Origin of the sequence: Mesorhizobium sp. M0633, from assembly GCF_040320645.1 — a bacterium.
Lineage (GTDB): Bacteria > Pseudomonadota > Alphaproteobacteria > Rhizobiales > Rhizobiaceae > Mesorhizobium.
In genome coordinates this window covers 1-56,101 of record NZ_JAMYQC010000006.1, presented here as the reverse complement: position 1 = coordinate 56,101, position 56,101 = coordinate 1, and the positions used below count along the sequence as shown (strand labels likewise).

Annotated in this window: 53 protein-coding genes, 1 other RNA gene and 1 pseudogene (1 of these 55 cut by a window edge); 8 read left to right on the top strand and 47 right to left on the bottom strand. The window is 63.2% G+C overall.

Going from position 1 to position 56,101, the window contains the following annotated elements:
* From truB to rimP, 7 genes are all read right to left on the bottom strand, one after another.
* Positions 1-850 carry the 5' portion of a tRNA pseudouridine(55) synthase TruB gene (gene truB / locus NKI47_RS08070; RefSeq protein ID WP_352589075.1) on the bottom strand. Its footprint begins 110 nt before the window's first position, so 850 of the gene's 960 nt are visible here — the first part of the coding sequence; its start codon is at positions 848-850; its stop codon lies beyond the left edge, outside the window.
* Positions 850-1,275, bottom strand: a complete 426-nt coding sequence (rbfA, locus tag NKI47_RS08065; RefSeq protein ID WP_352589072.1) for a 30S ribosome-binding factor RbfA — start codon at positions 1,273-1,275, stop codon at positions 850-852. The genes truB and rbfA overlap by 1 nt, the downstream gene beginning before the upstream one ends.
* A gap of 104 nt (positions 1,276-1,379) precedes the next feature.
* Complete coding sequence (locus NKI47_RS08060; RefSeq protein WP_352589069.1) at positions 1,380-1,952, bottom strand: hypothetical protein; 573 nt, start codon at positions 1,950-1,952, stop codon at positions 1,380-1,382.
* A gap of 16 nt (positions 1,953-1,968) precedes the next feature.
* Positions 1,969-4,536, bottom strand: coding sequence for a translation initiation factor IF-2 (infB, locus tag NKI47_RS08055; RefSeq protein ID WP_352589066.1), 2,568 nt, complete (start codon positions 4,534-4,536; stop codon positions 1,969-1,971).
* A complete protein-coding gene (locus NKI47_RS08050) occupies positions 4,533-5,183 on the bottom strand; it encodes an RNA-binding protein (RefSeq protein ID WP_352589063.1) in 651 nt (216 codons plus the stop codon). Before NKI47_RS08050 ends, infB begins: the two co-directional genes overlap by 4 nt.
* Positions 5,184-5,221: 38 nt before the next feature.
* Positions 5,222-6,817: a transcription termination factor NusA gene (nusA, locus tag NKI47_RS08045; RefSeq protein ID WP_352589060.1), complete on the bottom strand. Its 1,596-nt coding sequence runs from the start codon at positions 6,815-6,817 to the stop codon at positions 5,222-5,224.
* A gap of 47 nt (positions 6,818-6,864) precedes the next feature.
* Positions 6,865-7,497, bottom strand: a complete 633-nt coding sequence (gene rimP, locus NKI47_RS08040) for a ribosome maturation factor RimP (protein WP_352589057.1) — start codon at positions 7,495-7,497, stop codon at positions 6,865-6,867.
* Between the two features lie 281 nt (positions 7,498-7,778).
* Between rimP and NKI47_RS08035 the strand changes: the two genes are divergently transcribed.
* A complete protein-coding gene (locus tag NKI47_RS08035; RefSeq protein ID WP_352448601.1) occupies positions 7,779-7,943 on the top strand; it encodes a hypothetical protein in 165 nt (54 codons plus the stop codon).
* A 60-nt stretch (positions 7,944-8,003) separates the two neighbouring features.
* Here NKI47_RS08035 and trmB read toward each other — a convergent pair whose 3' ends face one another.
* From trmB to NKI47_RS07945, 18 genes are all read right to left on the bottom strand, one after another.
* Complete coding sequence (trmB, locus tag NKI47_RS08030; RefSeq protein WP_352589053.1) at positions 8,004-8,705, bottom strand: tRNA (guanine(46)-N(7))-methyltransferase TrmB; 702 nt, start codon at positions 8,703-8,705, stop codon at positions 8,004-8,006.
* A gap of 11 nt (positions 8,706-8,716) precedes the next feature.
* Positions 8,717-10,006: a methionine adenosyltransferase gene (gene metK, locus NKI47_RS08025; RefSeq protein ID WP_023676896.1), complete on the bottom strand. Its 1,290-nt coding sequence runs from the start codon at positions 10,004-10,006 to the stop codon at positions 8,717-8,719.
* A 329-nt stretch (positions 10,007-10,335) separates the two neighbouring features.
* Positions 10,336-10,755 carry a helix-turn-helix domain-containing protein gene (locus NKI47_RS08020; RefSeq protein WP_352589050.1) on the bottom strand — a complete coding sequence of 140 codons (420 nt, stop codon included), beginning with the start codon at positions 10,753-10,755 and terminating at the stop codon, positions 10,336-10,338.
* Between the two features lie 137 nt (positions 10,756-10,892).
* Entirely contained in the window at positions 10,893-12,479 is a 1,587-nt protein-coding gene (lnt, locus tag NKI47_RS08015) for an apolipoprotein N-acyltransferase (protein WP_352589047.1), read from the bottom strand.
* Between the two features lie 134 nt (positions 12,480-12,613).
* Positions 12,614-12,844 (bottom strand): VOC family protein, encoded by a 231-nt coding sequence (locus NKI47_RS08010; RefSeq protein ID WP_352589044.1) that lies wholly within the window; start codon positions 12,842-12,844, stop codon positions 12,614-12,616.
* A gap of 88 nt (positions 12,845-12,932) precedes the next feature.
* Entirely contained in the window at positions 12,933-14,006 is a 1,074-nt protein-coding gene (locus tag NKI47_RS08005) for a hemolysin family protein (protein WP_352448597.1), read from the bottom strand.
* Between the two features lie 28 nt (positions 14,007-14,034).
* A complete protein-coding gene (gene ybeY / locus NKI47_RS08000; RefSeq protein WP_352589041.1) occupies positions 14,035-14,532 on the bottom strand; it encodes an rRNA maturation RNase YbeY in 498 nt (165 codons plus the stop codon).
* A 17-nt stretch (positions 14,533-14,549) separates the two neighbouring features.
* On the bottom strand, positions 14,550-15,599 hold the full coding sequence (locus NKI47_RS07995) for a PhoH family protein (RefSeq protein ID WP_023676891.1): 1,050 nt from the start codon (positions 15,597-15,599) through the stop codon (positions 14,550-14,552).
* A 26-nt stretch (positions 15,600-15,625) separates the two neighbouring features.
* On the bottom strand, positions 15,626-17,035 hold the full coding sequence (gene miaB, locus NKI47_RS07990; protein ID WP_352589038.1) for a tRNA (N6-isopentenyl adenosine(37)-C2)-methylthiotransferase MiaB: 1,410 nt from the start codon (positions 17,033-17,035) through the stop codon (positions 15,626-15,628).
* A gap of 63 nt (positions 17,036-17,098) precedes the next feature.
* Complete coding sequence (olsA, locus tag NKI47_RS07985; RefSeq protein ID WP_352570330.1) at positions 17,099-17,899, bottom strand: lyso-ornithine lipid O-acyltransferase; 801 nt, start codon at positions 17,897-17,899, stop codon at positions 17,099-17,101.
* A 21-nt stretch (positions 17,900-17,920) separates the two neighbouring features.
* Positions 17,921-18,415 carry a ribosomal protein S18-alanine N-acetyltransferase gene (gene rimI, locus NKI47_RS07980; RefSeq protein ID WP_352589035.1) on the bottom strand — a complete coding sequence of 165 codons (495 nt, stop codon included), beginning with the start codon at positions 18,413-18,415 and terminating at the stop codon, positions 17,921-17,923.
* The gene (tsaB, locus tag NKI47_RS07975) at positions 18,415-19,167 is read right to left on the bottom strand and encodes a tRNA (adenosine(37)-N6)-threonylcarbamoyltransferase complex dimerization subunit type 1 TsaB (protein ID WP_352570328.1); all 753 of its coding nucleotides are present in this window, start codon (positions 19,165-19,167) and stop codon (positions 18,415-18,417) included. The genes rimI and tsaB overlap by 1 nt, the downstream gene beginning before the upstream one ends.
* 159 nt (positions 19,168-19,326) lie before the next feature.
* Positions 19,327-20,433 carry a DUF1513 domain-containing protein gene (locus tag NKI47_RS07970; RefSeq protein ID WP_352570326.1) on the bottom strand — a complete coding sequence of 369 codons (1,107 nt, stop codon included), beginning with the start codon at positions 20,431-20,433 and terminating at the stop codon, positions 19,327-19,329.
* A 2-nt stretch (positions 20,434-20,435) separates the two neighbouring features.
* Complete coding sequence (locus NKI47_RS07965) at positions 20,436-21,509, bottom strand: imelysin family protein (RefSeq protein ID WP_352589031.1); 1,074 nt, start codon at positions 21,507-21,509, stop codon at positions 20,436-20,438.
* Entirely contained in the window at positions 21,509-23,116 is a 1,608-nt protein-coding gene (locus NKI47_RS07960; protein WP_352589028.1) for a di-heme oxidoreductase family protein, read from the bottom strand. The genes NKI47_RS07965 and NKI47_RS07960 overlap by 1 nt, the downstream gene beginning before the upstream one ends.
* 12 nt (positions 23,117-23,128) lie before the next feature.
* The gene (gene bfr / locus NKI47_RS07955; RefSeq protein ID WP_023676883.1) at positions 23,129-23,614 is read right to left on the bottom strand and encodes a bacterioferritin; all 486 of its coding nucleotides are present in this window, start codon (positions 23,612-23,614) and stop codon (positions 23,129-23,131) included.
* Complete coding sequence (locus NKI47_RS07950; RefSeq protein ID WP_352570320.1) at positions 23,580-23,891, bottom strand: (2Fe-2S)-binding protein; 312 nt, start codon at positions 23,889-23,891, stop codon at positions 23,580-23,582. Before NKI47_RS07950 ends, bfr begins: the two co-directional genes overlap by 35 nt.
* 56 nt (positions 23,892-23,947) lie before the next feature.
* Positions 23,948-25,237: an imelysin family protein gene (locus tag NKI47_RS07945; RefSeq protein WP_352589317.1), complete on the bottom strand. Its 1,290-nt coding sequence runs from the start codon at positions 25,235-25,237 to the stop codon at positions 23,948-23,950.
* 424 nt (positions 25,238-25,661) lie between these two features.
* Between NKI47_RS07945 and NKI47_RS07940 the strand changes: the two genes are divergently transcribed.
* A complete protein-coding gene (locus NKI47_RS07940) occupies positions 25,662-26,915 on the top strand; it encodes an NAD(P)/FAD-dependent oxidoreductase (RefSeq protein ID WP_352589025.1) in 1,254 nt (417 codons plus the stop codon).
* 9 nt (positions 26,916-26,924) lie between these two features.
* On the opposite strand, the gene NKI47_RS07935 is transcribed toward NKI47_RS07940, so the two are convergent.
* From NKI47_RS07935 to ffs, 13 genes and pseudogenes are all read right to left on the bottom strand, one after another.
* Entirely contained in the window at positions 26,925-28,202 is a 1,278-nt protein-coding gene (locus NKI47_RS07935) for a 4-aminobutyrate--2-oxoglutarate transaminase (protein ID WP_352448587.1), read from the bottom strand.
* A gap of 229 nt (positions 28,203-28,431) precedes the next feature.
* Positions 28,432-28,803 (bottom strand): hypothetical protein, encoded by a 372-nt coding sequence (locus tag NKI47_RS07930; RefSeq protein ID WP_352589022.1) that lies wholly within the window; start codon positions 28,801-28,803, stop codon positions 28,432-28,434.
* 44 nt (positions 28,804-28,847) lie between these two features.
* Positions 28,848-29,597, bottom strand: coding sequence for an ABC transporter ATP-binding protein (locus NKI47_RS07925; protein ID WP_352589019.1), 750 nt, complete (start codon positions 29,595-29,597; stop codon positions 28,848-28,850).
* Positions 29,594-30,427, bottom strand: a pseudogene (locus NKI47_RS07920) (ABC transporter ATP-binding protein). Before NKI47_RS07920 ends, NKI47_RS07925 begins: the two are co-directional and overlap by 4 nt.
* A 10-nt stretch (positions 30,428-30,437) precedes the next feature.
* On the bottom strand, positions 30,438-31,358 hold the full coding sequence (nikC, locus tag NKI47_RS07915) for a nickel transporter permease (RefSeq protein WP_352448584.1): 921 nt from the start codon (positions 31,356-31,358) through the stop codon (positions 30,438-30,440).
* 13 nt (positions 31,359-31,371) lie between these two features.
* Positions 31,372-32,439, bottom strand: coding sequence for an ABC transporter permease (locus NKI47_RS07910; RefSeq protein WP_023676874.1), 1,068 nt, complete (start codon positions 32,437-32,439; stop codon positions 31,372-31,374).
* 31 nt (positions 32,440-32,470) lie between these two features.
* A complete protein-coding gene (locus tag NKI47_RS07905; RefSeq protein WP_352589016.1) occupies positions 32,471-34,114 on the bottom strand; it encodes an ABC transporter substrate-binding protein in 1,644 nt (547 codons plus the stop codon).
* Positions 34,115-34,315: 201 nt separating this feature from the next.
* Positions 34,316-35,581 carry a lytic murein transglycosylase gene (locus NKI47_RS07900; protein WP_352589013.1) on the bottom strand — a complete coding sequence of 422 codons (1,266 nt, stop codon included), beginning with the start codon at positions 35,579-35,581 and terminating at the stop codon, positions 34,316-34,318.
* A 178-nt stretch (positions 35,582-35,759) separates the two neighbouring features.
* The gene (gene recR / locus NKI47_RS07895; protein WP_023676872.1) at positions 35,760-36,365 is read right to left on the bottom strand and encodes a recombination mediator RecR; all 606 of its coding nucleotides are present in this window, start codon (positions 36,363-36,365) and stop codon (positions 35,760-35,762) included.
* 122 nt (positions 36,366-36,487) lie between these two features.
* Positions 36,488-37,426: a cell wall hydrolase gene (locus NKI47_RS07890; protein WP_352589010.1), complete on the bottom strand. Its 939-nt coding sequence runs from the start codon at positions 37,424-37,426 to the stop codon at positions 36,488-36,490.
* Between the two features lie 289 nt (positions 37,427-37,715).
* Entirely contained in the window at positions 37,716-38,039 is a 324-nt protein-coding gene (locus tag NKI47_RS07885) for a YbaB/EbfC family nucleoid-associated protein (protein ID WP_023676870.1), read from the bottom strand.
* Between the two features lie 32 nt (positions 38,040-38,071).
* Entirely contained in the window at positions 38,072-39,910 is a 1,839-nt protein-coding gene (locus NKI47_RS07880) for a DNA polymerase III subunit gamma/tau (RefSeq protein ID WP_352589007.1), read from the bottom strand.
* 103 nt (positions 39,911-40,013) lie between these two features.
* An RNA gene (ffs, locus tag NKI47_RS07875) (signal recognition particle sRNA small type) lies at positions 40,014-40,110 on the bottom strand.
* Positions 40,111-40,456: 346 nt separating this feature from the next.
* Here ffs and NKI47_RS07870 point away from each other — a divergent pair.
* The 3 genes from NKI47_RS07870 to NKI47_RS07860 are packed head-to-tail and all read left to right on the top strand — an operon-like array spanning position 40,457 to position 42,184.
* The gene (locus NKI47_RS07870; protein ID WP_023676868.1) at positions 40,457-40,876 is read left to right on the top strand and encodes an HIT family protein; all 420 of its coding nucleotides are present in this window, start codon (positions 40,457-40,459) and stop codon (positions 40,874-40,876) included.
* Between the two features lie 38 nt (positions 40,877-40,914).
* Positions 40,915-41,856, top strand: coding sequence for an NAD(+) diphosphatase (gene nudC / locus NKI47_RS07865; RefSeq protein ID WP_352589004.1), 942 nt, complete (start codon positions 40,915-40,917; stop codon positions 41,854-41,856).
* 25 nt (positions 41,857-41,881) lie between these two features.
* The gene (locus tag NKI47_RS07860) at positions 41,882-42,184 is read left to right on the top strand and encodes a Dabb family protein (protein ID WP_352589001.1); all 303 of its coding nucleotides are present in this window, start codon (positions 41,882-41,884) and stop codon (positions 42,182-42,184) included.
* Between the two features lie 25 nt (positions 42,185-42,209).
* On the opposite strand, the gene NKI47_RS07855 is transcribed toward NKI47_RS07860, so the two are convergent.
* The 7 genes from NKI47_RS07855 to NKI47_RS07825 form a co-directional block, all read right to left on the bottom strand.
* Positions 42,210-43,151, bottom strand: coding sequence for a 2-hydroxyacid dehydrogenase (locus tag NKI47_RS07855; RefSeq protein ID WP_352455091.1), 942 nt, complete (start codon positions 43,149-43,151; stop codon positions 42,210-42,212).
* A gap of 95 nt (positions 43,152-43,246) precedes the next feature.
* Positions 43,247-44,878: an ABC transporter ATP-binding protein gene (locus tag NKI47_RS07850; RefSeq protein ID WP_352588998.1), complete on the bottom strand. Its 1,632-nt coding sequence runs from the start codon at positions 44,876-44,878 to the stop codon at positions 43,247-43,249.
* Positions 44,875-46,014: an ABC transporter permease gene (locus NKI47_RS07845; protein WP_352570302.1), complete on the bottom strand. Its 1,140-nt coding sequence runs from the start codon at positions 46,012-46,014 to the stop codon at positions 44,875-44,877. The genes NKI47_RS07850 and NKI47_RS07845 overlap by 4 nt, the downstream gene beginning before the upstream one ends.
* The gene (locus tag NKI47_RS07840; RefSeq protein WP_352588995.1) at positions 46,014-47,108 is read right to left on the bottom strand and encodes a microcin C ABC transporter permease YejB; all 1,095 of its coding nucleotides are present in this window, start codon (positions 47,106-47,108) and stop codon (positions 46,014-46,016) included. The genes NKI47_RS07845 and NKI47_RS07840 overlap by 1 nt, the downstream gene beginning before the upstream one ends.
* Before the next feature lie 30 nt (positions 47,109-47,138).
* Entirely contained in the window at positions 47,139-49,007 is a 1,869-nt protein-coding gene (locus tag NKI47_RS07835) for an extracellular solute-binding protein (protein WP_352577505.1), read from the bottom strand.
* The gene (locus NKI47_RS07830) at positions 49,007-50,890 is read right to left on the bottom strand and encodes an extracellular solute-binding protein (protein ID WP_352588992.1); all 1,884 of its coding nucleotides are present in this window, start codon (positions 50,888-50,890) and stop codon (positions 49,007-49,009) included. Before NKI47_RS07830 ends, NKI47_RS07835 begins: the two co-directional genes overlap by 1 nt.
* A 173-nt stretch (positions 50,891-51,063) precedes the next feature.
* Complete coding sequence (locus NKI47_RS07825) at positions 51,064-51,717, bottom strand: c-type cytochrome (RefSeq protein ID WP_352588989.1); 654 nt, start codon at positions 51,715-51,717, stop codon at positions 51,064-51,066.
* A 192-nt stretch (positions 51,718-51,909) separates the two neighbouring features.
* On the opposite strand from NKI47_RS07825, the gene NKI47_RS07820 reads away from it, so the two are divergent.
* Positions 51,910-52,638 (top strand): 3-deoxy-manno-octulosonate cytidylyltransferase, encoded by a 729-nt coding sequence (locus NKI47_RS07820; protein ID WP_352588986.1) that lies wholly within the window; start codon positions 51,910-51,912, stop codon positions 52,636-52,638.
* A 33-nt stretch (positions 52,639-52,671) separates the two neighbouring features.
* The gene (locus NKI47_RS07815; RefSeq protein ID WP_352588984.1) at positions 52,672-53,535 is read left to right on the top strand and encodes a prephenate dehydratase; all 864 of its coding nucleotides are present in this window, start codon (positions 52,672-52,674) and stop codon (positions 53,533-53,535) included.
* Positions 53,536-53,542: 7 nt separating this feature from the next.
* On the opposite strand, the gene NKI47_RS07810 is transcribed toward NKI47_RS07815, so the two are convergent.
* Together NKI47_RS07810 and NKI47_RS07805 are read right to left on the bottom strand one after the other, a co-directional pair.
* Positions 53,543-53,899 (bottom strand): hypothetical protein, encoded by a 357-nt coding sequence (locus tag NKI47_RS07810; protein ID WP_352588981.1) that lies wholly within the window; start codon positions 53,897-53,899, stop codon positions 53,543-53,545.
* Positions 53,900-53,954: 55 nt separating this feature from the next.
* Positions 53,955-54,899 carry a class I SAM-dependent methyltransferase gene (locus NKI47_RS07805; RefSeq protein ID WP_352588978.1) on the bottom strand — a complete coding sequence of 315 codons (945 nt, stop codon included), beginning with the start codon at positions 54,897-54,899 and terminating at the stop codon, positions 53,955-53,957.
* Between the two features lie 108 nt (positions 54,900-55,007).
* Between NKI47_RS07805 and NKI47_RS07800 the strand changes: the two genes are divergently transcribed.
* Positions 55,008-56,018: a ligase-associated DNA damage response exonuclease gene (locus NKI47_RS07800; protein ID WP_352588975.1), complete on the top strand. Its 1,011-nt coding sequence runs from the start codon at positions 55,008-55,010 to the stop codon at positions 56,016-56,018.
* The last annotated feature ends 83 nt before the right edge of the window (positions 56,019-56,101 follow it).

Here is a 56,101-nt window from a genome sequence, read left to right as displayed (position 1 = left end):
CACGGCCGCGAATGATGACCGGATTGCCGAGGCGGATTTTGGTTGCCGCATCGTCGCTGATCGCAACCTGCGGCAAGCATTCGAGCGCCGCGGCGGTGTCGACCAGAAGTGCATCGATGGCACCGAAGTCGATCGGCGCGTCCGCTGTTTGCGAACCTTCCTCGCTCTGTTCGCCGAAGCGGGCGGCTTCCAGCTCGGCCAGGGTGACGAAATCTTCCTGCGTGAACGGCTCGACCTCGACCCGCCGCAGCTCGGCGATGTGACCGAAGCAGCCAAGGTCGCGCCCCACGTCGCGCGCCAGCGAGCGGACATAGGTGCCCTTGCCGCATTCGACCTCGAAGATGGTGCGATCTGCCATGTGCTCGACCAGGTCGAGCCGGCCGATCTCAACCTCGCGTGGCGGAATGTCGATCGTCTCGCCATCGCGGGCAAGGTCGTAGGCGCGCTCGCCGGCGATCTTGATCGCCGAAAATTGCGGCGGCGTCTGCATGATGACGCCGGTATATTTCGAAAGCAGCGCCCGTACGTCGGCTTCTGCCGGACGGCGGTCCGAGCTTTTGGTCGCCGGGCCTTCCAGGTCGTCGGTCGAGCGCTCCTCGCCCCAGGCAACCGTGAAGCGGTAGACCTTGGCGCCGTCCTGGACGTATGGCACGGTCTTGGTCGCTTCGCCGAGCGCGATCGGCAGCATGCCGGACGCCAGCGGGTCGAGCGTGCCGGCATGGCCGGCCTTTTCCGCCTGGAACAGCCATTTGATCTTGGAGACGGCTTCAGTCGAGCCCATGCCGACCGGCTTGTCCAGCACCAGCCAGCCCGAGATCGGCCGGCCCTTCTTCTTGCCGCGACGCGCCACTATTCGCTGTCCTTCCTGTCGTCTTTGTCTTTGTCGTCGGGGTCGAGATCGCGCGCCACTTCGGGCGAGTGCAGCAACTCGTTTATCTTCTGGAAATTGTCGTAGCTGGTGTCGAGCCGGAAGCGGAATTCCGGCATGTACTTCATCTGGCGCAGCGCGCCGGAGACGCGGCCGCGCACGAACTTCGCATGCTTGTTGAGCGCCTCGATCACCGCCCCGGCATCCTTGGCGCCGAGCGGCGAAACGAAGGCGGTGGCGATCTTGAGATCGGGCGACATGCGCACTTCCGAGACCGAAACCACCGTGTTCTCGATCAGCGGATCGAGGATCTCGCCGCGCTGCAAGGTCTCGGACAGCGCATGGCGCACCTGCTCGCCGACACGCAGCATGCGCTGGGATGGGCCAGCCGTTGATGGTCTAGGCATAAAAATTCTTCCTTCGCGCGGGTTCGAACCGCCTCAAGCCGCCCACTTAGCGCTGTTGAACTGGCTTGGCTACCCTTGGGAACCTGCGTTAATTGGTCCTCATTCTATGACCGAGCGTCAGCTACCCAGATTATTATTTTCGCAAGCGCATCGGCGGTAACGACATCTCTCGGGATAAAAACGAAACGGGTGCCGTCGTCAATAACGAAGAATAAATAATCGTTGCTGAGATGCATCCGTTCTATCTTTCGATTCTTTATCGAGCTCTCGTCCAAAAACTGGATAATATACCCGTCGAAAATCTTAACCGATTCAGCGATATTGCCAAGCTTCTTATTATTTGCCTTCCTTTTTAAAGGAACCAAAAAACTACGAGCTATTATTATATATATTGTCCCCATAGCAATTGGGGCCAGAACGTAAATTGTCTCACTGGAAACCACGCCCTTTGCAAGGTACTCCAGCAGAGCGACGGCCAACGCAGATGTCCAGATAATCAAAAGAATTGCGGCTATCAAAATCAGCCAAGCAAGCCCTGTAAGAATCCAACGCCTGGATCGACCATACCTCAGATCGGAAAACGAACGCGCAGCACGTTTAAGCTGCGTATCATTTGTCTGGAAGGTATACTCCCATAGAGGGAACATACCTTCCAAATTTGGAACGTCCTGGCCCATATCGGTGCCAAGCGCTTTATAGCGTCCTGGTCACCATCTCGACGCGGAAGCACTCGATGACGTCACCGACGCGCATGTCCTCGTAGTTCTGGAAGGCCATGCCGCATTCCTGGCCGCCCGGAACTTCCGAAACCTCGTCCTTGAAGCGCTTCAGGGTCTTCAGCGTGCCTTCGTGGATGACGACGTTGTCGCGGATCAGGCGCACGCCCGCACCACGCTCGACCTTGCCTTCGGTGACACGGCAGCCGGCGATCTTGCCGACCTTGGTGATGTCGAAGATCTCGAGGATCTCGGCATTGCCGATGAAGGTCTCGCGACGCTCCGGCGAGAGCAGGCCGGAGAGCGCCGCTTTCACATCATCGACCAGATTGTAGATGATCGAATAGTAGCGGATCTCGATGCCGGCCGCAGCCGCGGCTGCGCGGGCCTGCGCATTGGCGCGAACGTTGAAGCCGATGATCGCAGCCCCCGAAGTTTCCGCCAGCGACACGTCGCTTTCGGTAATGCCGCCAGCCCCCGCATGGACGATGCGCGCACGCACCTCGTCGGTGCCGAGATTGTCGAGCGCGGCGTTGATCGCCTCGATCGAGCCCTGCACGTCGCCCTTGATGACCAGCGGGAATTCCTTCAATCCGCTGGTCTGCAACTGCGACATCATCTGTTCAAGCGAGCCGCGCTGGCCGGCATGCCTGGCCACCGCCTTCTCACGCGCCAGACGCTGGCGATATTCGGTGATCTCGCGGGCGCGGGCCTCGTTGTTGACCACGGCGAAGCGGTCGCCGGCCTGCGGCGTGCCTTGCAGGCCGAGCACCTCCACCGGCATTGCCGGCGGCGCTTCCTTGACCTGCTCGCCGCGATCATTGACGAGCGCGCGTACCCGGCCCCATTCGTTGCCGGCGACGAGAATGTCGCCCGGCATCAACGTGCCGGTCTGCACCAGCACGGTAGCGACTGGGCCGCGGCCCTTGTCGAGCTGGGCTTCGATGACCACGCCTTCGGCGGTGCGGTCCGGATTGGCCTTCAGGTCGAGGATTTCGGCCTGCAGCAGGATCGCTTCGAGCAACTTGTCGAGATTGATGCCCTTGGTCGCCGACACCTCGACATCCAGCACCTCACCGCCCATGGATTCGACGAACACCTCGTGGCGCAGCAGTTCCGAACGCACCTTCTGCGGGTCGGCGTCATGCTTGTCGATCTTGTTGATCGCCACAATGATCGGAACGCCGGCCGCCTTGGCGTGATTGATCGATTCGATCGTCTGCGGCATGACGCTGTCGTCAGCTGCCACCACGAGGATGGCGATATCGGTCGCCTGGGCACCGCGGGCACGCATCGCCGTGAAGGCGGCGTGGCCGGGCGTGTCGATGAAGGTAACCTTGTGACCGTTCTTCTCGACCTGATAGGCGCCGATATGCTGGGTAATGCCGCCGGCCTCGCCGGAGACGACGTTGGCATTGCGGATGGCATCGAGCAACGAGGTCTTGCCGTGATCGACATGGCCCATGATCGTTACCACCGGCGGACGCGGCTGCAGGTCCTCGGGACGATCGGCGATGTTGAACAAGCCCTCTTCGATGTCGGACTCGGCGACGCGGCGGACCGTGTGGCCAAATTCGGTGGCGACGAGTTCGGCCGTGTCGGCGTCGATGACGTCACCAGGCTTCAGGATCTGGCCCTGCTTCATGAAGAACTTGACCACGTCGACAGCGCGCTCGGACATGCGCTGCGCCAGCTCCTGGATGGTGATGGTTTCGGGCAGGATCACTTCACGCATGACTTTCTCGCGTGGCTCGTTATGCAACGCGCGCTTGAATTTCTCCTGACGGCGGCGCATCGACGAGAGCGAGCGGGCGCGCGCATCCTCGTCGGAAAGCGCCGAATTCAGCGTCAGCTTGCCGCGGCGGCGGTCTTCCTCGCCCTTGGTCGGTTTGGCCGGACGCGCCACTTCCGGCGTGACCAGACGGCGCACTGGTGCGCCGGCACCGGTCCGCTTCGGTTTGACCTCTTCCTCGTCATCGACTGTTGCCAGTTCGGCGGCGAGCGGCGCACGGCGGCGCGCCTCTTCCTCGGCACGGCGGCGGGATTCGGCCTCGGCTTGCAGCCGTGCCTCTTCCTCGGCCTGACGGCGAGCCGATTCCTCGCGCTCGCGGCGGCGGCGCTCTTCGTCCTCGCTGCGGCGCTTGGCTTCCTCGATGGCGCGCTGGCGATCCTCGACATCGCGGACCTTCGAGCCCTCGAGAGCCCGGCGGCGTGCTTCCATTTCCTGGCGCGACAACTCGTTCAGCACCATGCCGCCGCGTTCGACCGGCGGCGGAGGGGGAGGCGCCTTGGGAGCTTCCTGCACGGCGGGCGCTGCCGCGACCGGCTTCGGCGTGAAGACGGACACAGGCGCTGCCGCCGGCTCCGGCTTGTCGCCGGGCAGCGAGAACTTGCGCTTCTTGGTCTCGACGACCACCGACTTGGTGCGGCCGTGCGAGAAGTTCTGGCGCACCGTGCCCTGTTCCATACCGGGGCGCTTCAGCGTCAAGGTCTTCTTCGGCGTAACACTCAGCGTCTTGTCGTCGCCCGATTTCGTATCGCTCATTCCATATCCTCTGCGGCATCATCTTCGTCAGCAACGGCCGCAAGCATTGCCAGATCGTCCGGGGAACCGCCCCGATATCGGTCGAGCGCAACCATGCGCTTCTGGACCGCCCTGCCCGCGTCTCCCGCGAGAACGGCAGCATGTATCACATTTGTACCCCCCAATGCCAAGCTCAACTCGGCCTCGGAGAAAAGTTTGTAAGCGCGGATCGCAGGCCCGCCGAGGTGGACGGTTGCCCGTCGCGCCTGGCTTATCTTGCGGACGCCATCGTCGGAAGCCTCGGTCGCGTGGAGCACGAAAAGTGCAAGTCCGCCGCGCACGGCGCTCTCGACCTTGGTCGCTCCGAGTGCTATGGCGCCCGCCTTGCGGGCCAGGCCAAGCATGCCCAGAGCGGACCTGGAAAGCAGCGCGTCGACCATGCCGCCAAGATCGGCCGGCACGCTCACCTGCGCCTTAAAAGCACGGGCAAACAGGTTTTTGGCCGCTGCCTTTTCTATATGTAGGCGGTCGGCCGTCACCCAGCAACCGCGGCCGGGCAGGTTTCTCTTGATGTCCGGAACGACGGCCGAATCCGGGCCGACGACGAAACGGATCAGTTCATCCGTTTCGGCTTGCCTGCGGGTGACGATGCAGGTGCGATCGTTCATCTCGTCCAAGGGCGGGTTCGGTGCGATGCGGTTTCACCTCACGCACCGACGGTTTCGTCAACCGGCACGCCCTCGGCGGCAAGCTCGTCTTCGGTGATCCAGCCAGCCTTCAGGCGAGCGGCCAGGACCATCTGCTCGGCATCGGCGCGTGATACGCCGTGGTTGGCGAGCACACCCGGGAATACCTTCGTCTCGCCGTCCTTGCGTTCCTTCCAACCGGTCAGGTCGTCGGCGGCGTAGCCGGCGAAATCCTCGATCGTCTTCACGCCGTCCTCGCCGAGCGTCACCATCATGGCGGTGGTGATGCCGGGAATCTCGCGCAGCTCGTCCTTGACGCCGAGCGCCTTGCGCTTCTCGTCATGCTCGGCTTCGATCTTCTCCAGATATTCGCGGGCGCGGGTCTGGATTTCCGAAGCCGTGTCCTCGTCGAAGCCGTCGATCGACGCGATTTCGCCGGAATCGACATACGCGACCTCCTCGACGCTGGTGAAGCCTTCGGAAGCGAGCACCTGGCCGACCATCTCGTCGACGTCGAGGGCTTCCATGAACAGCGACGACCGTTCGACGAATTCCTTCTGGCGGCGTTCGCTCTCTTCCTGCTCGGTCAGGATGTCGATATCCCAGCCGGTGAGCTGCGAGGCAAGACGGACGTTCTGGCCGCGGCGGCCGATGGCCAGCGACAGCTGATCGTCGGGAACGACGACCTCGATGCGCTCGGCATCCTCGTCGAGCACGACCTTGGCGACTTCCGCCGGCTGCAATGCATTGACAATGAAGGACGCCGCCGAAGGCGACCAAGGAATGATGTCGATCTTCTCGCCCTGCAATTCACCGACGACCGCCTGGACGCGGCTGCCGCGCATACCGACGCAGGCACCGACCGGATCGATGGAGCTGTCGCGCGAGATGACAGCGATCTTGGCGCGCGAACCCGGATCGCGGGCGACCGACTTGATCTCGATGATGCCGTCGTAGATTTCCGGCACTTCCATGGTGAACAGCTTCGCCATGAACTGCGGATGGGTGCGCGACAGGAAGATCTGCGGGCCGCGCTGTTCGCGGCGCACGTCATAGACATAGGCACGGACGCGATCGCCATACTTGTAGTTTTCGCGCGGAATCAGCTCGTCGCGGCGGATGATCGCTTCGCCGCGGCCGAGATCGACGATGACGTTGCCGTATTCGACGCGCTTGACGGTACCGTTGACGATCTCGCCGATACGGTCCTTGTATTCGTCATATTGCCGGTCGCGCTCGGCCTCGCGCACCTTCTGCACGATGACCTGCTTGGCGGACTGGGCGGCGATGCGGCCAAAATCCATCGGCGGTAGCTGTTCGGCAATGAAATCGCCGAGCTGGGCGTCCGGATTGCGCTCGCGCGCCGAGGAAATGGCAATCTGCGTCGCGTAGTCATCGACCTTCTCGACCACTTCCATCAGCCGCTGCAGCTTCATCTCGCCGGTGTTGGCATTGATGTCGGCGCGGATATTGGTTTCCTGGCCGTAGCGCGAGCGCGCGGCCTTCTGGATCGCATCGGCCATGGCGGCGATGACGATCGACTTGTCGATCGACTTTTCACGCGCGACCGCATCGGCGATCTGCAGCAGTTCAAGCCTGTTGGCGCTTACAACCATCTTCTTTCTCCCGAGCTTATTGCCGACCTTTACGGCCGGCAGCCCAATCACATTTCCTGTTCGGTTTCGTCTTCCGCACCCTCTGGTGCGTCTTCGGGTTCGCCGCGGCGTTTCCTGGCTTCCTTGCGCGCCCGATTGTCCTTCGACAGCGCATCGCGGATAAGGTCGTCGGTCAGAATCAGCCGCGCTTCGGCAATCGCATCGTAGGGAACATGTACCGTCGGCTCCTCGCCGTAAGCGGCCTTGTCACGCTCGATCAGCACACCGTCCGCGTCGCTTTCGGCGATCTTGCCCTTGAAGCGCTTACGGTCGGCGACGAGAACCGACGTTTCCATCTTCACCAGATGGCCGGTCCAGGCTGCAAAGTCCGATTTGCGGACCAGCGGCCGGTCGATGCCCGGCGACGACACTTCGAGATGATAAGCCTTCTCGATCGGATCATCGACATCGAGCGCCGGCGACACCGCCCGGCTGACCTCTTCACAATCCTCGACCGTCATGGTGCCGTCCTCGCGCTCGGCCATGATCTGCAGCGTCAGCCCGTTCTGGCCCGACAGGTGCACACGTACCAAGCGGAAGCCAATGGCGCGCAGTACCGGCTGAACGATCAGCGCGATGCGCGCATCGATGCCGCTTTCGCGGATGATGCGGTCGTCGCCTTCGCTTGCCGTCACTGTCATTCGGTCCTGTCACTCGATTTCTGTTGGTCGGCAGGTAATAAAAAAGAGCGGGACCGGGTGGACCCACTCTTCGTCATACCGACCAAGAATTTGAAGCTGATATAGACGATCGTGGTCCTCATTTCAAGCCCGTCCTGCATGACGGCAGGGCTCCGAGTCCGCAGCGCTGCGCCAAATGCATGGCGCCCATGCCGTGATCCCCCTTTGAGCACCGGCCACGCACGACTATCTATGTTGCATTGCACAATTGGAGCGCTCACTGCGCTCGAAAGGGTACCATCATGAACAATCGTGGATTTTTTTCAGCCATAGGCGATGTCTTTAGCGTGTTCGGCAGTGCCGTAGCCGCGTCGCGGGCTGTGGAAAGCGGTCGCAAGCCGCGTGCGCATGATCTGCGCAATCTCGGCATGGAGCCGGCAGCCTTCGACAAGATCCGTCGCTTCTGAGCCAAGTGAGCGCCGAGAGCCTTCGGCCCGCTCGCCTTGTGCTCAGCTCTAATTTCCCGCTTATTTGCGCACGAAGGTGAGATAGGCGGGCCGTCGGCCTTCGCGAATGGCCTTGGCCTCATAGCGCGTCCCCGGCCAGCCATCATAGGGCCGGTGCCAGTCGGCTGCTTCGCTTGCCTGCCACGTGAAGGCGTCGTGCGCCCGGCAATGCAGGAGCGTCCAGTTCACATAGCTGTCGATATCGGACGCAAAGTGGAACTTTCCGCCGTGCCTCAGGACGCGCGCGAAGCGGTCGAGATTGACCGGGCTGACCAAGCGCCGCTTCCAGTGCTTCTTCTTCGGCCACGGATCCGGATAGAGAAGGTCAATGCCGTCAAGCGAAGCCTGCGGCAGCCAGTCCAGCAGACGTGTGGCGTCGTCGTCATAGACGCGCAGATTGGCAAGCGGCCGCTCCCGGACCGCCATCATCATCTTGGCCATGCCGTTGACGAAAGGCTCGACGCCGATAAAGCCGGTCGCCTGGCTGGCCGTAGCACGGTGCAGAAGATGTTCGCCGCCGCCAAAACCGATTTCGAGCTGGACAGCCGAAACTTCGGCTTCGAAAAGGCTGCGCAAGTCGGCCGGCGGTTCAACCGTCAGATCGAGCCTGTAGGCGGCGAAGCCGCTCTCCAGCGCCGCTGCCTGTTGTGGTCGAATGGTCTTGCCGCGCCGGCGACCGAAAAAGGCCTCGGTCGCACGGCTTGGCCGGTCCTTCGGATCCATAGGCGCCGCGGTTAGGCGGCGACTGCTTCGGCGACCGGTTCGGCGAGAGCGTCCTTGAGCGCCTTGGCGAGATCGGTCTTCTCCCAGGAGAAGGATCCGTCGCGGCCGGCCTTGCGGCCAAAATGGCCGTAGGACGACGTCTTGGCATAGATCGGCTTGTTGAGATCGAGGTGGCGGCGGATGCCGGAAGGCGACAGGTCCATCACGGCGCGCAGTGCACGCTCGAGTTTTGCCTCGTCAACCTTGCCGGTGCCGTGCAGGTCGACGTAGATCGACAGCGGCTGGGCGACACCGATCGCATAGGAAAGCTGGATGGTGCAGCGATCGGCGAGCTTTGCGGCAACCACGTTCTTGGCGAGATAACGCGCCGCATAGGCCGCCGAGCGGTCGACCTTGGTGGTGTCCTTGCCAGAAAAAGCGCCGCCGCCATGAGGCGCAGCCCCACCATAAGTGTCGACGATGATCTTGCGGCCGGTCAGGCCGGCGTCGCCATCAGGCCCGCCGATGACGAACTTGCCGGTCGGATTGATGTACCAGTTGCAATTGTCGGCAATCTTCAGGTCGCCCAGTGCTTCGCGAATATAGGGCTCGACGACGTTGCGCACCTTCTTCGAATCCCACGTCTCATCGAGATGCTGGGTCGACAGCACGATCTGCGTCACTTCCGCCGCTTTGCCGTCGACATAGCGGACGGTGACCTGGCTCTTGGCATCCGGCCCGAGCCTGCCGGCATCACCGCTGCCTTCATGGCGCGCAGCCGCCAGCAATTCGAGGATCTTGTGGCTGTAATAGATCGGCGCCGGCATCAGGTCCGGGGTTTCGCGGCAGGCATAGCCAAACATGATGCCCTGGTCGCCGGCTCCCTCCTCGCCTTGCCGGTCGGAGGCGTTGTCGACGCCTTGGCCGATATCCGGCGACTGGCCGTGCAGCAGGACCTCGATCTTGGCTGTCTTCCAGTGGAAGCCGGCCTGCTCGTAGCCGATTTCGCGGATCGCCTTGCGAGCGACCGACTTGAACTTGGCCGGGTTGACAATCGGATGGCCGGCCGCATCCTTCAGGACGTTGCCCTCCTTGTCCTTCTTGAGCAGCGTCTCGGGGACGCGCACCTCGCCGGCGATGACAACGCGATTGGTCGTCGCAAGCGTCTCGCAGGCAACGCGGACCTTCCACGGGTCCATGCCGGTCTTTCTGGCTTCGCGATAGACGAGATCGACAATCTCGTCGGAGATGCGGTCGCAGACCTTGTCGGGATGGCCCTCGGCAACGGATTCCGAGGTGAAGAAGTAATTGTGCCGCGTCACGGGTGTCCCCTCTTGAAAAAAATATCGGCAGGCCGCCGATTTTGGCGCGCCAGTTGTTAACGGTGCCGGGCGTCGCTCGTCAAGCCATGCAGCCGTTCTGGCATGAATTTTGACGTTATTATCTTTGTATCCCGAGACGGCGGCAGGGCGCACTGCGATCAGCCCTTGCACCAACAGACTGAGGAAAACGACTTCGAGGAAGCGTGTCGAGCGAAATCGATCTGCGCTTTAGCGCATCTGCGGAATGAACATCCCTCAATGCGCGCAGCCGCGAGAAATTGCATGCCCAGCTACGACGACCCCTTCCTTGTTGAACTCTTCACGGGCCATCAATCGACTTCGTCGGTGGAAAGCGACTTCACCAGCTCGATGATCTTGCGGCGCACTTTCACGTCGGCGATCTTGACGAAGGCGCGATTCAGCTGGAGGCCTTCCGGGCTGCCGCAGAATTCGACGGCGGAGGTCATCGAAGCATCCTCGGCAAATCCACGGCTGCCCACGGGCTCCTGACCGGGCGCATCCTCGAAAAAGAAGGCGACGGGGACGCCGAGTATGGAGGCGATTGCCTGCAAACGGCTGGCGCCGACGCGATTGGTGCCCTTTTCGTACTTTTGGATCTGCTGGAACGTTATGCCGAGGTTTTCACCCAGTTTTTCCTGGCTCATTCCCAGCATATTGCGGCGAAGCCGGATGCGGCTTCCGACGTGGATGTCGATCGGATTCGGCTTTTTCTTGTTTTCTTCTGTCATTTTTTCCTCGCCGAATTTTTCCGGCTTTTTCTATTTTGCTGCCCAAACGACGCCGCGGCCCGTGCCCCAACAGAACGACCTTATCGACTTCGAAAATTTTCAGGCGCTTACAGTATGAGTTTCTAATGTGTCGGCTGTCAATTCGCCCGTAGCCTTTGCCTTACGTTCAAAATGCATGCCGCAACGGCAAGCAAAAACATGATCAGCATTCCGTTAATGCGTCGTTGGCCGGAGGAAACGATGGCTTGGTCGGAGATCGGCACACGCACATCGATCGCGCCGCGTGCATCGATTGCCAGCGCGTCGACGATGCGACCGCGCGGGTCGACAACGGCCGAAATGCCGTTATTAGCCGCGCGCAACAGGGGCACCCCATTCTCCACCGCCCGGATCTGCGCCTGCCTGAAGTGCTGGTACGGCCCCGGCGTGTCGCCGAACCAGGCGTCATTGGTGACGTTCACAATAAGCTCGGCTGACGTTGCGTCAACTGCGACCAGATCGGGAAAGATGACCTCATAGCAAATAAACGGCAGCGCCCGGATACCGCCGGGCAGCGCGATCGGATGCCGCTCATTGCCCGCCGCGAAGGTCATTGGACCGGCAACAAGCTGCTCAAGCCCGAAGCGGCCGAGCAGATCGGCGAAAGGCAGGTATTCGCCGAAGGGTACCAGGTGGACCTTGTCGACGGCATCGACGATTTCGCCCCTTTCGTCGATCGCCACCACAGAGTTGTAGTAACGGCTGCCGGCCACCGAGCCGCCTTCCTCGCGAACGACGCCGGCGACCAGCATCTGGCCATCGCCAAGCATCTCTCCGATCGCAGGCAGGGCATCCGGACGTTCGGTGAACAGAAACGGCACGGACGTCTCCGGCCACAGGATCAATTGCGGCCTGTCATGGCCGGGTTCCGGCGCCTTAGCCGAAAGCCCCATCATGGTGGCGAAGATACGGTCACGCACCGAGGTATCCCATTTTTCCGTAAGGTCGACGGCAGGCTGCACGATACGGACGTCAAGGCTGCGGGCGGCCGGCTTTTCGGGGGCGGCGAGCCGGATATAGCCGAAGCCGGCATGGGCGGCGACGAGAACGACAAGCAACGCCGCGCCGAGGCGAAGATGCTGGCGCGCCGCAAGCAGCGCCGGCAGCGCGAAGACGAAGACCGCAAGCGCGTTCATGCCGACCATGCCGGTCACCGAGACGCTCTGCATCAGCAAAGGCACCGGCATCGCCGCATAGCCGACGGCATTCCACGGAAAGCCGGTGAACAGGAAGCCGCGCAGCCATTCCGCCAGCGCAAAGCCGAAGGCGAGCGCGGCGATGCGCCCGATGTCGTTGCTCCACAACAGCCGGGCAACCACGGCAGCGAAACCGTAAAAGAGGGCCAGCGCGAGGGGGATGCCGACCACCGCGAACGGCAAGGCCCAGGCAAAGCTGTCGGCCTCGACCAGCAGCGCCGAGCCGACCCACCAGAGACCGGCAAGAAAGTAGCCGAAACCGAACCACCAGCCGGTGGCGAAAGCCGGCCGCAAGCGCCGCAGAAAACCGTCCGAGGCTTCGCCGGTCGCGCCGTCGAGGAGCCACACCAGCAGCGGGAACGAAACGAAACAGACGGCGAAGAAATCGTAAGGCGCCTGGGCAAGAACCGTCAGCGCCCCGGCAAGAAACGCCACTAGCGCGCGCCGCCAGCCCCAAAGCAGAATTATCCGGCCGGCCTGGCGCTCCATCTATGCTTCCGAGTCGTGCGAATCAGGAAGCAAGATTTATCAGGCTGCGGGCTTGGCTCCAAACCGGGCGACCTAGTCCGCTCATAGCTATCGATGCCAGCCTTGTATCTTCAGCCCGCCCAGCCGCTCAGCCTCTACGCGTGGGACAGAGCCGACAGTCTGGGAAAAGGTCCAGACATGGCCTTCAGGATCGCGCGCGTGTTCTTGCCTGCAACTGAAGCCGGGCTGGCTATATGGTCGGCCCATTCGGAATCGACGATGATATAACCATCGCCGAACCGCATCTCGGAATGGACGAGCCTGCCATCGGCATCGCTGACAACCATGCTCGGCTCGAAGCCGAACGCCTTTTCAAGCCAGGTCAATGCGGCCTGCGGATCCTGGTAGAAGACGCCGGAGCCTAAGTCGAGTGCTTGAACGGGTCCTCAACCGGCATCGGGCAAGTCGCGTCTTTCAAGCCTGCTCGGTGCGGACGGCGCGGCGGCGGCGCTCGCCCTTCAGTGTCTCGACGATGCGCACGCGCTTGACGCGGCGTGGGTCGGCGTCGAGCACATGAAACTCGAAGCCGGGTATGGCCTGCACCACTTCGCCGCGCGCTGGCACCCGGCCAAGCGTGTTGAAGATCATGCCGCCGATCGTGTCGACATATTCGCCGTGCTCGCCGGCGGCGAAATCCTCGCCGATCATTTTGGCGACGTCGTCGATCTCGGCCTTGCCGTCGACGATGAAGACGCCTTCGCCGGCCTGGGTAATCATCGGCTCGTCCTCGTCATGCTCGTCCTCGATGTCGCCGACCACCATCTCGACGATATCCTCGAGCGAGACGAGACCGTCAGTGCCGCCATATTCGTCGATGACCAGCGCCATCTGGGTCCGCGTCGTCTGCATCCGCCCCATCAGGTCGGAGGCGAGCATCGACGGCGGCACGAACAGCACCGGTCGGATCAGGTTGAGATCGCCGATGGTGCGCGCCAGATCGACCTGGGCGAGATCGAGAACCGTCGCGACCGGAGTTTTCCTGGTCGTCCTGCCCTTTCTGACGCGGGCGACCTTGGTGATGTGCGCCAGCACGTCGCGGATATGAACCATGCCGCGCGGATCGTCGAGCGTCTCCGAATAGACCGGCATGCGGGAATGGCCGGACTGCTCGAACAGCCCCAGAAGATCACCCAGCTTCGTGGTGATCTCGACCGCCTCGATGTCGGCGCGCGGCACCATGACGTCCTCGACGCGCACTTCGCGCAGGCGCAGGATGTTGTTGAGCATGGCGCGTTCGCCGGGCGAGAAGGATTCTGCATCGCTCGCCGTTTCGGCAAGCGCACCGGCAATCTCCTCGCGCAGGCTGGTGCCGTTGCGGTGCCTGAAAAGCCCGAGCACGCGATCGAACAGGGAGGGACCGGCAGGCGATGCCTCGCTGGCGAAGCTGCCGGTCGTGGTACTCGGACTCGAGCCCTCTTCCGTCGTTTCGGAAGGCTTGATCACACTGCCGGCGTCGGAGCGGGCGGCAGTCTCTGGTTTGTCGTTCATCATCGTCCGGTCAATTGGTCTTTTGTAATTACGTGTAGGGATCGGGAATGGCAAGCCTCGCAAGTGCTGCGCGCTCTGTCGCTTCCATCAGTTCCGCTTCGGCATCCGTTTCGTGATCATAGCCCAGCAAATGCAGCAGGCCATGGATGACGAGATGGGAGATATGGTCCTCGATGGGCTTGTCTTCCAGTGCCGCCTCGCGCGCGACAGTCTCGGCGGCCAGCACGATGTCACCGAGCATCGGCGGCAGAGGCCCGCCCCTGGCAAACGGAAAAGCCGGAAAAGACAGGACGTTGGTCGGCTTGTCCTTGCCGCGCCAGCCGGCATTGAGCGTGCGGATATGGGCATCGTCGGAAAAGACGATGCTGAGCTCGGAACGGCCGTCGGCACCGGTTTCGGCAAAGGCGGCCGAGACGGCGTGGTCGACCAGCCGCGTCAGCGTCGTCTCGTCGGGCCAGTCGCCCGCCTCGATCGCGATATCGATCTCGACGGGAAGCGGCCCCCCCGCCTTTTGCTCCTCAGCCATGCGGCCGCATAGTCATATCAGCTTTCGACACCCAGGCCCCTGGCCAGCTTGCCGTCGCGGTCATAGGCCTTGACGATCTCGGCGACCAGCGGATGCCTGACGACGTCGCCTTCGTTGAAGCGGACCGTCACCATGCCGGTGACGCCGTCGAGGATTCTCAGCGCCTCGACTAGGCCGGACTTGGTGTTTGGCGGCAGATCGATCTGGGTCGGATCACCGGTGACGATCATGCGCGAGTTCTCGCCGAGCCGGGTCAGGAACATCTTCATCTGCATCGGCGTGGTGTTCTGCGCCTCGTCGAGGATGACGGCAGCGTGCGCCAGCGTACGGCCGCGCATGAATGCCAGCGGCGCGATCTCGATGACCTCAGCAGCAATCGCCCGCTCGACCTTGTCGGCCGGCATCATGTCGTAGAGCGCGTCATAGAGCGGCCGCAGATAGGGATCGACCTTCTCCTTCATGTCACCCGGCAGAAAGCCAAGCCGTTCACCGGCCTCGACCGCGGGGCGCGACAGCACGATGCGTTCGACCATGCCGCGTTCGAGCAGCATTGCCGCATGCGCCACCGCCAGATAGGTCTTTCCGGTGCCGGCCGGGCCGATGCCGAAGACGAGTTCCGACCGCTCCAGCGCGCGCATATAGGCGTCCTGGTTGAGCGAGCGGGCATAGATGGTCTTCTTGCGCGTCGATATCTGGGCGGCGGACACCTTGCCCTTGCGCTCCAGTGTCGGCAGCGTCAGCTGGTCGTCGCTGGCGATCGCCATGCGCACGGCGCCGTCGACATCGGACTGGCCGATGTCGGTGCCTTTCTGCAGAATGCCGTAAAGATTGTCCAAGGCGCGGCGTGCCTGCTCGGCGGCCGAGGAAGAGCCCTTGATGGTCAATTGATTGCCGCGCGAGCGGATATCGACGCCGAGCTTCTGCTCGAGTCGGGCCAGATTCTCGTCGAACTGGCCGTAAAGGGCGCTGGCAAGCTTGTTGTTGTCGAAAGTCAGTACGATGTGCGCGATATCCGAGGCCCCCGAGGGTAGGTTCTGGGGCAGGTTCTTCACTTCAGCAGCGCTCAACCGTCTCTCCTCATCTGCCGAGACCTTCAGGCCAATTCGGCGAACAGGCTGTTGTAGCCCGTCTTCGTGATTCGTACCTGGATAATGTCACCGATTTCGCCGGCCTTTTCATCAACAATAACCGGCTGCAGCCAGGGCGAGCGGCCAACCTTCTGGCCGGCCTGGCGGCCCGGCTTTTCGATCAGCGTGTCGATGGTCCTGCCGACCAGGCTTGCGCCGAAATGCTGCTGCTGTTTCAGAAGCAGCGCCTGCAGCCGCTGCAGGCGCTCGTCCTTGACGGCCTCCGGCACGTGATCGCCCATCTCGGCGCCCGGCGTGCCGGGGCGCGGAGAATATTTGAACGAGAAGGCCGAGGCATAGTTGACGTCTTCGACCAACTGCATCGTCGCCTCGAAATCGGCTTCCGTCTCGCCGGGAAAGCCGACGATAAAGTCGCCCGACAGTGCGATGTCGTTCCGCGCGGCACGGATGCGGTCGATCAACGTCAAATAGTCCTTGGCCATATGCCTGCGGTTCATCGCCTTGAGTATGCGGTCGGAGCCGGACTGCACCGGTAAATGTAGATAGGGCATCAGCGTCGGCAAATCACGATGGGCGGCGATCAATTCATCCTCCATGTCGCGCGGATGACTGGTCGTGTAGCGCAGCCGCGCCAGGCCTGGAATCTCTGCCAGCCTGAACAGCAGCCGGCCAAGGCCCCATTCCTCGCCGTCTTCACCTCTTCCGTGCCAGGCGTTGATGTTCTGGCCGAGCAGCGTCACCTCGCGCACGCCGGCATCTGCCAGGCGCTCGGCCTCGGCGACGATCTGTGCCACCGGCCGCGAGACTTCCGAGCCGCGCGTATAGGGCACGACACAGAAGGTGCAGAACTTGTCGCAGCCTTCCTGAACGGTCAAGAACGCCGTCACGCCGCGCCTGATCAGTTCGGCGCGCTTCGGCTGCGGCAGATACTCGAACTTGTCCTCGACGGCATAGTCGGTCTCGACGATCTTTTCGCCGCCACGCGCCCTCGCCAGCACACCGGGCAGCCGGTGGTAGGTCTGCGGGCCGATGACCAGGTCGACGGCCGGCGAGCGGCGGATGATCTCGGCACCCTCGGCCTGCGCCACGCAGCCGGCGACGCCGACCAGCATTTCGCGCCCGGCCTTTGCACGCTCGGCCTTCAACTCACGGATGCGCCCAAGTTCGGAATAGACTTTTTCCGCCGCTTTCTCGCGGATGTGGCAGGTGTTGAGCAGCACCAGATCGGCCTCGCCGATAGCGTCTGTCGCGGCATAGCCGTCGGCCGCCAGCGCATCGGTCATGCGCTGCGAATCGTAAACGTTCATCTGGCAGCCATAGGTCTTGACGAAGACCTTTCTGGTCGCGGCAGGCGGAACGACCAGGTTTTCGGCGGCAGCGCCGATGTCGTCGCGTTCTATCGTGTTCAATTCCATTTCGCGGCTTCTAACGCCTTTCCCTGACAAAAAACAGACGAATCTGGCCGGAACCTGCGCAGCCTACCGGCTCGGACGCGGTTCGGCGAGCGCCGCTTGTACCATCTCGCGCACCTGGCGTTCCATCTGCTTTGCCGTCTCCTTGCGGCTGGAGCCCTTGGAGAAAGCAATCGCCTCGCCAAAATGCACCTCGACGTCGAGGGCGCCCTCGGCCATCAGCACCTTGAGGTGCGGCATCAGCTCTTCATCGCCGATCCAGGCGGCAACCGGCCGATGCCGGCGGCCGAGCGGCACGCCATGCAGGCGCGTATAGACGATCGCCACCGGCTGGACGAAGACCTGTTCGGCCGCCCCTTCCGCAATCGCCATTGTAGCGGCGCCGAACAGCGTGCTCTTGAACGGCAGGATCATGTTGCCGTCGCCGGTCGAGCCTTCGGCAAACAGCACCATGGCGTCGCCCTTGGCCATGCGGCCGGCGATCTCGCTCGCCTGGTCGCCCGACGAACGCTTACGCTCACGTTCGATGAATACCGTGCGCTGCAGCTTCGACAGCATGCCGATCAACGGCCAGCCGGCCATATCGGCCCTGGCGATGAACGTCACGTCGACCATCGACCCCAGCACCATGATGTCGGTCCAGGAGATGTGGTTGGCAGCAATCAGCAATGGGCGCTGGCCGGACAGCGCTCCCTTGACATGGATGCGCAGCCCCAGCGTCCTGACAATCATCCTGTGCCAGATTTTCAGGATGAAGGTCTCGCGCCAGAGCCCGGTCCGCATCGACAAGATCTGCAGCGGCACAAGCACCAGCGAGCCGACGACAACCAGCCCCAGCGCCAGGAAAATCCTGATTTTTCCGATCATCCGCACCACCCCGGCGTTTGGCTAACGAAGATCGCGGCGCATGACAAGCGCGCCGGTCGGGCCGTGCTCCGGCGACTTGTAATAGTTGGCACGCTTGCCGACCTCGCGGAAGCCGAACCGCCGGTAGAGCGCGATCGCGGCGACATTGGTCTCGTCGACCTCGAGGAAAAGCGCCTCGGCGCGCTGTGCGTGCAGTTCACGCAGCACCGCATCCATCAATTGCCAGCCGAGCCCCCGGCGCCGATGCGAGCGTGCCACCGCGACCGTCAGGATCTCCCCCTCGCCGGCCGCCAGCCGCGCCAGCACGAAGCCGACCGGCGGCTTGGCACCCTGTCCGGTCTCGCGCGCGGCATAGCCGAACACCGTGTCCTGCTCGAGCAGGGCGGCGAATTCGTCGTCGGTCCACGACCGCGCGAAATCCTCGCGATGCAGCACCGACATGGCCGCGCTATCGGCAACCGTCAACGGCTCGAGCGCATAGTCCCTGCGGCGCGACTGGAGGAAGGGAATGCGCATCAGGACTTGTTTCCGTTTGGACCATGATCTTTTCCCAAAACCGGTTTCCACTTTTTGGGATCATGGTCTTGCCTCGATAGAATAAAGCCGGCCTGCGGCTTTGCGTCGGCGCCGCGCAGATAGAGCGGTTTCGGTTTTTCGCTCTCGCCGTGTTTACCGGCACCTTGGGCCGCGGCCAGCCGGGCATAGACGGCGATGTCGGCGGTGGCCGCCGTCCCGCCGAGATCGAAGCTGCGCCCGGCCGCCGCGGCAATCTGGGTTGCCGCCGTGCCGGCGAGAACCGCAGATCTGTCGACCGCCATGGCTGCGGCTTGCGAGAGTGTGGTCACAGCCGGACCATAGATCAGCACCGACCTCTCATCGTAAAGTGCCGCATGGATCTCCTCGCGACCTGCATCGAGCGCGGCGAGCACGGCGCGACCGGGAAATGCCGCTCTCGCTTGCGCCGCCAGGGCCTCCAGAGTCGTCACGCCGATCGCCGGGATTTTCAGCGCCAGCGCAAGGCCGCGCGCCGCCGAGACGCCGACGCGCAGACCGGTGAAGGAGCCCGGACCCGTCGAAACGGCAATGGCGCCGAGGCCGGAATAGTCGGTTCTGCTGGTCCCCAACGCCTTTTCGATGACACCCATCAGATGCTCGGCATGACCCTTACCGAGATCGAGCACCGAACGGCCGAGTTCTTTCCCGGCCGCCGCGTCGTAGACGCAGGCGGCGCAGAGATTGGCGGCACAGTCGACGGCAAGCAATTTCATGAAGCGGCCGGTTGAGACAGTTTCGAAAACAGCTTCCCTCTGCCCGCCAGGGCTCATCCCCGCAAGGGAATAATGGATAAATCATCAGGCGACTTGGCTTCGGCGCGGGTCCAAGAATGTAAGTTCCACCGCACGCAATCGCCACAATAGGTATCGGGACTAGCCGACCTGCTCGATACGCAGCACGTGATTATCCCAGACATAGTCCGGCTCGGAACGGGTCGCGCCACCGGCTTCGATGATTTCGCCGGCACCCGTCGTCGCGATGAAGCCTTTCCCATCGGGCGCAACGCCACAGACCTCGACCAGAGCCTTGGTAGCGACGACGCGGCCGCTGGCCGTGTCGATCACGGCAAGCGAATTGCCCTCAGGCGAAGACACGGCGATGGTGCCGGCGGCAGGATTGGCGGCGACCGAGCCGATATAGTTCCTGAAGCCGGAGAGCACATCCTGCGACATATCGAGCAATTGCAAGTCCTTGCCGCGCGGCGCGCGGCCAACCAGCGGGGCACGGTCGGTACCCGGCCCCCTGTACTGGCAGCCGAACCAGACGGTGCCGGACCGGTCGGCATCCATATGGCGGATCGACAATTGGTGCAGCGCCGGCGGCAATTCGTGCTTTTCGGTGAGATCGCCGGTAAGGCGGTCGACCAGAACATAGGAAGGCTTCATCGTTGCGATGTTGAGCTCGGCGCGGCCATAATCCGGATGCGTCTCGATGCCGCCATTGGCCACAGCGATCGTCCTGCCGTCGGAAAGCAGCAAAAGCTCGTGCGGGCCTGTGCCGTAGGTCGGAAACTCGCCGATGCGCTTGAATTTCGCATGCGCGTCATAGACGCCGACGACGCCGGCGGCATTGTCGAAATCGTTCTCGGTTGCGTAGAGCAGCGTGCCATCGGCCGAGAACACGCCATGGCCGAAGAAATGCCGGCCGGCAACGCTGGCAATGGTGCGCGGTTCACCGCGGCCGGTATGGTCGAAGACGACAGCAAAGGTGCCCGGCTGCCTGGCAAACACCACCGAACGCTTGGACACCGGGTCGAAGGTAACATCGTGGCCCCGATCGGGCAGATCGATCGTGTGCAACAACTTGCCGGCCTTGGACAGGACGGCCGCGCCATAGCTGCCGTCGCGCTTGACGAAAGCGGTGGCGAAGACCGCGTCGGCGTCGAGTGTCTTTGCCCAGGCCGACGGCGCCATCGCCGCTACGAAACCAGCGCCTGCGGCCCTCAGGAAATCGCGCCGATCGATCAGCGGCGTCCTCATGATCAGTCGCCATCCAATGACGAGAACCCGGCGGTCAGGCCGAATTCGGCGGTCAGCCTGGTGCCGATCAGGGTCGTCAGGCTGGATGTCACCAGCGAGAAATAGTCGAGCTTCTGGCGCAGCGCCGGATCGGCAAGTGCCTTGTCGATCGGTCCCCTGATCGCCTTGGCCGCCTCGATCCCGTTGGTGAGCTGGATGTGGACCGATTCTGCCATCCAGCGCGCATCGGGCGGCAGCGCGTCGCCAAGCTGCGAGGCCTGGAACAGCGTGTCCATGCCCGCCAGATTCCCGGTCAGCGAGCGGGCGGTGTTTTGCGAGCGCCAATAGATCGCCTGTTTCGGTTTGTCGGCCTCCGGCTTGGCGCCCAGGAAGCCTTTCAGGCGTACGTCGCGGACCATTTCCAGCTCGTTGATGAAGACGCCGACCAGTTCGGTCACCGCTTCAGTTCCGTCGTGGTAGAGCGCGTTCTGCGGACCCGGATTGGCCCAGAGCGCGGCAAAGCCGTTGGGCTCGTTCCAGGCATCGCCAACCTCGCCGGCAATCGTCTCGACATTGCCGGCAATGGCCGCACCGTAGGCGCAGCGATAGGTGTCGTCCCTGCCGACCAATTGACCGGCTCCGTCGCCGTAGAGGACGAATTCCAGTGCGCCGAGCCCTTGCGTGGCGACGCTCTTTGTAGCCAGCTGGGCGGGATCGGCGGCTGTCGGATCCTTGCCGGCAAGTGCTGCCTGCACCTGCTTCAGGCCGATGCTCTTGCGGTCCGGCCAAAACAGCATGCGCTCAAGCCGGTTGTTTTCCGCGATCGGCCCGAAACGGATGATTTCCACCACCGACCAGGCATCCACGACACCCGAGAATTCGGCGCGTGCCGCATCGAGATTGTCCCGCGAGGGCGCTTGGCAAAGCGCGTGCATGGTCTTGGCCAAGCTGTCCGCATGGTCATGCAGTCTGGCATAGGCCGGGCGGACGAAGCCGTCGATCGCCCGCTGGATCACATCCGAAGCCTTCACCGCCGCGGATGCCGGCAGCGCACCGGCGAGGACCAGCATCAGAGCGAATGCAAGACGCTTCCGCATCAGAGCGACCCCAGAAACTTGATCAGCGCGGCGCGGTCGGCCGCATCGGCAGCGGCAAAGCGGTCACGCGCCTTCTGGCCCTCGCCGCCATGCCACAGAATCGCCTCGGCCAGGTTTCGTGCGCGCCCGTCATGCAGGAAGAAGGTGTTGCCGCTGACGGTCTGGGTGAGCCCGATGCCCCACAGTGGCGGCGTGCGCCATTCGCTTCCCGTGGCCTCGCCCACCGCCTGTCCGTCGGCAAGACCGGGTCCCATGTCATGCAGCAGGAAATCGGAATAAGGCCAGATCAGCTGGAAGGCCTGCGCCTTGTTCGGGGTGCCGCGACGGGTGACGAATTTCGGCGTATGGCAGGAGATGCAGCCCATATCGTAGAACAGTTTTTTGCCGGCGAGCACGTCCGGTCTGTCGAGATCGCGCCGGGCCGGCACGGCAAGGTTTTGCGAATAGAAGGTCACGAGGTCCATGACCGGCGGCGGCGCTTCGACCGGACCGAGGCGCTCCTGTACACCGTTAGGTAGGGCAAGGCAGGTCTTTTCCGCGGCGCTGCAATCGCCCCAGTGCTTCGGCACCTCAGGCGTCGAAATGCCGATATCGCCGGCAAAAGCGTCCGCCGATTGCTGGCGGATCGATGCCGCCTGCGCCTTCCAGCCGAAACGGCCGAGCGTCAGTTCACCGCTGCTGGCGTCGCGTATTATGTTTGGCCTGCCGGAAATCCCGTCACCATCGCGGTCGGCCGCATCGGCACGCGTAAGGATGTTGGCAGGAGCGATCTGCTCGACCAGGCCAAGGCCGATCATCGGCGGCGTCATGCGCGGCGACAGCGTGGTGTGTGGATCGAGCGCCCCGTAGGCGAGACCGTCGACCGAATAGCTCGGCTTGCGCAGCGACACCGTGCTGCCGTCCGCCAATTTCACCTTCTCGTCCTGGTAGTCGACATGCATCCTGCCTTCGCCCTGCAGACCGGGAACGGCCAATTCCTGCAGCTGCGTGCCATAGACCGGGTCGGGAAAGTTGAGCACCTTGTGATCGGCGAGCGCGGCTTTCTCCTCCTCGGTACTGGCTTCCCTTGCCAGGCGCAGGAACATCGAGGTGGTGCCGCTGTCGCCTTCGGGCGGATGGCCGCGGCCGTCCTTCAGATGACAGTTCTGGCAGGCGCGCTCGTTGAACAACGGACCGAGCCCATCCGAGGCTTGTGTCGAGGATGGCGAGGACACCCAGTTCTTGCGGAAAATGGCGTTGCCGAGCTTGAAGGTACCCTCTTCCTCGAAGCTGATGTTGGCAGAGGATTGCGAGAAGGCGTCCTTGTTGACGTCCTTCTTCGAGGTGCCGGCGCCGCCCTGCATCAGCTCGAATTGCTCGGGCTTGGAGAAATCGCTGGTCGGCCTGGTGATGGCGATGACGCGCGCCAGATCCTTCGGCGTCAGATCCGTGCGGCTGGTGGCAAGCCCCGCCGGTTGCGGCGCCCCGGCCAGCGCCGAGGCTGTGAGCGTCGCCACCACGGCAAGAAAGGCGCCGCGAAGGATACCGTATCGCGGCTTCTTCTGAGGCGGCAGGCCACAATGCTCGGCCGGCCGCAAGCGGCGCATGAAATCTAGGGGGCGCCGCATTCCGGCATGTCCTTATTCCGCCTCGTCGGCCGACGCTGCGTTGAGTTGGCCGTACTTTTCTTCGCCGATCGAGGCGAGCAGGTCGAGTTGCGTCTCGAGGAAGTCGATGTGACCTTCCTCGTCAGCCAGCAATTCCTCGAACAGCTTCATCGTCACGTAGTCGCCTGCTTCGTTACAAACCTCGCGCGAACGCTTGTAGGCGGTGCGCGCGTCATATTCGCCGGCAAGATCGGATTCGAGCACTTCCTTGACATTCTGCCCGATGCGCAGCGGCGCCACGGACTGCAGGTTCGGATGGCCCTCGAGGAAGATGATGCGCGCCACGAGCCGGTCGGCATGGTGCATTTCCTCGATCGATTCAGCGCGTTCCTTCTTCGCCAGCTTGGCGTATCCCCAGTCTTCCAGCAGCCGGAAATGCACCCAGTATTGATTGACCGCCCCAAGTTCCAGAAACAGAGCCTCGTTAAGCCGCTCTATGATCTGCTGTTCGCCTTTCATGGGTTCTGCTCCCGTATTGGACGCGCAGGCCTCTGACGCGATCCAGGTGTGAAACGATGTCCACGCCACTCACCGCCGAGCGGGCATGGTAATTTTCGGTGACCCGAATGATCGTTTCGACCACATTTGGGAAGCAGCCGCAACAGCGACCGCGCTTGTGCATGGCGTGATAGACCTTCGCCGGCACGATCAGCTGCCAGGGGTCCTCATCCAGCAGTCCGACGATCGTCTGCTCTATCTCCTTTTCGGTGATGATGTTGCAATGGCAGATCAGCATTTGTCGCTCTGGCTAACGGCGCTTCGTTGCGTCGCGTGGCTGGTGGTTTCGATAGTCTATTGGAACACCTTGTCCGGTGAATCGAGGCTGTCCGAGCCCTCGAAGGCTATCGCATTGAGCTTCAGGGTACCGACGGCGCGTTCGATCGACTTGGTCTGATCGACCAGCGCGTCGATCGCCGCCTGCACAGTGGCATTGCCTTCCGTGTTGCCTTCTCCGATCTGCTGGTCATAGGCCTCGCCGGCAAGCGCCCGCGCCTTGATGGCCTCCATCTTGGCGATAGTGACGTCCAGTTTGTCCGACAATTCCTTGTCGACCGCCGGGTCGGCCGCCTTGACCATGTCGGCCACCGACGGCCCCTCGACGACAGTGCCGTCGAGCCGCTTGTAGCTGCCGTGATAGGCGGCACGGATGCCGATCGCATCGTAAAGATGGGAGTTGTAGGTATTGTCGGAGAAGCAATCGTGCTCCTCTTCCGGGTCGTGCAACAAGAGGCCGAGCTTCATCCGCTCTCCGGCGAGCTCGCCATAGGACAGCGAGCCCATGCCGGTGAAGATGGTCGAAATGGCGGCGTTCGGCTCGCCATCGACAAGGTTCTTGCGGGCGGCGCCGCCTTCCTTCCAGTCGTCGACCATATCCTTTAGATCGGAAACCAGAAGGTCGCTCGCCGATTTCAGATACTGTCCGCGACGGTCGCAATTGCCGCCGGTGCAATTGGCGAGGTCGTAATCGGTGTAGGGCCGTTCGCCGGCGCCCGGACCGGTGCCGTGCAGGTCCTGACCCCAAAGCAGGAATTCGATAGCGTGATAGCCGGTCGCCACATTGGCCTCGATACCGCCGGCCTCCTGCAGGGTGCCGGAGAGGAACTCCGGCGTCAGCTCGGTGGCGTCGACCTTCTTGCCGTTGATCTCGATCGACTTGTTGGCGATCACATTGGCGGTGTAGAGCGCGTTGGCGTCCGACTCGGTGCCGTAGCTCTTGGCGACATAGTCGATCAAGCCTTCGTCGAGCGGCCAGGAGTTCACCTTGCCTTCCCAGTCGTCGACGATGGCATTGCCGAAGCGATAGACCTCGGTCTGCTGATAGGGAACGCGCGATGCCTTCCAGGCCTCGCGGGCGGCGTTCAGCGTTTCGGCAGATGGCTTGGCGAGCAGCGCATCGACAGCCTTGTCGAGCGCCTCGGCCGTGATCAGCGAATCCTCGTATTTGGCGAGCGCAATGTCGGAATAGGTCTTGATGACCGCCTTGGCATCGGTTTGCGCCTTGGCCGGCAGCACGAACACGGCCGCCGTCAGCATCGCCGTGGCGCCGATCGTCGCAAGCCTGCCGCCATACCGCGCGGTCATCATCGTTCTCATGATTGTCTCTCCTCGGGAATCAATGAAATGCCGGCGCCGCGGCGGGCAGTTGCCAGCGGGCAAAGAAGGGTCGCGCCATCGCGCGGTTCGCGGAAGAAAGACACCGAAATGCCTCCAATCGAAAGGGTTCAAGGCCCAGACATCAAAGGGATGCGCTGACGCGCGAGCTTCCATAAAACGGCGAAGACGTCGGATGTCAACTGGTGACGTAGAAAAATTCAATTGAAACAACAGTTTAGAATTATTCTAAACTATAACTGTCAACTTTAACGCCGATGTATAGGGATACCGGCGCATGACGCCGTTGACAGGCGGCCGTTCCGGGTGCGACCCGGATCGGCGCTCTTGCGGCGGCGCCGGACAATCGCCACCTGGCGAGACGTCCTAGATTTGGATGAGGAATCGGGCTGTTATGAAGAACGGGGTCGTCATTGTCGGTGCGGGTCATGCGGGCGTGCAAGCGGCCGCCAGCCTGCGCGAAGAAGGCTATGACGGCCCGGTGATCCTGGTCGGCGACGAAAACGAACTGCCCTACCACAAGCCACCGCTGTCGAAGACTTTCATCAAGGATCAGCAAGCAAAGCCGCAGCCGTTGCGCGGCGAGCCTTTTTATACCGGCAGCAGCATCGACTACCGGCCAGGCCTCCGGGTCGAGCGCATCGACGTAGGCGGCCGCCGGCTGGAGATATCGGGCGGCGGCGTGTTGCCGTTTGACCGGCTGATCCTCGCCACCGGCGCGCGGCCGCGCCTGCTGCCGCTGCCGGGTTCGGAGCTTTCTGGCGTTGTGTCGCTGCGCTCGCTCGGCGATGCCCGCCTGATCCGCGAATTGAGCGCGCAAAGCGAGGAGGTCGTCATCCTCGGCGGCGGCTTCATCGGCCTGGAGATTGCCGCGACGCTCACCGCGGCAGGCCGCAAGGTTACGGTGGTCGAGGCGGTCGACCGGCTGCTCGGCCGCGCCGTGGCACCGGCCATCGCCGGCCATGTGCGCCAGCGGCTGGAGGCCACCGGTGTGCGCATCCTTACCGGCACCACCATCGAACGGCTGGAGGGCGAGAACGGCCGTGTTTCGGCTGCAATCACCTCGTCCGGCGAGAGATTGCCGGCGCAGATGGTCGTCATCGGCATCGGCGTCGTGCCGAATGTCGAATTGGCCGAAGCCGCCGGCATTGCCATCGCCAACGGCATCCGCGTCGACCAGCAGATGCGCACGTCGGTGCCGGAAATCCTCGCCATCGGCGACGCGGCGTCTTACCGGCACTGGTTCACCGGCGGCGACGTGCGGCTGGAATCGGTGCAGAACGCCACTGACCAGGCGCGGCTCGCCGCACGCACTATCGCCGGCCACACCGACAATTACTCGGCGGTGCCGTGGTTCTGGTCCGATATCGGTGACATGAAGCTGCAGATGGTCGGCCTGATTGCGGGTGGCGACAGCCATGTCGTGCTGGGCGACGTGGCCGAGAACAAATTCTCCATCTACCACTATGCCGGAAGCCGGCTGCTCGGCATCGAATCGGTCAACCGGCCCGGCGACCACATGCTTGGCCGCAAGATGCTCGGCGCCGGCTTTTCGCCGTCGCCGCAGATTGTCGCGACCGGGCCCGACGGGCTGAAGGCGGCGCTCGCCGCCTTCCAGCAGGCAGAGCCGGCCCCGGCGGCAGGATAATCGTATCGCTCAGGCGGCGCGGGCCTCGCGGATCGAACTTTCCAGGATGTCGAGCGCCTCGTTCATGACGCCGTCCTGGATGGTGATCGGCGCGAGGAAGCGGATGACGTTGCCGTAGACGCCGCAGGTGAGCAGGATCAGGCCCTTGTCGAGCGCCTTCAGCCGGACCGCATTGGCGAGTTCCGGCGACGGCAGCCCCTTCGTCACATCGTTGAACTCGACCGCGTTCATGAAGCCGGGGCCTCTGATATCGACGATTTCCGGGGCTTCGTCGCGGATCGCTTGCAGGCGCTGCTTCAGACGGTTGCCCAGCGTGTTGGCCCGGTCGCAGAGCTTCTCCTCGTCGATGACGTCGAGCACGGCATGCGCCGCGGCGACGCCGATCGGGCTGCCGCCATAGGTGCCGCCGAGTCCGCCGGGGTTCGGCGCATCCATGATCTCGGCACGCCCGGTGACCGCCGCCAACGGGAAGCCGCCAGCCAGGCTCTTGGCCATGGTGGTGATGTCGGCCGCCACCTCGTGGTGGTCCATGGCAAACATCTTGCCGGTGCGGGCAAAGCCGGTCTGCACCTCGTCGGCGATCAGCAGCATGCCGTGCTGATCGCAGATCTTGCGCAATGCGGTCATGAAATCGCGCGGCGCCTCGTAGAAGCCGCCCTCGCCCTGCACCGGCTCGACGATGATCGCGGCGACGCGGGCCGGATCGACATCGGCCTTGAACAGCCGGTCGAGCGCAGCCAGCGAATCGGCGACCGACACGCCGTGCAGCGCAACCGGGAACGGCGCATGGAAGACATCCGCCGGCATGGCGCCGAAGCCGACCTTGTAAGGCACGACCTTGCCGGTCAGCGCCATGCCCATGAAGGTGCGTCCGTGGAAGCCGCCGGAAAAAGCGATGACCGCCGGCCGGCCGGTGGCGTTGCGGGCAATCTTGATTGCATTCTCAACCGCCTCGGCGCCGGTGGTGACAAAAATCGTCTTTTTGTCGAACTTGCCGGGCAGCATGCCGTTCAGCCGTTCGGCCAGCCGGATATAGCTCTCGTAGGGCACGACCTGGTAGCAGGTATGGGTGAAGCGGTCGAGCTGCGCCTTGACCGCTTCGATCACCCTGGGGTGACGGTGGCCGGTGTTGACGACGGCGATGCCGGACGAGAAATCGATGTAGCGGCGGCCTTCCACATCCCAGATCTCCGAGTTTTCGGCGCGATCGGCATAGATCTGCGTGGTCATGCCGACGCCGCGCGAAATCGACTGGCTCTTGCGTTCGGAAATGGCTGAATTTGTCATCGTATCCCTCACCGGGCCGGCGCCCGCTCTCGTTTGATGGCTGTTGAGACTCTTCTGGGCTTATTTCAGGTTTTCCTCAAGTTGGCACTGGCGGCGGGCGATTGGGCCTGCGGTCCGGCAGCTACGCGATGATGGCCGGCACTATCGCCGGCGCAGCGATCATGCTGCTGTTCCTGCCGGCGCGCTATTCGGCGTGGTTCAGGTCATGGAGCCGAAAGGCTGGAAAGAGCTACCCGTTTTGGAGACCGGCGAACCGGTGCAAGGTCCGACTTAAGGCTTTGCCGGATCGTTCGTTATCGTTGGAGGGTACAGGGCGCGACCTGGCGCGCTGCCACGGCGACGATTTTGACTCGCGCCAAGCATGCCAGCCTTCCGGCAAGTCGGCCAACGCAAGGATACTTTCATCCCGCTGCACAACGTTTTGCAAGCTGACAATCATTATGTCGCCTTCGTCAACAGGTCCAATTTCGCTGTTGTGGAATTGCCAACTGCCGTCGTCATCGTCATGCGAGACGTGTGCAATCCAGTCGCCGCGGGTAATTATGACCCGATCCAAAAACACCGCGACATTGGGCGGGTCTGGGAACGTCCATTGCTGCATGGGAATCTCCCGAAGACAGTTGGTCCTGCGCACCGTGAGAAGGTTCAAGCGGTTCTCACAAACCCTTCGCTGGCCCTCAGCAGATTGCGCGTGTAGTCCTTGGTGACACGGCGTTCGACAAGATCGTCCGCGGTCAGATTCTCCATCGCCTCGCCGTTCTGCATCACCATCAGCCGTTCGCACATGTGGGTGATGATGGCTAGGTCGTGGCTGACCATCAGGAAGGTCAGCTTGCGGCGGCGCCTGATCTCTTCCAGCAGGTTCAGCACCTCCGCCTGCACCGAAGCGTCGAGCGCCGAGGTCGGCTCGTCGAGCAGCAGGATCGACGGTTCCAGAATCAGGGCGCGGGCGATCGCCACGCGCTGGCGCTGACCGCCGGACAATTGATGCGAATAGCGAAAACGGAACCCGGTGCCGAGGCCGACCTCGTCGAGTGCCCGCTGGATGCGCTTTTCGCCGTCGGCGAAGCCGTGAATGGCGAGCGGCTCCTGAAGCAGGCGGTCGACGGTCTGGCGCGGGTGCAGCGAACCGTACGGGTCCTGGAAGACCATCTGCACCTCGCGGTAGAACGCCTTGTCGCGACGCGCGCCGAGCATTTTGCCGTTGACCGCGATGGTGCCTGATGCGGCCGGCGCCAGGCCGGCGATTGCCCTGAGCAACGTCGACTTGCCGGAGCCGGACTCGCCGACCAGGCCGAAGGATTCACCGGATTCGACCTCGAGGCTGACGCCTTTCAACGCGCGGAAGCGGTCGAAGACCACCTCCAGCCTGTCGACGGAAAGGGCTGCCGTCATGCTGCCCACTCCGGCTTGCGGTCGAGCACCGGCAGCGGGTGACGGTCGGCGCCGATCTTGGGCATGCAGTTGAGCAGGCCGCGCGTATAGGGATGCTGGGCGCGGCCGAGCTCCGAGGCTTTGAGCTGTTCGACCACCTTGCCGGCATACATGACGATCACACGATCACAGAAGGACGAGACCAGGCGCAGATCGTGCGAGATGAAGATCAGCCCCATGCCGCGCTCGCTGACCAGCCGGTCGAGGATGCCGAGCACGTCGAGCTGGACAGTGACGTCGAGTGCCGAGGTCGGCTCGTCGGCGATCATCATTTCCGGCCCGGCGATCAGCATCATGGCGATCATGGCGCGCTGGCCCATGCCGCCGGAAACCTCGTGCGGATGCAGGTCGAAGACACGGGCCGGATCGCGGATCTGCACAGCCTCCAGCATGGCCAGCGCGCGGTCGCGGGCTTCGGCCTTGGAGACCTTCTCATGCGTGCGCAGCGTCTCGACGATCTGGCGGCCGATGCTCATCACCGGGTCGAGCGAATATTTCGGATCCTGCAGGATCATGGCGATACGCTTGCCGCGCAGCGCGCGGCGCTCGCGCGGCGGGGCGGCCAGCAGGTCGATGCCGTCAAAAGCGAGCGTCTTCGCGGTCACCTCGGCCTGCGGCGGGGTGACGCCCATGATGGCGCGGCCGGTCTGCGACTTGCCCTAACCGCTCTCGCCAACAATGCCGCGCCGCGCGCGGCCGAGCGAGAAGGAGACGCCGCGCACCGCCTCGATCAGGCCGGTGCGCGTCGGGAAGGTAACGCGCAGGTCGTTGACTTCGAGAAGCGTGCTCATTGGTCGCCACTCATTGGTCGCCACTTCGGGGATCGAGCGCGTCGCGCAGTCCGTCGCCGAGCAGGTTGAAGCCGAGGCTGACGATGAGGATGGCAAAGCCCGGAGCACCCGCCACCCACCACTGGTCGAGCACGAAGCGGCGGCCCGACGCGATCATCGCGCCCCATTCGGGCAGCGGCGGCTGCGCGCCGAGGCCGAGGAAGCCGAGGCCGGCCGCGGTCAGGATGATGCCGGCCATGTCGAGCGTCACCCTGATGATCAGCGAGGAGATGCACAGCGGCATGATGTGGCGAAGCACGATGCGAAACGGCGAGGCGCCCATCAATTGCACCGCCTTGATATAATCGGAATTGCGCACCGTCAGCGTTTCGGCGCGGGCAATGCGCGCATAGGGCGGCCACGAGGTGATGGCGATGGCAAGCACGGCATTTTCGATGCCGGGGCCGAGCGCCGCGACAAAGGCCAGCGCCAGGATCAGCTTCGGAAAGGCGAGGAAGATGTCGGTGATGCGCATCAGGATCGCATCGGTCCAGCCGCCGGCGTAACCGGCGACGGTGCCGACCAGCAAGCCGATCGGCGCGGCGATAATGGCAACCAGAATGACGACGTAGAGTGTCCAGCGCGAGCCGAAGATGATGCGCGAATAGATATCGCGGCCGAGATCGTCGGTGCCGAACCAGTGCGCCGCACTCGGCGCCAGCAGCCGCGAGCCCTTGAGGTCGCCGAATGTCGGCGAATAGGGCGCCAGCACATCGGCGAATGCCGCGACCACCAGCAGGGCGACGATGATGAGCAGGCCGGCAAACGCCAGCCGGTTGGCGGAAAAGCGCCGCCACGCCACATAGGCGCGGCCGAGCCTCGCCTGCACGCGCGACGCCGGCCGCTCGCTGAGCAGCCAGTCGCGGCGGGTTTGAATCGCTTCCGTGCTCATCCTGCCTTGGTCCTCATCCTGCCTTGGTCCTTGGATCGAGCAGCCGGTAGAGCAGGTCGGAGAATAGATTGATGGCGATGAAGACCGAGCCGATGATGATCGTGCCGCCAAGCACGGCATTCATGTCGGCGTTCTGCAGCGAGTTGGTGATGTAGAGGCCGATGCCCGGCCACGAAAACACTGTCTCGGTCAGCACCGAGCCTTCGAGCAGCCCGGCATAGGACAGAGCGATCACCGTGACCATCGGCACCGCGGCGTTGCGCAGCGCGTGACCCCAGATGATGCGCGTTTCCGACAGGCCCTTGGCGCGCGCTGCGACGATGTATTCCTGGGTGAGTTCGTTCAGCATGAACGAGCGCGTCATGCGGCTGATGTAGGCGAGCGAGAAATAGCCGAGTAGCGAAGCCGGCAGGATGATGTGGCGGAAGGCATCGGCAAATACATCCCACTGCCGCTGCCAGAGCGCATCCAGCAGGTAAAAGCCGGTAATCGGCGTGAAGGTGTATTCGTAGACGACGTCGAGCCGGCCGGGAAAGGCGACCCATTGCAGCTTGGCGTAGAACAGCACCAGCGCCAGCAGCCCCAGCCAGAAGATCGGCACGGAATAGCCGACAAGGCCGATGATGCGCACGATCTGGTCGATGACGCTGCCGCGCCGCACGGCGGCCAGCACGCCAAGCGGCACGCCGATCACCGAACCGATCAATGTTCCCAACGTCGCCAGTTCGAGCGTCGCCGGAAAGGCGCGGCGGATATCGGTCATCACCGGATTGGTGGTCAGCACCGAGGTGCCGAAATCACCGTTCAGGGCATGTTTGACATAGATGTAGAACTGCTCGACCAGCGGCAGGTCGAGGCCCATCTCGCGGCGCGTTCGTTCGACGACGTTGGCCGGCGCCCGGTCGCCGAGCACCGCCAACACCGGGTCGATCGGGATCACGCGGCCGATGAAGAAGGTCACCGCGAGCAGACCGAGATAGGTCGTTATCGCGATGACCAGGAACCGGGCGATAGATGAGGCCACGGCAACGGCGCGGGCGCCGCCGCGCCCTGCCGTCACCTCGCTTTCAGCCACACTCATACGGCGCGTCCGCCGGCGTCACTCCCCGGCATCACTCTTTCGAGACGGGGCCGACGAAGTTGGTGTCGAAGCTCGGGCCGAGCGCAAAACCCTTGAGGTTCTTGCGCAGGCCGGCCACTTCCAGCTGCTGGTGGATGATGACGAAGGGGCTGGTATCGAGGATCTTCTTCTCGAGATCCTGGTACATTGCGGCGCGCTTGGCCGCGTCCTTCTCGAGCAGGGCGGCTTCGGTCTGCTTGGTCAAGTCCGGGATGTCCCAGGCGTTGCGCCAGGCCAGCGTCTTGGTCTTGCCTTCATCCGAATTGTCGGGGTTGCTGGCGAAGGTCTGGGCGTTGGAGTTCGGATCGAAATAATCCTGGCCCCACTGGCCGATATAGATGTCGTGGTTGCGGGCGCGGTATTTGGTCAGCGTCTGCTTGCCGTCGCCGGGGATGATCTCCAGCTTGATGCCGGCCTGTCCCAGCGTCTGCTGGATCGATTCCGCCATGCCCGTCGTCGGCTGCCCGGTACGCACGTCCATGGTGACGCTGAAGCCGTCGGCGAGGCCGGCCTTGGCGAGCAGTTCCTTGGCCTTGGCGACGTCGAACTTGAACGGGTTCTCGTCCAGTTCGCCGAGCACGCCCTTGGGCAGGAAGGTCTGGTGGATCTCGCCGATGCCCTTGAGGATGGTCGTGCTCAAGGCGTCGTAGTCGACGAGATATTTGAAAGCCTGGCGAACCTCGGGCTTGGCGAGGTTCGGGTTCTTCTGGTTGAGGCTGATGTAATAGACCGTGCCCTTCGGCGCGCTGGTGGTGGTGAGGTCGGCATTCTTGGCAATGGCATCAAGGTCGTTCGGCTCGAGATTGCGGGCGACGTCGATATCGCCGGCTTCGAGCGCCAGGCGCTGGCCCGAGCTTTCCTTCATATTGCGATAGATAACGCGGGCAAGCTTGGCTTTTTCGCCGTAGTAATTGTCGTTGCGCTCAAGGACGACGGCCTCGTTGGCCCGCCATTCGCGCATTTTGAAGGCACCGGAGCCGGCATAGCCGGTCTTCAGCCAGGCGTTGCCGAAATCATTGTCCCATTTGTAGTCGGCGCTCGGCGTGACCGCAGCGACATGCTCCTTGACCAGCTTGGCATCGACGACCGAGGCGACCGTCGCCGACAGGCAGTTCAGCACGAAGCTCGGCGCATAGGCCTTGTCGACGGTGAACTGGAACGTCGTGTCATCAACGGCCTTGGCCTTCTCGGTGACGTTGCCGCCATCGATACCGAACTGGCCGATGATAAAGGCCGGGCTCTTGTCGAGCTTGATGGCGCGCTCGAACGAATAGGCGACGTCCGCCGCCGTGATCGGATTGCCGGAGGCGAATTTGAGGCCGGGCTTGAGCTTGAATGTGTAGGTCAGGCCGTCGTCGGAGACGCTCCAGCTTTCGGCGAGATCGCCCTTGACCTTGGATGTGTCGCTGAGGTCCAGGCGTACCAGAAGATCATAGGTGTTGCCGGTGACCTCTGCGGTCGACAATTCGAATGCTTCGCCCGGATCCATGGTGATGATGTCGTCGATGGCGAAACCCTCGACCAGCGTGTCGGCGGGCGTGACCGCGAAGGCAGGCGCACCGGCCAGAAGCAGCGCGGACATGGCCGCGCCCACGAGCAAGAAGCGGGAGCGTAGAGCAAACTTTTCCATCATCATTTTAACTGTTCCCTGTTTTTGTTGACCTGAGTTCCCGGCTCAGGGTTGTGGCATTTCTTGCCGCGTCGAACGGTGATCCCCGGACCGTTGTCTTGGCAATTTTTTGTGCGGTTCCGGTTCACCATATCCGGCGGTTTCGAGCGCGGCAACGAGCATTTGCAGAACGGTCGATTGGGCCAGACCGGCGGTGCGAAAATCCGGCTATTTCAGCGCGGTAACCAGGTCGGCGTCGGGAAAGCAGGTAGCGGAACGGCCGTTGCTGGCCTGCCATTTGCCGATCGAGCGGCGCGTCTTGAAGCCAGGCAGGCCGTCGGCGCTGCCGACATCGTAGCCCTTAGCTTCCAGCGCCCGCTGCAGGGCGGCGATGTCGGAGCGGTAGAGCCCGCCGACCGCGCCCCAATTGCCCGAGAAATTGCTGTCGCCATGGGCGATGCGATCGGCGCCATGGCCGATGAACAGGGCATAGAGATCGCTGGTGTTATACTGCTTCAGCACATAGAAATTGGGGGTGACGATGAAGGCCGGGCCGCTACGCCCGGCCGGCATCAAAAGAAAGCCCTCGGCTTTCAGTTCGCTCGCCGGGAACGGTTTACCCGACACACGCCTGATGCCCATATCAGCCCATTGGGAAATCTTCTTGCCCTGGTCCGGACCTTCGAGCGAGCACGAGACGCTGTCCGGCACAGTCACCTCGAAGCCCCAGCCGCGGCCCCTGACCCAGCCATAATGGACGAGATAATTGGCGATCGATGCCAGTATATCGGGCGTCGAATTCCAGATGTCGGTGCGGCCGTCGCCGTCGAAATCGACGGCATGCTTGAGGAACGATGTCGGCATGAACTGCGGCTGGCCAAGCGCGCCTGCCCAAGACGATTTCATCGCGCCGACCGGGGCAAGCCCGCGCTCGACGATCTCGAGCGCAGCCAAGAGCTCGGTGCGGAAGAATTCCTTCTTGGTCGACATGAACGCCTTGGTGCCCAGCACCTCGAAGGCGTCATAAGGCATCTTCGCCGCGCCGAAGCCGCTCTCGCGGCCCCAGATCGCCAGCAGCACTTCGCCAGGCACGCCGTAGCGTTTCTCGATCGCGGCAAGCGTCCTAGCGTTGGTCGCCTCGCGGGTGCGGCCGCCGGCGGTCACCGCTCGGACTATCTTTTCAGCGAAATAAGCGCCCGGCGAACCGAACTCGGCCTGATGCTGCTTCTGCGGCGTCGTCGCCTTCTCGCCCGGCTTCACCAGGTCGGGCAGCTTCAGGTTCGGCTTGACGCCTTCGAAGGCGGCATCGAAGGTTTTCCTGGAGATGCCTTTGGCATTGGCTTCGGGCCAGAGGTCGTTGCCAAGCCAGGCGCGGAACTGGTCCTCGATCTTTGCCGCCGAGGCGGGGTTGGCGAGGAGGAAGGCGAGAAAGAACGCGACGGCCAGCCTGCGAAGTCGGCGTCCTGTCGCGCCCCCCTCTGTCCTGCCGGACATCTCCCCCTCCAGGGGGGAGATTGGCTGTCGCGTCTGTGTTCGCCAATCTTCAACGTCGCAAGTTTGGCGGGGATGTCGAGGCTGCCGATCTCCCCCCTGGAGGGGGAGATGTCCGGCAGGACAGAGGGGGGCGCGAAGGAACGCAATCATCTCAAGAGCACCTCTTCTTCCAACGTGCTCAAAACACTGTCCGCGACTTCAGTGCGGCGGCCAGCGTGCCTTCGTCGAGATAATCGAGTTCGCCGCCGACCGGAACACCGTGCGCCAGGCGCGTCACCTTGATGTCGAAGCCGGAAAGCTGGTCGGTGAGGTAGTGCGCGGTGGTCTGGCCCTCGACCGTGGCGTTGACGGCGAGGATCACTTCCTTGACTTCGCCGCCGGCGACGCGATCGACCAGCGAACGGATGTTTAGCTCATCAGGACCAATGCCGTCGAGCGGCGACAGCGTACCGCCGAGCACATGGTAGCGCACGTTCATGGCTGTCGCCCGCTCCAGCGCCCAGAGGTCGGCCACGTCCTCGACAACGATGAGCGTGGTGGGGTCGCGGCGCGGGTCGGTGCAGATCATGCATGGATCTGAGGTATCGACATTGCCGCAGGTCGAGCAGATGCGCACCTTGTCGACCGCCTCGCCCATGGCGGCGGCGAGCGGCGCCAGCAGCTGTTCCTTCTTCTTGATGAGGTGGAGCGCGGCGCGGCGTGCCGAACGCGGACCGAGCCCCGGCACCTTGGCCAGCAGCTGGATCAGGCGTTCGATCTCGGGACCGGCGATTCGCTTCGACATCGCACCGGTTTAGGATTTTTCCGCACGCTTTGGAACAGTTGAGCGGCCAGGGGCTCCGCTCTTCCCTTCTCCCCTTGTTGTGGGAGAAGGGAAGGCCGACGTCGCGGCCAGTGCTGCCGTCCTCAGTTTTCTTCCAGTGGCCGGGTCTGGCCGGCGATCATCGCGCCGATGGCGTCGGTGTTCTCGGGCGTCGCCTCGAACGACATTGTCGGCTCTGCCGGCGCGGCCTGGAAGGAGGTGACAGGCCGCTCGCTCACGGTTCCGCCAAAACGGGCCGCATCCGGCTCCTGCATTGGCTCTTGCAGCGCCACAAGTATCGGCTTCTCCGCCGTCGCCTTCTCCGGGGTCGCCATTCCGGCGGTCACCCTTGTCTGCTTTGCCGGCAGCGATGCAGCGGCGGTCACATAGGTTGCCTTGGCGAATGTCGGCTTGGCGCTGCGTGCCGGCTCCGCCGAGGCGACAAGTATGGCCTGAGCGGCAGGCGCTTGCGGCTTGGCCTGGGCCATGGCGACCACCGGTTCGTCCGGCAGCGGCTGCCAGTTGCGGCCGCGCTTTTCATAAAAGGCATTGCCGCCGGCGACCATGGTGTAGTGCATGTTCTTGTAGGGGAAGCGCAGGCCGGCGGTGTGGAAGAACATGGTGTTCTTCAGCTTGGCTTTGCGCTCGCCCTTGAGCACCGCCTCGGCGGCTTCCTCGACGTCGGGCATCGCCTTCGAATTCATCGGCCGTGTCATGACGCCCGGCGCGAACTGCCCGCGCTCGCCGACGACCTGGCAGATGGTGTTGCCGTGATTGCCGGACCGCAGCCGGTTCATCACCACCGTGCCGACCGCAATCATGCCGTCACGGCTGGAGCGGTTGGACTCGAAGAACATCGCCCGCTCCAGGCATTCCTTCTCCTTCGGCGTGGAATTGTAGGAGCGCGAGCTCAGGAAACTCGGCGTAATGGCATCGGTCAGGCTGGACATGCCGTGCGAGGCGGTCTGACTGCAAGCGGCCAAAAACAGCGGCGAGATAACGACGCCGAGCCGCAACGGCGTCTTCCATCGGGTAGAGATCAACAGGTGTCCCCTCAATTCTGCTGCCAGCCCGCCCCTGGTTGCGGCAAGAATGAGACACTTTCAGGCAAAAAGATGGCTAAAGCGTTATTAAGTGTGGGGAGTTGCCTAATAGACACAGCTGGCGGTGGAGCGAGCACTGGGCCGCTGCACTCTTCGGCCACTGTAACGGCATACCGATTGACTAGCGCGTCGCGTTCGACCGGCCTCATGCGACGCGCTTTAGGTTCTTGTTTTGATGCATGTCGTTATCGCAAAACCGCTGCACACTTTTGCGCGACATGCACTAGCCTTAGAATGGCAGCTTCATTCCCGGCGGGATCGGCAGTCCCGCGGTCAGCGCCCTGGTCTTCTCCTGCATGATCTGCTCGACCTTGGTCCTGGCGTCGTTGTGGGCAGCGAGAAGCAGGTCCTCGAGAATCTCGACCTCGTCTTCCTTGAACAGCGACGGGTCGATCTTCAGCGACTTCATCTCGAATTTGCCGGTCAGCGTGACGCTGACCAGGCCGCCGCCGGCCTGCCCGGTGGCTTCCAGCGTGGCGATCTCATCCTGCATGGCCTGGAACTTGGCCTGCATTTCCTTTGCCTTGCCCATCATGCCGAGAAGGTCTTTCATCGCACGATCCTTTGCAGTTGGTGCTGGTTGTTTCAGGTTTCGTCGTCGTCGGCCGGCGGCTCGACCGGCACTTCGGCCTCGTCGGCTTCCGGCGCGTCGGGAATGCGCACGTCGATGATCTTGGCGCCGGGAAAGCGCGCCAGGATGGCGGCGACCGTCGGGTCGCTCTTGGCATCGAGGAAGGCGTTTTCGCGCTTTGTCGATTCCAGCTCGGCCAAGGTCTGGCCGCCCTCGTCCTTCGACAGCGACACCAGCCAGTTGCGGCCCGTCCAGGCGCGCAGCTTGGCGGTCAAATCATTGAGCAACATCTTCGGCGCATCGTCGGTCAGGCTGACGTCGATACGACCGGGCTCGATGCGCACCAGGCGCACGCAACGCTTCACCAGCACCTTGAAGGCCATGTCGCGCTGGGCGTCGGCAAGGGCGACAATGTCGGCCAGCGATTTCACCGGCACCGGCGGCGCCTCGACCGCCGGCTCCGGCGGAGCAACGAAGTTGGTCGGCACGGGCTCGGCCTCGACCAGGCGCATCGTCTCGACCAGGCGCATTGTCTGGGCGCCGCCATTGGCCGTCGGCATCCGCGCCTGCGCCACGGCACCGGCACCACCGCTTGCAGGCGCATGGTTTGCGGGGCCGGGGCTTGCCGGCGCGCCATTCACGCGCGGCGCGGCGCCTGGCAGCGAAACGCCGTTCTCCAGCGATTTCAGCGCCTCGTCCAGCGTCGGCAGGTCGGCGGCATGGGCCAGCCGGATCAGCACCATCTCGGCGGCGCTGACCGGGCGGTTGGAGGTCTGCACCTCGGGAATACCTTTCAAGAGCATCTGCCACGTCCGCGACAGCACCTTGACCGACAGCGTGCTGGCGAAATCGGCGCCGCGCCGACGCTCGTCCTCGGACAGCGAGGCGTCGTCGATGGCAGCCGGCACGAAACGCAGACGGGTGACCAGATGGTTGAACTCGGCAAGGTCGGTCAGCACCGCGGCAGGATCGGCACCGGTATCGTACTGGGCACGGAATTCGGCAAGTGCGGCGGCGACGTCGCCCTTCATGACATGTTCGAACAGGTCAACGATGCGGGCACGGTCGGCAAGGCCGAGCATGGCGCGCACCGCTTCGGCGCTGACCGCGCCGCCGCCATGGGCGATCGCCTGGTCGAGGATCGACTGCGCATCGCGCATCGAGCCTTCGGCCGCGCGCGCGATCATCGCCAGCGCATCGTCTTCGACTTCGATGCCCTCCAGACCGGCTATCCTGGCAAGGTCGGCCTTGATCATTGCCGCATCGATGCGCCTGAGGTCGAAACGTTGGCAGCGCGACAGGACGGTGATCGGCACCTTGCGGATTTCGGTGGTGGCGAAGATGAACTTGACGTGCGGCGGCGGCTCTTCCAGCGTCTTCAGCAGGCCGTTGAAGGCCTGGTTGGAAAGCATGTGCACTTCGTCGATGATGTAGACCTTGTAGCGCGCCGACACCGGGGCGTAGCGCACACGCTCGATGATGTCCCTGATGTCGTCGATGCCGGTATGCGAGGCGGCGTCCATCTCGATGACGTCGACATGGCGGCCTTCCATGATCGCCTGGCAATGCTCGCCGAGCACGGCAAGGTCGACGGACGGCTGGTCGACGGTCGATGTTTTGTAGTTCAGGGCCCGCGCGAGTATGCGCGCGGTCGTCGTCTTGCCGACGCCACGCACGCCGGTCAGCATCCAGGCCTGGGCGATGCGGCCGGTGGCAAAGGCATTGGTCAACGTGCGGACCATCGGCTCCTGGCCGATCAGTTCGGAGAAATTCGACGGTCGGTATTTGCGCGCCAGCACGCGGTAGGCGGCAGGCTTGTCCAATTTCCCGGCCTCGTTTCCGGCTTCGCTCATTCGCCCGTTAAGCTCCAAGGGCTGCCACTGGAGGCGGCCGATTCCTGCGCATAGTTTCGCCGCACGGCTTGGCGCCGTCAATGTCAGGGCAAAAGGCGAAGAGGCGGGAGGCTGGAACAATGACCCGTTCCGGGCTCGTTAGGGCTGCTTCCTTCCGGACCTGACCCGGTTGGCGAGTGGACCGTCCACCACCAACCTCCCAGCCTCCATATCGGCAATCCGGCGATGAAATGCAAGTGCGGATGATAGGGGCCTTGAGCGACGGCGAAAGCTGAAACCAAAAACCCGCCTCGGCGGGCGGGTCGTTGGTGCGAATAATCACCATAGCGAAATTAGTAGCATAGCTGCCGGCACAAAGCAAGAACAAAATGTGGCCGCGACCTCGGCGGGGCAGCGCCAACCTGATGCAATTTGCCCGGACCCTCACTTCTTCGCGCACAATCAGCGCCGCGGCGGCCAATGTTGCTTGCTGCCCCTTGCGGCCCTTCGGAAGCCGCTCTAGCGTCGATGGAGTTCAAAAAACGTCAAAAAGTGAGGGAAACGCCGATGCTGCCGGGCCTCAAGGCCGGATTCACGCTTGACGCCCAGTTGGAAGCCGACAGCGAACAGCTGATGTGGCTCGGCCTGTGCGAATTGCGCGTCATGAACGACCGCCGCTGGCCATGGCTGCTGCTGGTGCCCCAGCGGCCGGGCATCGAGGAAATCCACGACATGACGCCGCTGGACCAGGCGATGCTGACCTTCGAGACCAACATGGTGGCGCTGGCGCTGAAGCGGGTGACCGGCTGCACCAAGATCAACACCGGCGCACTCGGCAACATCGTGCGCCAGTTGCATGTACACGTCATTGCGCGCTCGGAAGGCGATCCCGGCTGGCCCGGCCCGGTGTGGGGGCACGGCCTGCGCGAGCCCTATCAGCGCTCCGACCTTCGCAAGTTTGCGGAAAAGATCAAGGCAGCGCTATAAGCCTCTCCCGTGTCCACCTTGAACCTTCCCGAGTCTGCATGAGCTTTCGCCTGTTTGACGCGCCCTTGCGCGAGCCGAGCCAGTTCGTCGGCTTCGCCGGCAACATTATCGACCGGCAGTCCGAAAACCGCGCCGACGATTCCATCGAAAAGGCACTCGCCGATCCCTCGGCGCGGCTTTTGCTGATGCGTGGCGGCCGGCTCTATTTGAAGCTTGCGCAAGGCGCATTCGACCCCTGGTTCGGGGTGGCCGAATGCCGGCCGCTCGAAGCATCGCTCGAAAACGGCGTCCTGCTCGGTTTTTCCGAAAGCGGCCCGGTGCTGGCGGTGCCGGCCGGGGTCGAGCCCGAGCAGCTTCCCGAGACGATCAAGGCGATCGACTATCGCTCGGTATATATGCAGGGGCTGATCGACGAAGCGGCGGCCGGCGCGCTGGCGCAAGGGGCGGCGCTGCTCGCCTGGCATGCCAGCCATCGCTTCTGCAGCAAATGCGGCACCGAAGCCGAGATGCGGGCGGGCGGTTACAAGCGGCATTGCCCGGCCTGCGGTACGGAGCACTTTCCGCGCACCGACCCGGTGGCGATCATGCTGACGGCAACACGCGAAAAATGCCTGCTCGGCCGCGGCCGGCATTTCGGGCCCGGCATGTATTCGGCGCTCGCCGGTTTCATCGAGCCGGGCGAGACGATCGAGGCGGCGGTGCGCCGCGAAACGCTGGAGGAAGCCGGCATCCGGCTCGGCCGCGTCGTCTACCACGCCAGCCAGCCCTGGCCGTTTCCCTATTCGCTGATGATCGGCTGCTTCGGCGAACCGCTCAACGACGATATCCAGCCCGACCTCAACGAGCTGGAAGATTGCCGCTGGTTCTTTCGCGACGAGGTGCTCTCGATGCTGGCCCGCGAGCATCCGGGCGGCCTAGTGACACCGCCGAAGGGGGCGATCGCCTATAACCTGATCCGCGCCTGGGCCGACAGCGCGTGACACGAAGACATCGCAGGAGCAAAAAATGATCCGTCACACCGTCGTGTTCACGCTGAAACACCCGCCGCATTCGCTCGAGGAAAAACGGTTCCTCGCCGACGCCGAGAGGATTCTCACGGCGATAAAGGGCGTCACGCATTTCGAGCAGTTGCGGCAGGTCAGTCCCAAGAACGACTACCGCTTCGGCTTCTCGATGGAGTTCGCCGATCAGCGGGCCTATTCCGGCTACAACGACCATCCCGACCACGTCGCCTTCGTCCGCGACCGCTGGATCCCGGAAGTCGAGGCGTTTATGGAGATCGACTACGTGCCGCTCGGCTGGGGCTGAGACTGGAAAGCGGCGCTCTAAAAAATTAATACCCGGCGTCGCGATCCACCACATTTTCCAGCGCTTCGCCGCGCTCGAAAGCATCCATCTGACGCAGCATGATCGGCGCCAGGTGGACCGGATCGGAGGTTGCCGCCGCGTGCGGCGTCACGAACACTTTGGGGTGGCTCCATAGCGGGCTGGTCTTCGGGAGCGGCTCGACCTCGAAAACGTCGAGGCTGGCTTCCTTCAGCGTGCCGTCGTCCAGCGCGCGCAAAATGTCGGCGTCCTTCTGCAGCCTGCCGCGCCCGGCATTGATCAGCACTGAGCCGCCGAGGCCGTTGCGCTTCCGCAGCTCCTTCAGCACGCCGTGGTTGATGATACCGTGCGTCTGTGGCGTCAGCGGCAGCAGCACCACCAGGATGTCGGTGGCGTTTAGGAACGGGATCAGGCCGGCCTCGCCCGCGTAAGTCGAGACACCTTGCATCGGCCGATCGCTGCGCGACCAGCCATTGACGGGAAAGCCGAGCGACAACAGCACCGATGCCGCCGCGCGGCCAAGCGTGCCGAGCCCCATAATGCCGACCGAGATGTCGCTGGCCGGCCGCTGCTGCGGTTCATGCCAGATCTTCTTCTGCTGCTGGGCGCGGTAGAGCATGCCTTGGCGATGGTGGTCGAGCACCCGCCAGACGACATATTCGGTCATGTACTGGGTCAGGTTGTCGGCCACCACCTTGACGACCGGTACGTCGGGCAAGGTGGGATCGGCGAAGATGTGGTCGACGCCGGCGCCGATCGAGAAGATGGCGCGCAGATTGGGCAGCGACGACAACAGGTTCGGCCGCTGTTTCCACACCACAGCATAGGTAATCGAGGGATCGCCGGCGCCATTCGGCTCGAGCACCACCTCGCGCTCCGCCGACAGCAGTTCGCGCCAGCGCAGCGGATGAATACCGGTGAGGGCAAGCAGGATGCGGCCTTTTTCCATTGCGGATTGTTTTTCCCTTTTTACCAATAGCGTTCGCGTCCCGACGCGCAAGGCGCGGCAGCGTTTTGATTTTGTGCATGATCTCTGGCGAAAATCTACTCGCTGACGATGCCGACCGGCGCCGTTTCGATCTTGAAGGCGGCCGAGATCAACGCCTTTGTATAGTCGGTCCGCGGGTTGCCGAAAATCTGTTCGGAAGGACCGGCCTCGACGATCCTGCCGTTGCGCATGACGATGACTTCGTTGGCGAGCGCGCGGATGACCCTCAGATCGTGGCTGATGAAGAGGTAGGCGAGGTCGTGCTTGGCCTGCAGGCTGCGTAAGAGGTCGACGACCTGCGCCTGCACGCTCATGTCGAGCGCCGAGGTCGGCTCGTCCAGCATGACGAAACGCGGGTTGAGCACCATGGCGCGCGCGATGGCGACGCGCTGGCGCTGGCCGCCGGAGAATTCGTGCGGATAGCGGTTGCGCGTCGCCGGATCGAGGCCGACTTCCCCGAGCACGTCGACGATACGCTCGTCGCGCGCATCAGGAGACAGCTTCGGCTCATGGATCTTCAACCCTTCCTCGATGATCTCGGCGACCGACATGCGCGGACTGAGCGAACCGAACGGATCCTGGAAGACGATCTGCAACTCGCGCCGCAACGGCCGCATTTCGTTGAAGGACAGCTGATCGATGCCGCGTCCGTCGAACTGGATGTTTCCGGTCGACGAGATCATCCTGGCCAGCGCCAGGCCGAGCGTCGTCTTGCCTGAGCCGGATTCGCCGACGACGCCAAGCGTCTGGCCGGCCCGCACGGTGACGTCAATGCCGTCGACCGCCTTCACATTGTCGACGGTGCGCCGGAAGAAGCCCTTCTTGATCGGAAACCAGACCTTGACGTCCTTGCCGACCATCACCGGCTTGGCGGTCTGGTTGGCCGCCGGCGGCTTGCCTTTCGGCTCGGCGGCAAGCAGATGCCGCGTGTAGGCGTGCTGCGGATTGGCGAATATCTCCTTGGTCGGGCCGGTCTCGACGATCTTGCCCTTGGTCATCACGCAGACCCGGTCGGCGATCTTCCTGACGATGCCGAGATCGTGGGTGATGAACAGCATCGACATGTTCTTGCGGCTTTTCAGGCCGGCGAGCAGCTCGAGGATCTGCGCCTGGACGGTGACGTCGAGCGCCGTCGTCGGCTCGTCGGCGATCAAAAGTTCAGGCTCGTTGGCCAGCGCCATGGCGATCATGACGCGCTGGCGCTGGCCGCCGGAAAGCTGGTGCGGATAGGCGTCGAGCCGTTTTTCCGGTTCGCGGATGCCGACCTCGTGCAGAAGTTCCAGCGTGCGCGCCTTGGCTTTGCGATCGCCCAGGCCCTGATGCAGCTTCAATACCTCGACGATCTGCTGCTCTATCGTGTGCAGCGGGTTGAGCGAGGTCATCGGCTCCTGGAAGATCATGGTGATCTTGTTGCCGCGCACGTGGCGCAGGTCTCTCTCGTCGGCGGCAAGCAGGTCGGCGCCGAGGAACAGGATCTTTCCCGACGGGTGGCTGGCGGTCGGATAGGGCAGCAGCTTCAGAACCGACAGCGCGGTGACCGACTTGCCGGAGCCGGATTCGCCGACCAGCGCCACCGTCTCGCCCCTGGCGAGGTCGAAGGAAATATGGTCGACGGCGATCGACTGGTCGCCGCCTTGCGTGAAGGCGACGCTGAGATCCTGGACCGAGAGCAGCGGGGTGTCGCTCATCTGAACGTCTTGCGCGGATCGAAGGCGTCGCGGGTGGCCTCGCCGACGAAGACCAGCAGCGACAGCATCAGCGAGATGACGACGAAGCCGGAAATGCCGAGCCAGGGCGCGTTGAGATTGCGCTGTGCCTGCTTCAGCAACTCACCCAGCGAGGCGGCGCCGGGCGGCAGGCCGAAGCCGAGATAGTCGAGCGAGGTCAGCGTCGAAATCGAGCCGCTGAGCAGGAAGGGCAGGAAGGTCAGCGTCGCCACCATGGCGTTGGGCAGCAGATGCCGGAACATAATGGTGACATTGGATACGCCGAGCGCGCGCGCCGCGTTGACATATTCGAAATTGCGGGCGCGCAGGAACTCGGCCCGCACCACGCCGACCAGTGCCACCCAGGAGAACAGCAGCATCAATCCGAGCAGGATGAAGAAGCCGGGCGGCAGGATGGCGGCGACGATCAAGAGCAGATACAGCACCGGGATCGCCGACCAGATCTCGATGAAACGCTGGAACAGGAGGTCGGTCCAGCCGCCGAAATAGCCCTGCAGAGCGCCGGCCGCCACGCCGATCAGCGCCGAGCCGGCGGTCAGGATCAGGCCGAACAGCACCGATATCCTGAAGCCGTAGATGACGCGCGCCAGCACGTCGCGGGCCTGGTCGTCGGTGCCCAGCCAGTTCCAGTTGCCGACGTTGCAATTGGGGTCTGCCTCGCCTTTCGGATACTGGTTGCAGCGCGTCTTCTTGTCGTAGAGCCAGGACGGCTTGGTCGGTGCTGCTTCGGGAATAGCGTTGTTGACGGTCTGGTAGGAGTAGCGCACCGGCGGCCAGACCATCCAGCCATTGGCGTTGATCTCGTCCTGGATCACCGGGTCGCGGTAGTCGGTGACCGCATAGAAGCCGCCGAACTTCTCCTCGGGATAAGCGACCAGGACCGGAAACAGGATCTCGCCCTTGTAGGAGGCGATGATCGGCTTGTCGTTGGCGACCAATTCCGAAACCAGCGACAGCACGAACAGGAACAGGAATATCCACAACGACCAGTAGCCGCGCCGGTTGGACTTGAAGTTCTGCAGGCGCCGCTGGTTGAGCGGCGACAGAAAGGGCCGCGCGATCCGTGCCGGCGCCGTTTCGGCTGTGGCCTGCGCCATCAGACGTCTCTCCGCTCGAAATCGATGCGTGGATCGACCCAGGTATAGATCAGATCGGACAAAAGCCCGACGAACAGGCCAAGCAGCGAGAAGATGAAGAGAGTGGCGAACACCACCGGATAGTCGCGCTGCACCACCGAGTTGAAGCCGAGCAGGCCGAGGCCGTCGAGCGAAAATATGTTCTCGATCAGCAGCGAGCCGGTGAAGAAGGCCGAGATGAAAGCACCGGGAAAACCGGCGATGACGATCAGCATGGCGTTGCGGAAGACGTGGCCATAAAGCACCTGCCGCTCCGACAGGCCCTTGGCGCGGGCTGTGACCACATATTGCTTGCGGATTTCCTCGAGGAAGGAATTCTTGGTCAAAAGCGTCGTCGTGGCGAAGGCCGACAATACCAGCGCGGTCAGCGGCAAGGTCATATGCCAGAAATAGTCGACGATCCGCGCCGGCCACGACAGCTGGTCCCAATTGTCGGAGGTGATGCCGCGCAGCGGAAACCAGTCCCAGAACGAGCCGCCGGCAAACAGCACCATCAGCAATATGCCGAACAGAAACCCGGGAATGGCGTAGCCGACGATGACGACGCCGCTGGTCCAGACGTCGAAGGTGGAGCCGTCCTTGACCGCCTTGCGGATGCCGAGCGGGATCGAGATCAGATAGGACAAAAGCGTGATCCACAGCCCGATCGAGATCGACACCGGCATCTTTTCCAGGATCAGGTCGAGCACCGATATGTCGCGGAAATAGCTGTCGCCGAAATCGAAGCGGAGATAGTTCCACAGCATCATGCCGAAGCGCTCGAGCGGCGGCTTGTCGAAACCGAACTGCTTCTCCAGCTTCTTGATGAATTCCGGGTCGAGCCCTTGCGCGCCGCGGTATTTCGAGCCGCCGTCGCGGGCGACGTCGAAATTGGCGCCGCCAGCATCACCGCCGCCGCCGCCGAGGCGATCGCTGCCGCCCTGGTTGGTCAGCCTGGCGATGACCTGCTCGACCGGCCCGCCCGGCGCGAACTGGATGACGGCGAACGACACCGCCATGATGCCGAACAGGGTCGGGATCATCAGCAGGATACGGCGCAGTATATAGGCGCCCATCAGGCTCTCTGCCTCGCTTGTGCGAAAATCTCAGGCTTTGCCAATTTTTGCCGCCTTGTCTTTGTCGAACCACCACAGCGTCTCGACCGGAAAGTCGTAATCCGGCTTTTGAGCGGGAAAGCCGAACATATCCCAGAAGGCAGCCCGGTGATTCGCCAGATGATATGTTGGAATCCAGTCTAGCCGCGCGCGCAAGACCCGATCGAGCGCGTTGAGCGCGGTGACGAGTTCGATCCGGCTCTGCGCCTTGCCGGCTGCCTCGATCAGCGCGTCGATGGCTTTGCTTTCCGTACCCGGATAGTTGCGCATCCCCGGCGTTTTCGCCATCCGGGAATTGTAGAGGATTTCCAGGCCGTCGGCAGTAGGCGTCGCCCCGATCAACCAATGTAGCATGTTGAAATCGAAATCGTAGTTGCTTTGCCGCGCTTCAAATTGCGTCGAATCGACCTGCCGGATCGAAGCGTCGATGCCAATCGCCTTCATATTCTCGGACCACGGCGCGAAAATGCGAACGAGACCCTCGTCCTCGGCCAGCATTTCCACCCGCAGTCGCTCGCCCTTCTCATTGACGACGAAATTGCCCGCTCGCTTCCAGCCGGCTTCGGCAAGCAGTCTCGAAGCTTCGCGCAGCACCTTACGGTCGTGACCGGAACCGTCCGAGACGGGTTGCACCACCGGTTCGCCGAAGGTTTCCGGCGGCAACTCGGCTCGAAACGGCTCCAGCAGTTTCAATTCCTGGGGCGAGGGCGGGCCCTCGGCCTTGTAGTCCGATCGTTCGAAGTTCGATTGCGAGCGCTCGTAGGAGCCGAAAAACAGTACCCGCTTGGTCCATTCGAAATCGAAGCAATAGGCGATCGCCTGTCTCACGCGCACATCGCGGAATTGCGGCCGGCGCTGGTTCAGCGCGACAGCCTGCATGTCGGGCGATTTCTCGCCGGGAAATTCGCGTTTGACGACCCTGCCATCCTTCAGCGCTGGAAAGTCGTAGCCGGTCGCCCATACGCGCGCGGTGAACTCCTCGCGAAAATGCGTATCGCCTTTCTTGAACGCTTCAAACGCTGCCTGGCGATCAAGGTAGAAATCGATACGGATACGGTCGAAATTATTAAGCCCGCGGTTCACGGCGAGATCGCGCCCCCAATAATCGGCGACGCGTTCATATTCGATAGTCTGCCCGGCCACGACCCGTCCCATCTTGTACGGCCCGGAGCTGAGCGGCGGGGTCATCGTCGAGGCGTCGAAATCATTGGCCGTATAGAAGGCTTTGGACACGATCGGCATTACGGCGATCGCGAGGATATTCTGCGCCGACTGTTTGCCGTTGAAGGTAAGGCTGACAGTAAGCGGATCGATTGCGACCGCATCCGTCATATGCCGCAGCGCTTGGGAAAGGTTCGGGTGTCCCCGGTCTTTGTAGAGGTTCAAGGCGAAGGCAACGTCCTCAGCCGTCAGCGGCGAGCCGTCATGGAAGCGCGCTTGTGGCCGCAGGCTGAAGCGGAAGCCGTTGCGGTCCTGCGACAAGGTAACGAATTCGGCAAGCACGCCGTAGACCGCATCCGGCTCATCGAGCGCCCTTGCCATCAGCGAATCGAAACAGAGCTCGGTGCGCGGCGGCGAATCCCCCTTCAACACCAGCGAGTTCAACGTGTTGAAAGTCAGAAAGCTCTGATTGAGGGTGGAGTTCGGCGGGCCGAAATTCATCCGGCCGCCCTTGGGAGCGTCTGGATTGACATAGTCGAAATGCGTGAAATCCGGAGGATATTTGAGATCGCCGAAGGCAGACAGCCCGTGCAGTTTCACGCCGGTCGGGATGGCGGCGAAAGCCCGGCCGGGCAGCAGCGCTGCAGCGGCGGCCGCACCGCCAAGGGCGAGGAAATCGCGACGGGGCAGCGCAGCCATCAATTGCCACTCTTGTATTTGGCGGCCAGCGCTTTTTCCTTGTCCGGGTCGATCCACCAGGAATTCTGGTCGACGCCGCTATAGGCGGGCTGTTTCTCCGGCATACCGAACTTGTTCCAGTAGGCCAGCCAAACCACGGCGCGGTAATATTGCGGCACGACATAGTAGTTCCACAGCAGCACCCGGTCGAGCGCATGGGTGGCGGCAACCAGATCGTCGCGGTCGGTGGCAAAGATGATGCGGTCGACCAGCGCATCGACGACCGGATTCTTGATGCCGGCGTAATTGCGCGATCCCGGCGAATCGGCGGCCTTGGAACTCCAGAAATCGCGCTGTTCATTGCCGGGAGAGTCCGACTGCCCGAGTATCGAAGTGACCACGTCAAAGTCGAAGTGGGTGACTCGGTTGATATACTGGGTTTGGTCGATCAGGCGCAGCGTTGCGTCGACGCCGATTTTGCGCAGATTGGCGATATACGGGCTGGCGATGACCTGGTCGGTGTCGTTCCAGCCGAGGATCTCGAATTTGAACGGTTCGCCGGTCTTGGCGTTGACCATCTTGCCGCCCTTGATGATCCAGCCTGCCTTGGCGAACAGATCGACCGCGGTCTTCAGGTATTTGCGCTCAGCCTGCGGGTTGTCGTAGACCTGCAGCTTGAATTCCTGGGTAAAGACTTCAGGCGGCAGCTTGTCACGGTACTGCTCGAGGATTTCGAGTTCCTTGCCCTGCGGCAGGCCACTCGACGCCAGTTCGGTGCCCTGGAAATAGCTGCTGGTGCGGGTGTTGGAACCGAAGAACAGGGTCCGGTTCATCGTCTCGAAATCGAACGGATACATCAGCGCGGCGCGCACCAGGCGATCCTGGAACAGCGGGCGCCTGGTGTTGAGCATGAAGGCCTGCATCGGTTCGGGCGACGCGGTCTTGAATTCCTTTTTGATGACGTCGCCGGCCTGAACTGCCGGGAAATTATAGGCCGTGTTCCAGCGCCTCGAACTGTTCTCCGGCTTGATGTCGTCCAGCCCGCCCTTGGTAAAGGCCTGCCAGGCGGCATTGTCGTCGAGAAAATAGGTGAAACGCTGCCTGTCGAAATTCTCGCGGCCGATTTTTACGGGCAGCTTGGCCGCCCAGTAATCGGGCACGCGCTGCCAGATGATTTCGGAGCCAGGCTTGAAGCTGGCGATCTTGTAGGCGGCGGAGCCGAGCGGCGGCTCCTGCGTCGGCTTTGTGACGTCGCGCTTCTTGCCGTTGGCGTCGGTGCCTTCCCACCAGTGCTTGGGCAGCACAACGAGATCGCCGATGATCTTCGGTAGCTCCCGGTTGCCCTTCTGGCTGAAGTGGAATTCGACCTCGCGGTCGGACACCGCGACGGAGTCGGTGACGTTTTCGAAATAGCGGCTGTACATCGGGCTGTTGGCCTTCAGCACCTGGAACGACCAGATCACGTCCTCGGTGGTGATCGGCTGGCCGTCATGCCATTTCGCCCGCGGATCGAGCCGGTAGGTCGCCGAGGAATAGTCGGCCGGATATTTGTAGGCGTCGGCGATCAGCGGATGGCTGGTGCTGCCCTCGTCGGTCGCCTGCTCCATCAACGTGTCGTAGAGCAGGCCGCCGCCGAACTGCGCGAAGCCGGCGGCCGGCGAACCCTGCACGATATAGGGGTTGAAGCTGTCGAACGTGCCGAGCACCACTGAGTTCACTGTGCCGCCCTTCGGCGCATCCGGATTGACGTAATCGTAGTGCTGGAAATTATCGCCGTATTTGGATTCGCCGATCAGCGACGAGGTCGTGCGCCATTCGTCCGCGAAGGCCGCCTGCAGGCCGCCGGCAAAAGCAGCCAGCATCAGCACCGATTTCAGAAGCGTCCGCGCTCGGCCAACCGTCATGCGTTCTCCTCTTCGCGATATAGCGCCGTCACCATAGCGTCTGGGCCCAATCTAGATCATTTGGCGGCGCTGAAAACCGCAACCGAGCGGCTTTGTCGTCGCATATGCATTTTTCCTAACGAAAAAGCCGGGCTGAACCCGGCTTTTTCAAGGATAATGTCATTACAGTTTTGTTATTTTGCGGGTGCCGCCGGGGCGGCTGGCGCCGCGCCTTCTGCCGGCTTGGCAGGGGCCGCACCTTCGGGCGGCTTGGCGGGCTCATTTTCGGCCGAGGCGCCGGGCGCCGGCAGCGGCTTCGGATTGTCCGACAGCGTGCGCAGATAGGCGATGACGTTGGCGCGGTCCTCATCCTTGGGCAGGCCGGCGAAGCCCATCGCGGTGCCCTTCACGAACTTCTTCGGCGAGGTGATGAAGTGGTTGAGATTGTCGTAGGTCCACTTCTCGCTGCCGCCCTTGGAGAACTCCTTCATGCCGGCCGAATAGGCAAAGCCCTCATGCTCGGCGACCGGACGGTCGATGATGTCCCAGAGATCGGGGCCGACCTTGTTGGGGCCACCCTTTTCGCCGGAGTGGCAAGCTTGGCATTTCTTGAAGATGGCGGCGCCCGCTTCGGCGTTGGCAGTGGTCAGCAGCTCGGCAATCGGCTTCACGGCCGCGGCGGGAGCGGCCGGGCCGCCTTCGGCGGGCTCGGTCGCCTCGATGGCGAAGCCGGGCTTTTCCGGCGCCGGCGAGGCAAACAGCGCGTCGGACACGATGCCAATGGAAAAGACGATGAACACGGTTCCGAGGAGACCGGCGAGCAGCTTGTTGACTTCGTTGGAATCCATACGCCCCAGGCTCCCTTTTCCGGCGGACCGATCCGTCCACTCCGTCCGTCGGTATCGTGAACCACCCTGCGAGGCGGTCAAATCGCGCGGAAACTAGGTCTTTTGCTCCGGCGTTGCAACACCTATAAGGGCGCTGCCAGTGAGACCTTTTGCCACTTTTGTCCTCCTCTTTTTCGAGCCCCTGCCCGCCTCATGTCCACCCTCATCCTGATCCCGGCCCGCATGGCCTCGACGCGCCTGCCGGGCAAGCCGCTGGCCGACATTGCCGGCACTCCGATGATCGTCCACGTCGCCCGCCGTGCTGCCGAGGCGGGGCTCGGCCGGGTCGTCGTCGCCACCGATACGCAAGGCGTTGCGGAGGCGGTGCGCGCGCATGGTTTCGAGGCGGTGATGACGCGGGCGGACCACGAAACCGGTTCCGACCGCATCTTCGAAGCGCTGACCATTCTCGATCCTGGCAACAGCGTCGAGACGATCGTCAATGTGCAGGGCGATCTGCCGACCATCGACCCCCTTGTTATCGGCGCCGCGCTGAAGCCTTTCGAGAACAAAGCGGTCGATATCGCCACGCTCTGCGTCGAGATCGTCCGCGACGAGGAAAAGACCAATCCGAATGTCGTCAAGCTAGTCGGCTCGCCACTCTCGACGACGCGGCTCAGGGCGCTCTATTTCACCCGCGCCACCGCACCCTGGGGCGAAGGCCCGCTCTACCATCATATCGGCCTCTATGCCTATCGGCGCGCCGCACTCGAGCGCTTCGTTGCGCTGAGGCCGTCGCCGCTGGAGCGCCGCGAGCGGCTGGAGCAATTGCGGGCGCTGGAGGCCGGCATGCGCATCGATGCGGAGATCGTGCAGTCGGTGCCGCTTGGCGTCGATACGCCGGACGATCTCGAACGCGCCAGGGCGCTCCTTTCCAACTAAGAAATTCTTCCCCCAATTCCCGAGACTCTGCGCATGGCTGAAAAGACCAACAAAATATCCTTCCAGGGCGAGCCGGGCGCCAATTCCGACACCGCCTGCCGCAACATGTTCCCGTCGATGGAGCCGTTGCCGTGCCCGACCTTCGAGGACGCCTTCAACGCGGTCGAGACCGGCAAGGCCGATCTGGCCATGATCCCGATCGAGAACACCATTGCCGGCCGCGTCGCCGACATCCATCACCTCTTGCCGGAATCGAAGCTGCACATCATCGGCGAATACTTTCTGCCGATCCACTTCCAGCTGATGGTGCTGCGCGGCGTCAGGCGCGACGAGATCAGGACCGTGCACAGCCACATCCACGCGCTCGGGCAATGCCGCAAATACATCCGCAAGAACGGCTGGAAGGCGACGGTGGCCGGCGACACCGCGGGCGCCGCCAAGATGGTCGCCGCAATGAAGGACCGCACCATGGCTGCGCTGGCGCCGGCGCTGGCCTCGACCCTCTACGGACTCGACATCATCGAGGAGAATGTCGAGGACACCGACAGCAACGTCACCCGCTTCGTCGTGCTGACCAAGAACAAGCAATGGGCCGAACGTCCCTCGGCCGACGCCAGGATGATGACGACCTTCATCTTCCGCGTCCGCAACGTGCCGGCAGCGCTCTACAAGGCGATGGGCGGGTTTGCCACCAACGGCATCAACATGACCAAGCTGGAAAGCTACCAGCTCGGCGCGTTTACAGCGACGCTGTTCTACGCCGACATAGAGGGCCATCCCGACGATCCGCTGGTGAAGCTGGCACTCGACGAGCTCGCCTTCTTCTCGCGCGAAATGCGCATTCTCGGCGTCTATCCCGCCAGCGCCTCGCGCGAGCAATGGAAGGTAGCGGATTAGGATCCGGTCAGGTCAGGCCGAGCTTGTTCTGCTTGGCCGGCTTGCCGCATTCGCGCCGGCTGATCGACCGGTTCATGGCGTCGATCTTGCCGCTTGCCTGGTCGGCGTCGCGTTTGGCTTTCGAGCGCATGTCCGGCGTGAACGGGCCAAAGCCCGTCGCCGGGTTGGAGAAGGACGGCTTGGCGTCCACCGGCAAATGATATTGCTGCGCCAGGCCGTTTCGTTGCGCCAGCAATTGATCGCAAGGCACATTGTCATATAGCAGCGAGGACTGGACGTTTTCGTCCTGCCGTTCGGACATCGAATTGCCGACGCAGCCGGCCATCGCCAGGCAAGACGCCAAGACCATCATGTTCCAGCGCATGAACGTGCTCCTTGTCGTTCGCAGCTGCGGCTTCTCATGCGCAGCGGCAGGAGTCTTAGCCAGATTTTACGCTGCCGGAAAGCAAGCTTGCCACTACGGCCAGCCCTTCGACCGGTTGGCGGCGATCCTGCCGGATGATTGTTGCCTGCAGCGACAGGACCGAAAAGCCGTTGGCGTCCAGAACCCGCTCTACATAGCTTTGGGAATGCGCGTAGCGGCGGGACGGCAGCAAGGCGAAATCGCCGCTGCCAGACGAGTGGCCGCCAAGGAGCGTCTCGACGGAGAACGCAAACAGACCGCCGCCGGCAAGCATTCCGGCAATCTTTTTCACCACCTTTTCGAGTGCGCCGACATAGATGAACACATCGGCCGCCGTCACCAGATCGGCTTTCGGGCCAGAATAGCAAAAATCCTGCAGGTCCGTCTTGACGAGCAGATCGTAGACGCCTTTGGCGCGCGCCTGCCTCAGCATGCCGGTCGAGATGTCGTAGCCCTCCAGCCGATCGGCGATCGGCCGCAGCCTCTGGCCCATGAGGCCGGTGCCGCAGCCGAGATCGAGCGCCAGCGAAAACCGGCCCGGCCGTGCTGCCTGGATGGCGCGGTCGAGGCATTCGGGCAGACGATACCCGAGCCTGTCGACCAGCTCACCCTCGAAGCTCCCGGCATAGTGGTCGTAAAGCGTCTCGACAAAGGCGCTGGGCGGCGCCGGGGCCGCCGCTGCCCTGCCGATCAATTGCAGCTTGAGCACCGCGCCGAGCCTGTCCGCCGGGTCGAGCCGCAGTGCCGTCGTCCAGGCCTGCGCGGCACGATCGGGCGCGCCTGCCGCTTCCTGCATCTCGCCGAGGCGGAACCAGCCGGCTGGCCATTGCGGCGCCAGTTCGAGCGCGCCGAGCAGCAATTCCGCCGCTGCCGCATGATCGCCGGATGCATAGAGCATTTCGGCATAGTCGGCGCGGCGGTCGGCGGTCAAATCGCCGGACGAGGTCTGGAGCGGTTTCATCGTGGTCGAGTTCCGCCGGGTGTTTGCAGCCGGCTTGCGCTCTATGCTGGAGTCAGCAGTGACTTACAACAGGCTTCCCGCGCCGGAATTAGCGCCTATCTTGGGGCCATGCGCGCCAGCGACCTGCTTCATCCCCGGCCGGAAGGGCTGTATTGCCCGCCCGGCGATTTCTTCATCGACCCGGTGCGGCCGGTCAACCGGGCGCTGATTACACATGGCCATTCCGACCATGCCCGCTCCGGCCACCGCTCGGTGATGGCGACGCAGCAGACGCTCGACATCATGGGGCTGCGCTACGGCGACAGTTTTGCCGGAACGACGCAAGCCGCCGTGCTCGGCGAAACGATTGCGCTTGGCGGTGTGGCCGTCAGCTTTCACCCGGCTGGTCATGTGCTTGGCTCGACCCAGATCAAGGTCGCGCATCAGGGCACATGCATCGTCGCGTCCGGCGACTATAAGCGCCAGAAGGACGCGACCTGCGAGCCGTTCGAGCCGCTCAAGTGTGACGTCTTCATCACCGAGGCGACGTTCGGCCTGCCGGTGTTTCGGCATCCGCCCGATTCCGAAGAGATCGCCCGGCTGCTGAAATCGACCGAGCAGTTTCCCGAGCGAACGCATCTGGTCGGCGCCTATGCGCTCGGCAAGGCGCAGCGCGTCATGCGGCTGCTGCGCGATGCCGGCTACGAAAAGCCGATCTACATCCACGGCGCGCTGGCCAAGCTCAGCGAGTATTACCAGAGCCAGAATGTCGATCTCGGCACATTGGAACCGGCGACCGTCGAGACCGGCCAAAAAAGCGACTTTGCCGGCGCCATCGTCGTCGGCCCGCCATCCGCCTTCGCCGATCGCTGGGCGCGGCGTTTTCCCGATCCGATGTCGTGCTTCGCCTCAGGCTGGATGCGCATCCGCCAGCGCGCCAAGCAGGGCGGCGTCGAGCTGCCGCTGATCATCTCCGATCACTCCGACTGGGACGAGTTGACCGCCACGATCAAGGAGACCGGCGCCGAAGAAATCTGGGTAACGCATGGCCGCGAGGAGGCTCTGGTGCGCTGGTGCGAACTCGAAGGCATTGCGGCTCGGCCGCTGCATCTCGTCGGCTATGAGGACGAGGGCGATTGATGGTGGCAATCGTCAACGCAGCGCCCTACGGCGCCCCCCTCTGGCCTGGCGGGGCCCGGCCCCCCCCCCCGGGGGGGGGGGGG

Excerpts from the sequence above, each read along its gene's own strand:
- rbfA (WP_352589072.1), bottom strand. The coding sequence starts at position 1,275 with ATGCCTAGACCATCAACGGCTGGCCCATCCCAGCGCATGCTGCGTGTC.
- NKI47_RS08060 (WP_352589069.1), bottom strand. The coding sequence starts at position 1,952 with ATGGGCCAGGACGTTCCAAATTTGGAAGGTATGTTCCCTCTATGGGAG.
- infB (WP_352589066.1), bottom strand. The coding sequence starts at position 4,536 with ATGAGCGATACGAAATCGGGCGACGACAAGACGCTGAGTGTTACGCCG.
- NKI47_RS08050 (WP_352589063.1), bottom strand. The coding sequence starts at position 5,183 with ATGAACGATCGCACCTGCATCGTCACCCGCAGGCAAGCCGAAACGGAT.
- nusA (WP_352589060.1), bottom strand. The coding sequence starts at position 6,817 with ATGGTTGTAAGCGCCAACAGGCTTGAACTGCTGCAGATCGCCGATGCG.
- rimP (WP_352589057.1), bottom strand. The coding sequence starts at position 7,497 with ATGACAGTGACGGCAAGCGAAGGCGACGACCGCATCATCCGCGAAAGC.
- NKI47_RS08035 (WP_352448601.1), top strand. The coding sequence starts at position 7,779 with ATGAACAATCGTGGATTTTTTTCAGCCATAGGCGATGTCTTTAGCGTG.
- trmB (WP_352589053.1), bottom strand. The coding sequence starts at position 8,705 with ATGGATCCGAAGGACCGGCCAAGCCGTGCGACCGAGGCCTTTTTCGGT.
- NKI47_RS08020 (WP_352589050.1), bottom strand. The coding sequence starts at position 10,755 with ATGACAGAAGAAAACAAGAAAAAGCCGAATCCGATCGACATCCACGTC.
- lnt (WP_352589047.1), bottom strand. The coding sequence starts at position 12,479 with ATGGAGCGCCAGGCCGGCCGGATAATTCTGCTTTGGGGCTGGCGGCGC.
- NKI47_RS08005 (WP_352448597.1), bottom strand. The coding sequence starts at position 14,006 with ATGAACGACAAACCAGAGACTGCCGCCCGCTCCGACGCCGGCAGTGTG.
- ybeY (WP_352589041.1), bottom strand. The coding sequence starts at position 14,532 with ATGGCTGAGGAGCAAAAGGCGGGGGGGCCGCTTCCCGTCGAGATCGAT.
- miaB (WP_352589038.1), bottom strand. The coding sequence starts at position 17,035 with ATGGAATTGAACACGATAGAACGCGACGACATCGGCGCTGCCGCCGAA.
- olsA (WP_352570330.1), bottom strand. The coding sequence starts at position 17,899 with ATGATCGGAAAAATCAGGATTTTCCTGGCGCTGGGGCTGGTTGTCGTC.
- rimI (WP_352589035.1), bottom strand. The coding sequence starts at position 18,415 with ATGCGCATTCCCTTCCTCCAGTCGCGCCGCAGGGACTATGCGCTCGAG.
- tsaB (WP_352570328.1), bottom strand. The coding sequence starts at position 19,167 with ATGAAATTGCTTGCCGTCGACTGTGCCGCCAATCTCTGCGCCGCCTGC.
- NKI47_RS07970 (WP_352570326.1), bottom strand. The coding sequence starts at position 20,433 with ATGAGGACGCCGCTGATCGATCGGCGCGATTTCCTGAGGGCCGCAGGC.
- NKI47_RS07965 (WP_352589031.1), bottom strand. The coding sequence starts at position 21,509 with ATGCGGAAGCGTCTTGCATTCGCTCTGATGCTGGTCCTCGCCGGTGCG.
- NKI47_RS07960 (WP_352589028.1), bottom strand. The coding sequence starts at position 23,116 with ATGCGGCGCCCCCTAGATTTCATGCGCCGCTTGCGGCCGGCCGAGCAT.
- bfr (WP_023676883.1), bottom strand. The coding sequence starts at position 23,614 with ATGAAAGGCGAACAGCAGATCATAGAGCGGCTTAACGAGGCTCTGTTT.
- NKI47_RS07950 (WP_352570320.1), bottom strand. The coding sequence starts at position 23,891 with ATGCTGATCTGCCATTGCAACATCATCACCGAAAAGGAGATAGAGCAG.
- NKI47_RS07945 (WP_352589317.1), bottom strand. The coding sequence starts at position 25,237 with ATGACCGCGCGGTATGGCGGCAGGCTTGCGACGATCGGCGCCACGGCG.
- NKI47_RS07940 (WP_352589025.1), top strand. The coding sequence starts at position 25,662 with ATGAAGAACGGGGTCGTCATTGTCGGTGCGGGTCATGCGGGCGTGCAA.
- NKI47_RS07935 (WP_352448587.1), bottom strand. The coding sequence starts at position 28,202 with ATGACAAATTCAGCCATTTCCGAACGCAAGAGCCAGTCGATTTCGCGC.
- NKI47_RS07930 (WP_352589022.1), bottom strand. The coding sequence starts at position 28,803 with ATGCAGCAATGGACGTTCCCAGACCCGCCCAATGTCGCGGTGTTTTTG.
- NKI47_RS07925 (WP_352589019.1), bottom strand. The coding sequence starts at position 29,597 with ATGACGGCAGCCCTTTCCGTCGACAGGCTGGAGGTGGTCTTCGACCGC.
- nikC (WP_352448584.1), bottom strand. The coding sequence starts at position 31,358 with ATGAGCACGGAAGCGATTCAAACCCGCCGCGACTGGCTGCTCAGCGAG.
- NKI47_RS07910 (WP_023676874.1), bottom strand. The coding sequence starts at position 32,439 with ATGAGTGTGGCTGAAAGCGAGGTGACGGCAGGGCGCGGCGGCGCCCGC.
- NKI47_RS07905 (WP_352589016.1), bottom strand. The coding sequence starts at position 34,114 with ATGATGATGGAAAAGTTTGCTCTACGCTCCCGCTTCTTGCTCGTGGGC.
- NKI47_RS07900 (WP_352589013.1), bottom strand. The coding sequence starts at position 35,581 with ATGTCCGGCAGGACAGAGGGGGGCGCGACAGGACGCCGACTTCGCAGG.
- recR (WP_023676872.1), bottom strand. The coding sequence starts at position 36,365 with ATGTCGAAGCGAATCGCCGGTCCCGAGATCGAACGCCTGATCCAGCTG.
- NKI47_RS07885 (WP_023676870.1), bottom strand. The coding sequence starts at position 38,039 with ATGAAAGACCTTCTCGGCATGATGGGCAAGGCAAAGGAAATGCAGGCC.
- NKI47_RS07880 (WP_352589007.1), bottom strand. The coding sequence starts at position 39,910 with ATGAGCGAAGCCGGAAACGAGGCCGGGAAATTGGACAAGCCTGCCGCC.
- NKI47_RS07870 (WP_023676868.1), top strand. The coding sequence starts at position 40,457 with ATGCTGCCGGGCCTCAAGGCCGGATTCACGCTTGACGCCCAGTTGGAA.
- nudC (WP_352589004.1), top strand. The coding sequence starts at position 40,915 with ATGAGCTTTCGCCTGTTTGACGCGCCCTTGCGCGAGCCGAGCCAGTTC.
- NKI47_RS07860 (WP_352589001.1), top strand. The coding sequence starts at position 41,882 with ATGATCCGTCACACCGTCGTGTTCACGCTGAAACACCCGCCGCATTCG.
- NKI47_RS07855 (WP_352455091.1), bottom strand. The coding sequence starts at position 43,151 with ATGGAAAAAGGCCGCATCCTGCTTGCCCTCACCGGTATTCATCCGCTG.
- NKI47_RS07850 (WP_352588998.1), bottom strand. The coding sequence starts at position 44,878 with ATGAGCGACACCCCGCTGCTCTCGGTCCAGGATCTCAGCGTCGCCTTC.
- NKI47_RS07845 (WP_352570302.1), bottom strand. The coding sequence starts at position 46,014 with ATGGCGCAGGCCACAGCCGAAACGGCGCCGGCACGGATCGCGCGGCCC.
- NKI47_RS07840 (WP_352588995.1), bottom strand. The coding sequence starts at position 47,108 with ATGGGCGCCTATATACTGCGCCGTATCCTGCTGATGATCCCGACCCTG.
- NKI47_RS07835 (WP_352577505.1), bottom strand. The coding sequence starts at position 49,007 with ATGGCTGCGCTGCCCCGTCGCGATTTCCTCGCCCTTGGCGGTGCGGCC.
- NKI47_RS07830 (WP_352588992.1), bottom strand. The coding sequence starts at position 50,890 with ATGACGGTTGGCCGAGCGCGGACGCTTCTGAAATCGGTGCTGATGCTG.
- NKI47_RS07825 (WP_352588989.1), bottom strand. The coding sequence starts at position 51,717 with ATGGATTCCAACGAAGTCAACAAGCTGCTCGCCGGTCTCCTCGGAACC.
- NKI47_RS07820 (WP_352588986.1), top strand. The coding sequence starts at position 51,910 with ATGTCCACCCTCATCCTGATCCCGGCCCGCATGGCCTCGACGCGCCTG.
- NKI47_RS07815 (WP_352588984.1), top strand. The coding sequence starts at position 52,672 with ATGGCTGAAAAGACCAACAAAATATCCTTCCAGGGCGAGCCGGGCGCC.
- NKI47_RS07810 (WP_352588981.1), bottom strand. The coding sequence starts at position 53,899 with ATGCGCTGGAACATGATGGTCTTGGCGTCTTGCCTGGCGATGGCCGGC.
- NKI47_RS07805 (WP_352588978.1), bottom strand. The coding sequence starts at position 54,899 with ATGAAACCGCTCCAGACCTCGTCCGGCGATTTGACCGCCGACCGCCGC.
- NKI47_RS07800 (WP_352588975.1), top strand. The coding sequence starts at position 55,008 with ATGCGCGCCAGCGACCTGCTTCATCCCCGGCCGGAAGGGCTGTATTGC.